The sequence below is a fragment of the Brachybacterium sp. J153 genome, assembly GCF_036311905.1.
Lineage (GTDB): Bacteria > Actinomycetota > Actinomycetes > Actinomycetales > Dermabacteraceae > Brachybacterium.
The window spans coordinates 57,672-115,342 of sequence record NZ_JAZDCH010000009.1 but is presented as its reverse complement, the minus strand read 5'-3'; the positions used below and the strand labels follow the sequence as shown (position 1 = coordinate 115,342).

41 protein-coding genes and 2 pseudogenes (2 of these 43 cut by a window edge) are annotated in these 57,671 nt (G+C 68.5%); 23 read left to right on the top strand and 20 right to left on the bottom strand.

What is annotated here, in order from left to right; translation table 11 throughout:
* Together V1258_RS05495 and V1258_RS05490 are read left to right on the top strand one after the other, a co-directional pair.
* On the top strand, positions 1–642 hold the 3' portion of the coding sequence (locus tag V1258_RS05495) for a hypothetical protein (protein WP_329748722.1). 447 nt of this gene lie to the left of the window's left edge; 642 of the gene's 1,089 nt are visible here — the last part of the coding sequence; its start codon lies off the left edge, out of view; its stop codon occupies positions 640–642.
* A 90-nt stretch (positions 643–732) separates the two neighbouring features.
* Positions 733–1,017 carry a GlsB/YeaQ/YmgE family stress response membrane protein gene (locus V1258_RS05490; RefSeq protein WP_329746300.1) on the top strand — a complete coding sequence of 95 codons (285 nt, stop codon included), beginning with the start codon at positions 733–735 and terminating at the stop codon, positions 1,015–1,017.
* Between the two features lie 202 nt (positions 1,018–1,219).
* Here V1258_RS05490 and V1258_RS05485 read toward each other — a convergent pair whose 3' ends face one another.
* Positions 1,220–2,785 (bottom strand): chitinase, encoded by a 1,566-nt coding sequence (locus V1258_RS05485; RefSeq protein WP_329748721.1) that lies wholly within the window; start codon positions 2,783–2,785, stop codon positions 1,220–1,222.
* Between the two features lie 166 nt (positions 2,786–2,951).
* On the opposite strand from V1258_RS05485, the gene V1258_RS05480 reads away from it, so the two are divergent.
* Positions 2,952–5,735 (top strand): glycosyltransferase family 2 protein, encoded by a 2,784-nt coding sequence (locus V1258_RS05480; RefSeq protein WP_329748720.1) that lies wholly within the window; start codon positions 2,952–2,954, stop codon positions 5,733–5,735.
* Positions 5,736–5,779: 44 nt separating this feature from the next.
* On the opposite strand, the gene V1258_RS05475 is transcribed toward V1258_RS05480, so the two are convergent.
* Positions 5,780–6,196, bottom strand: coding sequence for a response regulator transcription factor (locus tag V1258_RS05475; RefSeq protein ID WP_329748719.1), 417 nt, complete (start codon positions 6,194–6,196; stop codon positions 5,780–5,782).
* 229 nt (positions 6,197–6,425) lie between these two features.
* Here V1258_RS05475 and V1258_RS05470 point away from each other — a divergent pair, with 229 nt between their 5' ends.
* The 3 genes from V1258_RS05470 to V1258_RS05460 all read left to right on the top strand — a co-directional run bounded on the left by V1258_RS05470 (position 6,426) and on the right by V1258_RS05460 (position 9,814).
* Positions 6,426–7,718 carry an ATP/GTP-binding protein gene (locus V1258_RS05470; protein WP_329748718.1) on the top strand — a complete coding sequence of 431 codons (1,293 nt, stop codon included), beginning with the start codon at positions 6,426–6,428 and terminating at the stop codon, positions 7,716–7,718.
* A complete protein-coding gene (locus V1258_RS05465; protein ID WP_329748717.1) occupies positions 7,715–8,047 on the top strand; it encodes a hypothetical protein in 333 nt (110 codons plus the stop codon). The genes V1258_RS05470 and V1258_RS05465 overlap by 4 nt, the downstream gene beginning before the upstream one ends.
* A 117-nt stretch (positions 8,048–8,164) precedes the next feature.
* Positions 8,165–9,814, top strand: coding sequence for a sensor histidine kinase (locus V1258_RS05460; protein WP_329748716.1), 1,650 nt, complete (start codon positions 8,165–8,167; stop codon positions 9,812–9,814).
* A 48-nt stretch (positions 9,815–9,862) separates the two neighbouring features.
* On the opposite strand, the gene V1258_RS05455 is transcribed toward V1258_RS05460, so the two are convergent.
* A complete protein-coding gene (locus tag V1258_RS05455) occupies positions 9,863–10,918 on the bottom strand; it encodes a hypothetical protein (protein ID WP_329748715.1) in 1,056 nt (351 codons plus the stop codon).
* Positions 10,919–11,014: 96 nt separating this feature from the next.
* Between V1258_RS05455 and V1258_RS05450 the strand changes: the two genes are divergently transcribed.
* Positions 11,015–12,475 (top strand): glycosyltransferase, encoded by a 1,461-nt coding sequence (locus V1258_RS05450; RefSeq protein WP_329748714.1) that lies wholly within the window; start codon positions 11,015–11,017, stop codon positions 12,473–12,475.
* 1 nt (position 12,476) lies between these two features.
* Complete coding sequence (locus tag V1258_RS05445; RefSeq protein ID WP_329748713.1) at positions 12,477–15,344, top strand: heparinase II/III domain-containing protein; 2,868 nt, start codon at positions 12,477–12,479, stop codon at positions 15,342–15,344.
* Between the two features lie 22 nt (positions 15,345–15,366).
* Here the strand turns inward: V1258_RS05445 and V1258_RS05440 are convergent, their stop codons facing one another.
* Both V1258_RS05440 and V1258_RS05435 read right to left on the bottom strand, forming a co-directional pair.
* A complete protein-coding gene (locus V1258_RS05440; protein ID WP_329748712.1) occupies positions 15,367–16,458 on the bottom strand; it encodes an ABC transporter ATP-binding protein in 1,092 nt (363 codons plus the stop codon).
* Positions 16,439–17,248, bottom strand: coding sequence for an ABC transporter permease (locus V1258_RS05435; RefSeq protein ID WP_329748711.1), 810 nt, complete (start codon positions 17,246–17,248; stop codon positions 16,439–16,441). The genes V1258_RS05440 and V1258_RS05435 overlap by 20 nt, the downstream gene beginning before the upstream one ends.
* Before the next feature lie 272 nt (positions 17,249–17,520).
* On the opposite strand from V1258_RS05435, the gene wecC reads away from it, so the two are divergent.
* The 6 genes from wecC (at position 17,521) to V1258_RS05405 (ending at position 27,292) form a co-directional block, all read left to right on the top strand.
* Positions 17,521–18,774, top strand: a complete 1,254-nt coding sequence (gene wecC / locus V1258_RS05430) for a UDP-N-acetyl-D-mannosamine dehydrogenase (protein ID WP_329748710.1) — start codon at positions 17,521–17,523, stop codon at positions 18,772–18,774.
* A gap of 83 nt (positions 18,775–18,857) precedes the next feature.
* Complete coding sequence (locus V1258_RS05425; protein WP_329748709.1) at positions 18,858–19,745, top strand: hypothetical protein; 888 nt, start codon at positions 18,858–18,860, stop codon at positions 19,743–19,745.
* Entirely contained in the window at positions 19,742–23,935 is a 4,194-nt protein-coding gene (locus V1258_RS05420) for a glycosyltransferase family protein (protein WP_329748708.1), read from the top strand. Before V1258_RS05425 ends, V1258_RS05420 begins: the two co-directional genes overlap by 4 nt.
* Complete coding sequence (locus V1258_RS05415) at positions 23,932–25,617, top strand: heparinase II/III domain-containing protein (RefSeq protein WP_329748707.1); 1,686 nt, start codon at positions 23,932–23,934, stop codon at positions 25,615–25,617. The genes V1258_RS05420 and V1258_RS05415 overlap by 4 nt, the downstream gene beginning before the upstream one ends.
* The gene (locus tag V1258_RS05410; protein ID WP_329748706.1) at positions 25,610–26,407 is read left to right on the top strand and encodes a hypothetical protein; all 798 of its coding nucleotides are present in this window, start codon (positions 25,610–25,612) and stop codon (positions 26,405–26,407) included. The genes V1258_RS05415 and V1258_RS05410 overlap by 8 nt, the downstream gene beginning before the upstream one ends.
* A gap of 219 nt (positions 26,408–26,626) precedes the next feature.
* Positions 26,627–27,292 carry an SGNH/GDSL hydrolase family protein gene (locus V1258_RS05405; protein ID WP_329748705.1) on the top strand — a complete coding sequence of 222 codons (666 nt, stop codon included), beginning with the start codon at positions 26,627–26,629 and terminating at the stop codon, positions 27,290–27,292.
* Positions 27,293–27,298: 6 nt separating this feature from the next.
* Here the strand turns inward: V1258_RS05405 and V1258_RS05400 are convergent, their stop codons facing one another.
* Entirely contained in the window at positions 27,299–27,841 is a 543-nt protein-coding gene (locus V1258_RS05400) for a hypothetical protein (protein WP_329748704.1), read from the bottom strand.
* 153 nt (positions 27,842–27,994) lie between these two features.
* On the opposite strand from V1258_RS05400, the gene V1258_RS05395 reads away from it, so the two are divergent.
* The gene (locus tag V1258_RS05395) at positions 27,995–31,744 is read left to right on the top strand and encodes a hypothetical protein (RefSeq protein ID WP_329748703.1); all 3,750 of its coding nucleotides are present in this window, start codon (positions 27,995–27,997) and stop codon (positions 31,742–31,744) included.
* Between the two features lie 27 nt (positions 31,745–31,771).
* On the opposite strand, the gene V1258_RS05390 is transcribed toward V1258_RS05395, so the two are convergent.
* The 3 genes from V1258_RS05390 to V1258_RS05380 form a co-directional block, all read right to left on the bottom strand.
* Positions 31,772–32,524 (bottom strand): DUF6270 domain-containing protein, encoded by a 753-nt coding sequence (locus tag V1258_RS05390; RefSeq protein WP_329748702.1) that lies wholly within the window; start codon positions 32,522–32,524, stop codon positions 31,772–31,774.
* 72 nt (positions 32,525–32,596) lie between these two features.
* Complete coding sequence (wecB, locus tag V1258_RS05385; protein WP_329748701.1) at positions 32,597–33,760, bottom strand: non-hydrolyzing UDP-N-acetylglucosamine 2-epimerase; 1,164 nt, start codon at positions 33,758–33,760, stop codon at positions 32,597–32,599.
* Between the two features lie 88 nt (positions 33,761–33,848).
* Positions 33,849–35,633 (bottom strand): glycosyltransferase, encoded by a 1,785-nt coding sequence (locus tag V1258_RS05380; RefSeq protein WP_329748700.1) that lies wholly within the window; start codon positions 35,631–35,633, stop codon positions 33,849–33,851.
* A gap of 173 nt (positions 35,634–35,806) precedes the next feature.
* Between V1258_RS05380 and V1258_RS05375 the strand changes: the two genes are divergently transcribed.
* The 3 genes from V1258_RS05375 to V1258_RS05365 are packed head-to-tail and all read left to right on the top strand — an operon-like array spanning position 35,807 to position 38,642.
* Positions 35,807–36,178, top strand: a complete 372-nt coding sequence (locus V1258_RS05375) for a hypothetical protein (RefSeq protein ID WP_329748699.1) — start codon at positions 35,807–35,809, stop codon at positions 36,176–36,178.
* 2 nt (positions 36,179–36,180) lie between these two features.
* Positions 36,181–38,019, top strand: coding sequence for a glycosyltransferase family 2 protein (locus V1258_RS05370; protein ID WP_329748698.1), 1,839 nt, complete (start codon positions 36,181–36,183; stop codon positions 38,017–38,019).
* Positions 38,016–38,642 (top strand): hypothetical protein, encoded by a 627-nt coding sequence (locus V1258_RS05365; protein WP_329748697.1) that lies wholly within the window; start codon positions 38,016–38,018, stop codon positions 38,640–38,642. Before V1258_RS05370 ends, V1258_RS05365 begins: the two co-directional genes overlap by 4 nt.
* Positions 38,643–38,670: 28 nt before the next feature.
* Here V1258_RS05365 and V1258_RS05360 read toward each other — a convergent pair whose 3' ends face one another.
* The 4 genes from V1258_RS05360 to V1258_RS05345 are packed head-to-tail and all read right to left on the bottom strand — an operon-like array spanning position 38,671 to position 42,836.
* Positions 38,671–40,380: a hypothetical protein gene (locus V1258_RS05360; RefSeq protein ID WP_329748696.1), complete on the bottom strand. Its 1,710-nt coding sequence runs from the start codon at positions 40,378–40,380 to the stop codon at positions 38,671–38,673.
* A 23-nt stretch (positions 40,381–40,403) separates the two neighbouring features.
* A complete protein-coding gene (locus V1258_RS05355; protein WP_329748695.1) occupies positions 40,404–41,030 on the bottom strand; it encodes a hypothetical protein in 627 nt (208 codons plus the stop codon).
* 25 nt (positions 41,031–41,055) lie between these two features.
* Positions 41,056–42,411, bottom strand: coding sequence for a glycosyltransferase family 2 protein (locus tag V1258_RS05350; RefSeq protein WP_329748694.1), 1,356 nt, complete (start codon positions 42,409–42,411; stop codon positions 41,056–41,058).
* A complete protein-coding gene (locus tag V1258_RS05345) occupies positions 42,408–42,836 on the bottom strand; it encodes a hypothetical protein (RefSeq protein ID WP_329748693.1) in 429 nt (142 codons plus the stop codon). Before V1258_RS05345 ends, V1258_RS05350 begins: the two co-directional genes overlap by 4 nt.
* Positions 42,837–43,037: 201 nt before the next feature.
* Between V1258_RS05345 and V1258_RS05340 the strand changes: the two genes are divergently transcribed.
* From V1258_RS05340 to V1258_RS05330, 3 genes are all read left to right on the top strand, one after another.
* The gene (locus V1258_RS05340) at positions 43,038–44,354 is read left to right on the top strand and encodes a UDP-glucose dehydrogenase family protein (RefSeq protein ID WP_329748692.1); all 1,317 of its coding nucleotides are present in this window, start codon (positions 43,038–43,040) and stop codon (positions 44,352–44,354) included.
* Between the two features lie 320 nt (positions 44,355–44,674).
* Positions 44,675–45,115, top strand: coding sequence for an acyltransferase (locus tag V1258_RS05335; protein ID WP_329748737.1), 441 nt, complete (start codon positions 44,675–44,677; stop codon positions 45,113–45,115).
* A 49-nt stretch (positions 45,116–45,164) separates the two neighbouring features.
* Positions 45,165–45,920, top strand: coding sequence for a hypothetical protein (locus V1258_RS05330; RefSeq protein ID WP_329748691.1), 756 nt, complete (start codon positions 45,165–45,167; stop codon positions 45,918–45,920).
* A gap of 60 nt (positions 45,921–45,980) precedes the next feature.
* Here the strand turns inward: V1258_RS05330 and V1258_RS05325 are convergent, their stop codons facing one another.
* The 5 genes from V1258_RS05325 to V1258_RS05305 all read right to left on the bottom strand — a co-directional run bounded on the left by V1258_RS05325 (position 45,981) and on the right by V1258_RS05305 (position 54,031).
* A complete protein-coding gene (locus V1258_RS05325; protein ID WP_329748736.1) occupies positions 45,981–48,776 on the bottom strand; it encodes a glycosyltransferase in 2,796 nt (931 codons plus the stop codon).
* A gap of 337 nt (positions 48,777–49,113) precedes the next feature.
* The gene (locus tag V1258_RS05320) at positions 49,114–50,391 is read right to left on the bottom strand and encodes a glycosyltransferase (protein ID WP_329748690.1); all 1,278 of its coding nucleotides are present in this window, start codon (positions 50,389–50,391) and stop codon (positions 49,114–49,116) included.
* Complete coding sequence (locus V1258_RS05315; protein ID WP_329748689.1) at positions 50,384–51,403, bottom strand: glycosyltransferase family 2 protein; 1,020 nt, start codon at positions 51,401–51,403, stop codon at positions 50,384–50,386. The genes V1258_RS05320 and V1258_RS05315 overlap by 8 nt, the downstream gene beginning before the upstream one ends.
* Positions 51,404–52,257: 854 nt before the next feature.
* Complete coding sequence (locus V1258_RS05310) at positions 52,258–53,298, bottom strand: glycosyltransferase family 2 protein (RefSeq protein ID WP_329748688.1); 1,041 nt, start codon at positions 53,296–53,298, stop codon at positions 52,258–52,260.
* 31 nt (positions 53,299–53,329) lie between these two features.
* Entirely contained in the window at positions 53,330–54,031 is a 702-nt protein-coding gene (locus V1258_RS05305) for a polysaccharide pyruvyl transferase family protein (RefSeq protein WP_329748687.1), read from the bottom strand.
* Between the two features lie 606 nt (positions 54,032–54,637).
* On the opposite strand from V1258_RS05305, the pseudogene V1258_RS05300 reads away from it, so the two are divergent.
* Positions 54,638–55,577 (top strand): annotated as a pseudogene (locus V1258_RS05300) (IS256 family transposase); the annotation flags it as partial.
* Positions 55,578–55,582: 5 nt separating this feature from the next.
* Here V1258_RS05300 and V1258_RS05295 read toward each other — a convergent pair.
* Positions 55,583–56,870, bottom strand: a pseudogene (locus V1258_RS05295) (IS3 family transposase).
* Between V1258_RS05295 and V1258_RS15235 the strand changes: the two are divergent.
* Positions 56,811–57,479: a transposase gene (locus tag V1258_RS15235; protein WP_442878579.1), complete on the top strand. Its 669-nt coding sequence runs from the start codon at positions 56,811–56,813 to the stop codon at positions 57,477–57,479. The pseudogene V1258_RS05295 and the gene V1258_RS15235 overlap by 60 nt on opposite strands.
* On the opposite strand, the gene V1258_RS05290 is transcribed toward V1258_RS15235, so the two are convergent.
* Positions 57,450–57,671, bottom strand: partial view of a glycosyltransferase family 61 protein gene (locus V1258_RS05290; RefSeq protein WP_329748686.1) — the 3' end only. It continues 906 nt past the right edge of the window; the window shows 222 of its 1,128 coding nt (coding positions 907–1,128); its start codon lies off the right edge, out of view; its stop codon occupies positions 57,450–57,452. The genes V1258_RS15235 and V1258_RS05290 overlap by 30 nt on opposite strands.

Genomic DNA, 57,671 nt, shown 5'->3' with positions numbered 1-57,671 from the left:
TGGAACGACGCCGACGACGCGGGAGCCCACTCGACTCTCCACACCGGCATGGCGCTCGGCGGCGTCAGGATGGTTCTCGGGATGGTCGCCAGCAATGAGCCCCTCAAGACCGCTCCACGGCTCTCGAGCGCCCTGGCAGCGGCCTCCGCCACGGGGGCCTTCGGCATCTTCTACAGCTCGATCTGGGCGATGTCCACGTTCCTCTCGACACCGCGGCTTCTCAGCATCGGGGCCCTCGCGATCGGCGCCATGATCCTCTGGCTGATCCTCAGCAACGTGTTATGGGATTCGCCGAAGCGGAGCTCTCTGGCCCGCGTCGTGCTGCTGTACAACCTCTCCACGGTCATGACGCTGCTGGTCTGCGTGGCCGCCCTCTACTCGGCTCTCGTCCTCCTCATCCTGGTTGGTGGACTGATCGTGATCTCGCCGGACTACATGAGGGAGGTCATCGGTCAGGAACCGACCTTCACGACCTACCTGGACATCGCGTGGCTCAGCGCGGCGATGGGTGTGGTCGCTGGCGCCCTCGGTTCGAGTTTCGACCGCGAGACGAATCTCCGCTCCCTCACGCACGGTCAGCGTGAGCGCCAGCGCCGATACACCGAGGAGAGCGAGCCCGGGTCAACCCATCAACCGTCGTGATCCTGCTCCGGATGCCGTAGGGTCGAAAGGTCCCGGAGCGGGCCGTCGAGACGTCCCCTCCTTTCCCCACCCCTACAAGGAGTGATCAACATGGGCTTCATCGGAGCTCTCATCTCGTGGCTCATCATCGGCGCGGTCGTCGGTCTGATCGCCCGCGCGATCATGCCCGGCAAGCAGCACATGGGCATCGGCCCGACCATCGTTCTCGGCGTCGTGGGCGCTCTGGTCGGCGGCTTCATCGGCGGGCTCTTCGGACCCAAGGGCGTCAGCGGTGTCTTCTCGGACCCGTGGAGCGTGTGGACGATCGTGCTCTCCGTCATCGGCGCGCTGATCGTGATGGTCGTCTACGGCCTCGCCACGGGTCGTCGCCGCTGAGCGGTCGAGTACACCGCGACGCGCCCCCTTCTCCCTCAGGGAGAGGGGGCGCGTCGTTGCCCGGGCCTGCGTCCGCCGTCGATCCGTCGAGATGCCGTCGGTTCCGAGCGCGCAGAGGTGGAGCCAGCGCACGAGCCGATGTGCATGGGCGGGCCCGCCGGCATGTCCGATGCCCAGCGGCTGGCAGCTCCTCCGCCGCCTCTCAGGCTCCGCCGTCGGACGGCGAGCCGCCGTCGAGCACCGTGCGCACCTCGTCCTGGTCCAGGGCCCGCCACGGCGAGGAGTCGGCGTTGGCGTAGGCGCCCTCGGGGCTGTCGCCCTGGGTCCACCAGCGGGCGATGTAGAGGGTCCCGTCGAAGAGGACCATCGACCCCGCCTCGTAGACGGTCTGGCCGTCCCACGCGGGGGCGGTGCCCGCGGGGATCTCGACCTTCGGGGCGGGGGTCTCGCCCGGCATCACCGGGCCCACGAGGGTCCACGGGGCCTCGAAGTCCTGCAGCACGGGGTTGTCCGGGGCCTCGCCCTGGTTCCACCACTTCGCGATGTAGACGTTGCCGTGCCACACCACCTTGGAGCCCGCGGTGTAGGGCGAGTCCTCGTTCCATACCGGATAGGGGCTGGTCTCCGGGTCGTCTTCGACCACCTCCTCCGCGGCCTCCTCGCGGGTGCGGGCGGCGGCGGAGTCGTCGGGGGTGCCCGTGAACCCGGCGGAGAGGAGCTCGGCGTAGCTCGCGTCGCCCTGGTCCACACCGCTGCACGAATCGGAGACGACGCTCGTGTCCGGGTAGTTCGCACCGCAGGTGCGGTCGCGGTTCATCGACCACATCGACATCCGGCCCACCCCGTTCTCGCGCGCGAAGGCGTTGAGGCGGCGGGCGTCGTCGAGGGTGAGGACGTCCTGCGGGAGGTCGTTCTGGCCGATCATCGGGGTCGCCCCGATCTTGGTCCACAGCGAGGCGGGGCCCTGATGCATGCCGGCCGCGTCGTAGAGGATGCCGAGCTGCCGGTGCAGGGAGGTGAGGGACTCCTCGGCCGCCGCGGCGAGATCGTCCTCAGCATCGAGGTTCATGGTCATGGCGTTGATGCCGGCGAGGTCCACGCCCGCGTCGAGGAAGGCGGCGACCGTGTTCGTGCCGTCCTCGGTGAGGCCGGTGGTGGCGATCGGGAGGGTCAGCCAGACGGCGAGCTCCTCGCCGTCGGCCCGCTTCTCGGTCTGCAGCTGGGCGACGGCCTCGGCGCGGCGGGCCATCGCCACGGGGTCTTTGAGCGCCTCGCCCTCGAGGTCGAGGTCGATGGTGGTGAGCGTGTAGCGGTCGATGACCTGCTCGTAGGCGGCGGCGAGCTGCTGCACATCGGTGCAGGCATCGCCCAGCTCGGTGTTGAGCAGGCCGCCGAAGCTGACCACCACGTCCCGGTCCTGATCGCGCAGCCGCTCGATGCGGCGGTCGAGATCGAGATCGGTGCCGGCCTGGTCGAGGGTGTAGGCGGTGCCCCAGGTGGGGGTGCAGCTCTGCGGGTCCGCGGCGACGATGAAGGAGAGGACGGCCGACTCGCTGCCCTCGCCGGTCTCCGCCTCGAAGGCGTAGGTGGGGGTCGCGGTGACGTCGACGTAGCCGGCGAACCAGGGCGAGCCGTGGGATCGGGCCTGCGCCGCGTCGCGCTCGTTCCGCACGAAGATCCACCCCGCAGTGATCACCACGGCGAACACCACCAGCACCGCGACCAGTCGCGGAACCGACAGCCGACGCCCCTCGAAACGACTGCTCATCTCGCCTCCATCCGACACGAATTCGTCCAAGTCGGACAGATGCCTATAGTAGCGACAGCGCAGCAGCGCACCGGGCGCGTCCAGCGCTCTCATCTTCCTGCGGTTCTCGGTTCTACGCGCGCGTGCGCGAGCGCCCCGGACGGCGGCGATCGACCCGAGGAGTGCCATGACCGCGCTTCAGGACCAGTCCGTGCAGGCGGAAGAGGCCCCGGCCCGCGTCCGCGCCCACCAGTGGGGCGCCGAGAGGTCCACCCGGCCGCTGCCGATCCTGCACCGCCGCCCGCGCTCGTCCACGATCACGCTGGGCCGGCTCGCGATCCTGGCCACGGTGATGTGCTGGGCGATCTACGTGATCACCACGGTGCTGCGCCAGCTGGTGGAGAACGACGACTTCGACCTGCGACTCACCCTCGAGCTGGTCTCCTACCTGGTCACCGTCACCTTCCTGACCTTCTCGGCGCTCATGTACATGCTCGCGCGGCAGGGAGCGCTGTACCGCTTCCGGGATCATCTGCGCACGCCGCGGGAGGAGCTCGACCGCCACTTCAGCGACGGCTACGACAAGCTGGTCACGGTACTCATCCCCTCCTACGTGGAGGAGGTGGGCGTGGTCCGCAAGACGCTGTGGTCCGCGGCGCTGCAGGAGTTCCCGCGGCTGCGGGTGGTGCTGCTGGTGGACGACCCGCCCCACCCCACGGCGCCCGAGCGGATCGCCTCCCTCGAGGCGACCCGCCTGCTGGGCCCCGAGATCGAGGCGGCGCTGCAGGAGCCGCGCCAGCGCCTCGCCCAGGCCGCTGCGGCCTTCGCCGAGCGGGAGGACCCCGAGCGGACCGACGGCCCCGCGGAGGCAGCCCGCCTGGCGGAGCAGTACCAGTACGCCGCGCAGTGGCTCGAGGAGATGGCCGCCGCGGAGCGGATCGAGGACCACACCGACAACTTCTTCGTGGACGAGGTGCTGCGGGGCCTCGCCGCGGACCTCGGGATCACCGAGCTCGCGCTGCGCACCGCCGCCGCCCAGGGGGAGTCGCCGAGCCGCGAGCGGCTGGGCCAGCTGTACGACCGGCTGGTGCGGATCTTCACCGCGGAGGTCACCTCCTTCGAGCGGAAGGCCTACGCCTCCCTCTCCCACGAGGCGAACAAGGCGATGAACGTCAACTCGTACATCTCGCTGATCGGCCGGGACTGGCGGCAGGAGGACACGGCCGACGGGCCGGCGCTGCGCCCCGCGGAGCCCGGCGACGAGGTGGCCCTCTCGGTCCCACCGAGCCAGTACCTGCTCACCCTCGACGCGGACTCGATGCTGCTGCGCGACTACTGCCTGCGCCTGGTGGAGTTTCTCGAGCAGCCCGGCAACGAGCGGGTCGCGGTCACCCAGACCCCGTACTCCTCGTACCGCGGGGCGCCGACCCGGATCGAGCGGCTGGCCGGGGCGACCACGGACATCCAGCACATCCAGCACCAGGGCATGACGTACTACGGGGCGACGTTCTGGGTGGGGGCGAACGCGGTGATCCGCACCGAGGCGCTCGAGGACATCGCGCACACCGAGACCGTGGGCGGCTTCCCGATCACCACCTACATCCAGGACCGCACGGTCATCGAGGACACCGAGTCCTCGATCGACATCGGCGCGCACGGCTGGACGCTCGAGAACTACCCGGAGCGGCTCAGTTACTCGGCGACCCCGCCGGACTTCGGCTCGCTCGTGGTGCAGCGGCGGCGCTGGGCGAACGGCGGCCTGATCATCTGGCCCAAGCTCGCCTCGCTCGTCGCGGAGCGGCGCCGACGCCGGGAGCCGGTGCTGCTGCGCGAGGTGCTGCTGCGCACGAACTACATGGCCTCGATCACCTGGGCCAGCTTCGGCCTGCTGTTCCTGCTGGCCTACCCGTACGACTCACGGCTGCTGAGCGTGTGGGTGTTCCTCGCCGCGGTGCCGTACTTCTGCTGCATGGGAGCGGATCTGCGCTACTCCGGCTACCGCTTCAGCGACATCTTCCGGATCTACGGCTTCAACCTGGTGCTGCTCGCGGTGAACCTCGCGGGCGTGCTGAAGTCGCTGCAACAGATGCTCTCCGGGGAGAAGATCCCCTTCGCCCGCACCCCGAAGGTCGCCGACCGGACCGCTGCCCCGGCCCTCTACATTCTGGTGCCGTGGGCGATCGTGGTGTTCTCGGCGGTGACGATCTACCGCGACGTGAACGCCCAGAACTGGGGCAATGCCGCCTTCGCGACCCTGAACGCGACGCTGTGCCTGCTCGCGATCATCTCCTACATCGGCATCCGGAACTCGGTCGTCGACGTGGTGCTGGGCCTGGTCGACTGGATGTTCGTCCCCGTGCGCAAGCGTCCAGCGCGCGGGCAGCGGGCGGAGGCGGGTGCCGCACCGGAGCCGGAGCTGGACTGGCGGGCGCTGCTCTACCACGGCGACGGCACCCCGGACATGCCGCGGCCCACCGCGCACCTGGAGCGTCAGCGCCGGGCCTCGAGCCGCTCCCGCACCTGGGACCGGCCGATCCACCGCTACGCCTCGACGCCGGGCGCGGCGCCGCTGGTGCGCAGCGCCGAGATCACGGAGCTGGGATCGGAGCTGGAGGGCGTGGAGGACATCGCCGTCGAGTTCGCGGCGGCCTTCGTGTCCATGTGGCCGAAGCGGCTGCACAACCTCCGCGAGGCGGTCGTCGCCGAGGATCTCCCGGCGATCCGGGATGCGGTCGGCTCGGTGCGCGTCTCCGCGATGATGATCGGTGCCGATCGGCTGGAGAGCGCGGCCGATCACCTGCTCGTGGAGGCGGAGACGGAGGGCCCGGCGGCGGCGCGGCAGCCGCTGGCCGAGCTGGTCGAGGTGGGCGAGGCGACGGTGCGCGCGATGCGCGCGGAGTTCTTCCGCGAGGAGTCCGCCGGGCACGGCCGGCATGCGGCCGAGGAGGCGCGGGCGGCCGACGGGAGCTGAGCTCCCGGCCGGGCTCAGCCGGGCTCAGCTGGCCTCTGCTGAGCTCAGCTGGCCTCGGACTCCGCGTCGACGGCCGGGACATCCGACTCCGCGGCGGCGCGGGCGGGGCGGGCGACGATCGCCTGCAGCTGCTCGCGGAGCATGCGGGGGCGGAAGGGCTTGGTGAGGTAGTCGTCGGCGCCGGCCTCGAGCCCCTTGCGGGCGTCGTCCTCGGTGGAGCGGGCGGAGAGCATCACGATGTGGCCGGCGACGATGCCGGTCAGCTCGGTGACGACCTGGTAGCCCTCCATGTCGGGCAGGCCCACGTCCACGACGCAGAGGTCGGGGCGGAGCGAGAGGGCGGCATCGATGCCCGCCTGACCGTTCTCCACGACCGTCACGCTGTAGTCGTCCTGCGTGAGGATGACCCGCAGGAGCATGCGGATGTCGTCATCGTCCTCGACCACCAGTGCGGTTCTCACGAGGCCTCCTCACGCCGTGCGCGCGGTCTCTCCGCACGCTCGCCGGGCCAGACTACTGTCCATATTCGTCCCCGCCCAGGGGCCGATGGGCCCCTCTTCACACCCACACAGAGATGTCCGACACATCCGATTCGGGGTACTTACGGGTAACACGAAAGTGTCACTTCCCAGGAGGCCGGGACAGTCGATAGGCGGGGAGTCGTCGGCACCCGCCCCTACACTCGCGAGCATGGCGAAACCCCTCAGGGAACAGCACATCGCGGTCTTCGGCGAGTCGGGCAGCGGCAAGACGGTCCTGCTCTCCTCGTTCTACGGCGCGTACCAGGAGGCGGCGTTCCAGTCCGCCAGCCCCTTCCACGTGGTCGCGGACGACATCGGGCAGGGGCAGCGGCTGCTGAAGAACTACTACGGGATGAAGCGGGCCACGCAGCTGCCCGCCGCCACCCGCTTCGACGCGAGCAGCTACGCCTTCTCCCTGCGGCTGCGGCCGGGGCTCGACGCCGACGGCACGGCGCAGCCCGCAGCCGGGAGCCCCGGCCCCGCCTCCCCGATGACGCCCGAGTCGTCCCCGTCCGCCAAGGCGCCCAAGCCGGCCAAGCCGCCGAAGCCCGGCAAGAGCGCCCCGGCCGGGACGCCGCTGGCCCGGATCGTGTGGCACGACTACCCGGGCGAATGGTTCGAGCAGGACGTGAGCGGCCCCGAGGAGGCCGCCCGCCGCATCGCGACCTTCCGCTCCCTGCTGGTCTCCGATGTGGCGGTGCTGCTCATCGACGGGCAGCGGCTGCTCGAGCACCGCGGCGAGGAGGAGCGCTACCTCCGCCCCCTGTTCACCGGGATCCAGAACGGTCTGCTCAGCCTGCGCACCGAGATCCTCCCGAAGGGGGAGCCGCTCGTGGACGCGCCGCGGATCTGGATGCTCGCGCTGTCGAAGGCGGATCTGCTGCCGGAGATGAGCACCCGCGACTTCCAGGAGCTGGTGATCGAGAAGGCGGCCGACGAGCTGGGGCTGCTGCGCGAGACCCTGCGCAGCTTCGTGAAGGCCGGGGACGCCCTCGCCGTGGGCGAGGACTTCCTGCGGCTGTCCTCCGCCCGCTTCGAGCCGGGCACGATCGACGTGAGCACCCGGGTGGGCCTGGACCTGCTGCTCCCGGTCGCGGCCATGTTGCCGATGCAGCGGCACCTGCGCTGGGCGCGCACGCTGGAGATGCCGCGCAGGGTGGTCGATGACCTGCTCAGCGGCGCCGACGGGGTGAAGGCCGTGCTGCCGGTCCTCGCGACCGGCCTCGGCGTGGCGGCCCGTGCCCCGCTGCCGGCGCCGCTCAAGGCGGCGCTGAAGGGCGCCTCGGTCGCGGTCTCCGCGGGGGCTGTCGTGCAGCTGCTGGACCTCGTCGGGGACGATCTGGTCGCGGCGAACCGTCGGGCGATGGCGCGGAAGGACCGCCTCTCCGAGGTGCTCACCGGCTTCCTGCTCGACCTCGAGCGGGGCGAGCGGGACGGCACGCTGGTGCGGAGCCCGCGATGAGTCTGCTCTGGGCCACCCGCGGTCGCACCTGGGGGTTCCGGATCCTGCGCTGCACCTTCCCCGGCGATCCGCTGCGCACCTACAGCCCGGCGCTCGCCGCGCTCGGCGACGCCGCGGAGGGTTTCCGCCGCGAAGGCGGCATGATCACCCTCCGCCTCCTCGACCCCGAGGGCCGCAGCGACCGGTCCGGTCGGCCGATCCCCCACGAGTTCGTGGCCGACGGGCCGGACGCCGACGGGCTCGACAGCCTCGAGGACGCCCGGGAGCGGCTGTGGCCCCTGGTCGGGGAGGAGTACAGGGCGATCTGGTATCACCCCTCCCCCACATGATGTGATGTGAGCGGCATTCATCGCCCCGGAGGACTCACCCCGCTCCCCGGACAGGCCGATAATGTGCCGGTCCGGACGCTTCCCCCGAGTCCCCGCCCGCTGAGAAGGAAGCACGTCGTGGCCGATCGACCTCACCCCACCGCGCCGCTGGCGGCCGTCGTCGCGCCCACCTCCGGAACCGGGCCGAAGCAGCTGTACTTCGCGGGGCTGGTGCTCGGGTACACGCTGCTGGTGGCCATGTCGGCCCTGGAGATGGTGGTGCAGCCGCAGTTCCTCGCGGCGCTGGGACTGATCGCGGTGACCACGGTGCTGGCCCTCACGGTGCGCTGGGACAGTCGTCCGCTGGCCTGGGCGGCGCTGATCCCGCTGCTGGACATCGCCGGGGTCGCTCTGATCCGGGACCTGATGCGCGACGTGTCGATGTCCGCCTCGCTGCTCGCGCTGATCCCGGTGATGTGGCTGTCCGGCCGGCTGCGCCGCACGGGTGTGCTCATCTCGCTCGTCGCGGTCACCCTGGCGATTACGGTGCCCTCCCTGGTGCGCGGCGGGGAGCTGGACTCGATGATCCTCGCGCACGCGCTGCTGTTGCCCCTCACCGTGCTGCAGATCGGTCTGCTCACCGAGGGGGCGCTGGGCCTGCTGGATCGGCGCAACGAGCGACTGCAGGAGACCGTTGCGGAGCGGGAGACGGTGATCGACGAGATCGACGCGTCCGCGCAGCTGCTGCAGAGCATCCTGGACACCGTGGACGTGGGCATCGTGGTCGTTGACGCCGACGGCCACGACGTCCTCATGAACGCCCGGCAGCGACGGATCCACGCCCTCGCCATCCCGCCGGACAACCCCGACCCGAACGAAGCGGAGCTGCTGCTGCGCTACCCGGGCACCGCCCTGCCGATCCCGGCGGAAGAGCGGCCGGTGCGCCGGGCGGTGCTGCAGGAGTCCTTCAGCAACTACCTGGTGGCGATGGGGCCGCTCGGAGAGGACGGCACCGCCTTCTCCGCCTCGGCGCGGCAGATCCTGGACCGGAACGGCGAACGCGCCGGGGCGGTGGTGGTGTTCTCCGACGTCACCTCGTACCTCGAGATGGTCCGCTCGCAGGAGCAGTTCGTCGCCTCGGTGTCCCATGAGCTGCGCACCCCGCTGACCTCGGTGATCGGCTATCTGGAGCTGAGCCGGGACGACCTGGACCTGTCCAAGGAGACGGCGAGCTACCTGCAGGTCGCGCAGCGCAACGCGGAGCAGCTGCTGGTGATCGTGGAGGACCTGCTGCAGGACCAGGTGAGCCGCTCCGGCGCGGAGAAGCTGGTGCTACGGCCCGCCCGCCTCTCCGACATCGCCGCCGAGTCCGCCGACGCCTTCGCGCTGCGCGCGCAGGAGGCGGGGATCACCCTGGTGCGCGAGCTGCGCGAGACCGCGGAGCGGCCCCTCGACGCCGCTCGCATGCGGCAGGCGGTCGACAACCTGCTCTCCAACGCCGTGAAGTACACGCGCCGCGGCGGCACCGTCACGGTCGCCACCGAGATGCTCGAGGGGCACGCGGAGCTGCGGGTCACCGACACCGGGATCGGCATGACCGCGCAGGAGCAGACCAACCTGTTCACCGACTTCTACCGCACCGAGACCGCCCGCAACAGCGACATCCCCGGTCACGGCATCGGCCTTTCGCTCACGCGGCGGATCGTCGTCTCCCATAACGGGCAGATCAGCGTGCGCTCCCAGCCCGGGGAGGGCTCGACCTTCTGGATCCGCCTCGCGGCGGAGTAGGGCGGGTCGCGAGCCGACGGGTCAGGAGCGGGCAGGCTGCGCCGCGGTTCAGGAGCCGACGAGCAGCGCGGAGCTGTTCGCGCGGTGGACGACGAGCGGGGCGGGTCCGTCGTTGCGGAGGTCGACGCGCAGCCGCGCGGTGGTGCCGCAGTGCTCGGCGGGGACGATCGCCTCGAGGTCGGCGGAGAGCAGACGGTGGTGGCGCAGCAGGTCGATGTGGTCGGGGTCCGTCGCCGTCGCGGCGAGCTCCTCGCACACGGTGCCGTCGGCCGCGAGCAGCTCAAGGCGGGCGGTGAGGGTCGCGGTCGAACCGGCCTCGTCGAGAGCGCCCTCGCGGCACCAAGACTGCCCCTCCTCGCGCGACCCGTTCACCACGGTGCAGGCGGTGAGGTGGAGGGTGGTGAGGCCGCGGAGGGCGTCGTCGTCCTCGGCGGTGAGGTCCACGGAGGTGCTCAGGATGGTGTCCTCGGTGCCGGGGGCGAGGGTGCGGGGGAGGTCGTCCGTCGGGGCCTCGGCGGCGGAGCCGTCCACGGGGTCGGCGCGCCAGCTCGCCTCGACCTCGAAGGCGGTGCCGGCGGAGGCGACGTCGTCGTAGGGCGCGGAGAGCTTCACGTCGCAGGTGATCGCCCCGTCGGCCGACGGGGAGAGGAGCAGCTGGTTGCGGTACGTGGTCTGCTCGCCGGTGCGGAGGTTCTGGGTGCCGCCGCGGTAGTCGCCGGCCGCGCCGGCGTCGGGGCTGCAGCTGACCAGCACGCCGAGGTACATCGCCCAGCCCTCGGAGTCGGCGGGCTTCTCGCTCACCACATCGAGTGTGACCAGGTACGACTCCCCCGCGCGACCCCAGAAGGTGTGCTCGGCGATCCGCGCCTCCTCGGGAACCGTCAGCGTGGTGCGGTCGATCGTGGAGACCGGCGGCTCGGGGACGGGCGGCGGGGTCTCCGTCGCCGTGGTGCGGGTGGTGGGCGCCGACGCCGGGGCGTCGCCGTCCGGCCGCTCGAGGGCCACCACTGCGAGCACCCCCACGAGGGCGAGGGCCAGCAGCGCGCCGAGGAGGGTCGCGGGGAGGCGACGGCGCGGCGGGGCGTCCGGAGAGGGGGCGGGCATCGCGGTCCTTCGCAGGTGGGGCGGCGGCCACGAGCAGGGTATCTCTCGGCTCTGCGCCTACTATGTGGGAGTTCGCGTCCCCGGCCCGGAGGTCCCATGCCGTCCCCGCTCTCGACCCTGCGCAAGGCCCTGTGGCACTTCCGGCACGGAGGCATGGAGCAGCTGCGTCTGTGGTGGAGCCGGACCGAGACACGGCGGGCCCGCCCCTCGCGATCGACCGCCACCACCTCCGCCGTCGGCGCGGCCCCCGCCCCCGCGGTGCGGAACTCGGACCTCGCCCGGGACGGCTTCCCCTTCCCCGAGGTGCGCGAGAACACCGAGTACGCGCCGGTCCCGCGGCACGTCCTCTACTTCCTGCACAACGCGCTGCCGTACCACTCGGGCGGCTACGCGACCCGCACCCATGGCCTGCTCACCGAGCTGAACCGGGCCGGCTGGGACGTGGACGGCGTGACCCGGCTCGGCTACCCGTACGACATGCCGAAGATGGCGGACGTCCCTGACCTGCCCGCGCGCGAGGTGGTGGGCGAGGTGGACTACCACCACCTGCTCACCGGGCGGCAGATCGAGAAGAAGAACCCGATGTTCGACTACACCGAGCGGTACGTCGACGCCCTGCTCCCGCTCGCCCGCGCGGAGCGGCCGGCGATCCTGCACGGCGCCTCGAACCACTGGAACGGGCTCGCCGCGGTGAAGGCCGGGAACATCCTGGGCATCCCGTCGGTCTACGAGGTGCGCGGCCTGTGGGAGGTCACCCGCGCCTCCCGCGACCCCGAGTGGGGCCGCAGCGACCAGTACCGGTACCTCGCCCGGATGGAGGCGGACACTGCCCGCGCCGCGACCCGGGTCATCGCGATCACCGAGGCGCTCAAGGCCGAACTGGTCGAGCGCGGCGTCGACGCCGAGAAGATCACCGTGGTCCCCAACGGCGTGGACACCGAGCGCTTCACCCCGCTCCCCCGCGACGAGGAGCTCGCCGCCCGCCTCGGCGTCACCGGGAAGACGGTGATCGGCTACGTCGGCACCGTCGTGGACTATGAGGGCCTGGACCTGCTGCTCGAGACCGCCGCGTCGCTCCGCGCGAGCCGCGACGACTTCCACGTGTTGATCATCGGCGACGGCGCGAAGCTCGAGGAGCTGCAGGCGAGCGCCGCCGCGCAGGACCTGGGCGAAGTCGTCACCTTCACCGGCCGGGTCCCCCATGAGGAGGTCGAGCGCTACTACTCGATCATCGACGTAACCCCGTTCCCGCGGCTCCCGCTGCCGGTGACCGAGATGGTCTCCCCGCTCAAGCCCTTCGAGGCGATGGCGATGGGCAAGGCCGTGGTCGCCTCCGACGTCGCCGCCCTCGCGGAGATCGTCACCCCCGGGATGAACGGGCTGCTGCACGAGAAGGGCAGCGCCGCGTCGCTGACGGCGCAGATCGAGCGGTTGCTGGGGGAGCCGGAGCTGCGCGCGCTGCTGGGTGCCCAGTCGCGCGAGTGGGTGGTCGCGGAACGGGACTGGCGGCAGCTCGCGGAGCGGGTTGAGACGGTCTACGAGGAAGCGCTCGCCTGACATGGCCCTGGACTTCGCGGTCGCGGACCGGCAGACCTTCGGCTCCTCCGTCAACCGGGAGGCGGTGGCGCGGCTGCTCGGCGGCGAACTGGTGATGTCGCCGCACCCGGCATGGCGCCTGCCCGAGACGATCGACTGGGCGGCCGATCCGTTCGGCGACGTGAACTGGCGCAGCCAGTTCCACATGCTGCGGTGGCTGGATCCGCTGCGTCGGGCCGCCCGGGCCGGGGACGACGCCGCCTTCGCCCTGTGGCTCCGCTGGGCCCGGGACTGGGTGCACAGCAACCCGCGCAGCGCCCCCGCGCATGAGTGGGTGTGGAGCGACATGGTCGACGGCATCCGCGCGATCCAGCTGTGCCTCGCCGCGCCGCTGCTGCGCGACCGCAGCCCGGAGGATCTCGACTGGCTCGAGGAGACCATCCGCGACCACGCGGAGCATCTCGCAGATCCCGCGAACCTGGGCCACTCCAACCACGCTCTCCACCAGCACGAGGCGCTATTCGTCTGCGGCCGGATCCTCAGTGACGAGCAGATCGCGGAGCTCGCCCGCTCCCGCTTCGACGAGCTGCTTGCCGCGCAGTACGACGAGCAGGGGATGAACGCCGAGGGCGCGGTCGCCTACCACTACAACAACTACCTCTGGTACGAGCGGGCCCTCAAGCGGTTCGACGCGGAGGGCTTCGCACGCCCGCCAGCCGCGGCACGCCACGCCCTCGCCCCTGAGGGGATCGCCCACGCCACGCGTCCCGACGGCACGTTCGTGGGGATCGGCGACACCGACGGCGGCAGCCCCCGGCGCGTCGGCGCCCCGGTCACAGACTACGTCTCCTCCGGCGGGGCCGAGGGTGAGCCCCCGGCGGACCTCCTGAAGATCTACGACCAGGGCTATGTCTTCGCGCGCAGCGGCTGGGGCGAGACGGAGCGGAACTACGACGAGGAGACGTTCTTCTCGGTGTCGTTCGGCCGCGCTGATCGCGTGCACGGCCACCCCGACGGCGGATCCCTCACCTACTCGGCGGACACCGTCAACTGGATCGTCGACCCCGGCAAGTTCCAGTACGGGCGGAGCATCGCGCGCCGTCACATGCTCTCCCGCGCCGCGCACAGCCTGGTCTCGATCGTCGATGCGACGCCCCGGAAAGGCGCGACGGTCGAGCTGCTCCGCTCCACTCGCACCGAGAACGCGTACGACCTGCTGTTCCGGGACGACAGCTTCGAGGACATCGCCCTCACGCGCCGCGTCATCTACTCCCAGTCCGGGGACTACCTCGTGGTCGTCGACCACGTCGTCGCCCCGCTCCCGGTGACCGCGCACCAACGGTGGCAGCTCGGCCCCGGGGTCACCTCCGTGCTGGGCCGGCACCGGGTGGACCTGTCCCACGGGGGCCGGCGGGCGGTGCTCGCGTTCTCCGGCACGTACACGGAGCTCTCGCAGGTCACCGGCAGCGAGGACCCGTTCGACGGCTGGGTCTCGACCGGCTGGAAGAAGAAGGTCCCCGCCACCGCGGTCACGGCCTCGAAGCGCGGGGAGAACATCCGCTTCATCACCGTGCTGGCGACCGGTGAGGGGACCGCGCCGAGCATCCGGGCGGTGCCGACGGAGGAGCGCGGCTTCCGCCTCGAGGTCACCACGGGGCGGGTCACCGAGATGATCCACGTGGGCAACGAGACGGTGCACTTCCCGCAGGACTCCGAGGACGAGCACGGCACCGAGGGGGCGGCGCGCCCGGTCGTCGCGGCCACCGCGAGCGGCCGACCGCACGCGCTGGATCCCGGCAGCCGGCGCGAGGTCTTCGACCTGATCGCGGGGGCACGGGCGGCGGCCTGGGCCGCAGCGGCCGACGGCAACGCCACCGCGGAGGCACGGACCGAGGAGCGGCTGCGGCTCGCTCGGGATCTGCTCGATGCGGGCCGATCCCGCGGCCTCGTCGGCGATGTCGACCTCGGGATCACGGCCGCTGTCGCGGATCTGCGGGGCACGATCCGCGGCCGCGTGAATCCGCGGAAGGTCCAGTCGCATCGCACGGCGCTCGTGAACTGGGAGAGGAACGACTCCTGGCGGCCCACGTTCTACCCCCTGCCCGTCCGGCATCACGGCGACCGGTTCAGCCTCGGGACCCGGCCGGAGACCGCCGCGATCCACACGCTCGCGGTGGGACCGCTGGTGCTGCCGATGGCGCTGCATCCGGCGCCCGGGCGTGTGCTCACGGTCCTGCTGCACGGAGCGATCGACCGGGCGCGCCACCGGCTGCCGATCTTCCAGCGCTGGCGCTTTCAGCTCGAGCTGGACGCCGGACCGACGATCGCGTTCGCGGATCCGACGCTCGACCTCGCGGACTCCGTGCGCCTCGCCTGGTATCTCGGCACCGAGAACGCCCCGCTGATCCCCGCGATGGCGGAGATGGTGCGGACCACGGCCGCGGCGCTCGGAGCCGAGCGGGTTGTGCTAACGGGCAGCTCGGGCGGCGGCTTCGCCGCGCTGCAGCTGGGTGCTCTGATCCCAGGCGCGGTGGTCGCCGCGATGAGCCCGCAGACGGATCTGCGGCACTACTCACGGCGCCTGGTCGATGCCGCGGTCGCCCCCGCGCTCGGTCTGCCCGACGCCGCGGCCGACGGGGCGGATCCCGCCCGGCTGAGCGTCCTCCATGCCTTCCGCACCCAGGGGGCGTATCCGCGCGTGGAGCTACTCTCCAACAGCGGTGACGCCGTGCACGTCACCCGCCACGAGGGCCCGCTGCGGGAGCTGTACCGGGAGGCGGGACAGGGCGACGCGCTCCGCACCACCACGGTGGATCTGGGGCCCGGGCACCGGGCGGCGGACAACGAGACCTACCGCCGGTTCCTCGGCGCGGTGTACGCCTCGCTCTGACCGGGCAGGTCCGGGCGACGGCTCAGCGGGCGGCGCGGGAGCCGCGCGCGGCACGTCGCCCGGCGGGGCGCGGTGCGGCGCCGCCGGGGAAGGTCTGCTTCTTCATCTCCCGTTCGAAGATCTGCGCGAAGGGGTCCGGTTCGAGCTCCGGCGGGTCGGACGGGGCCGGGCGGTGCAGCGGCTCCGGCCCGGTGAGCTGGGCGTCGACCCGCTGGGCGCTGCCCTCGAGGATGCACTCCTGGAGGTGGGCGGAGGCCTCCTCGGGCCGCTCCTGGGCGAGGAAGTACGCGAAGGTGCGGTACTTCTTGGACACCTCCTTGGTGTCCCCGTCCATGACGATCCGGCCCTTCTCCATCCAGATCACCCGCGAGCAGACGTTCTCGATGGTGCGCGGAGCATGGTTCACCATGAATACTGTGCCGGCCCGCTCGAGGAGGTCGTCCATCTTCTTCTTGGAGCGCTCGGCGAAGGCGGCGTCGCCCGTGGAGAGCGCCTCGTCGATCATCAGGATCTTGGGCTCCGCCATGACGGAGATCGCGAACTTGAGGCGCGAGGACATGCCCGAGGAGTAGGTGCGCATGGGCAGGTCGATCGCGTCGCCGAGGGCGGAGAGCTCCGCGGCGCGACCGAAGTGCTCGTCCGCCTGCTCGGGGGACATGCCGAGGGCGAGGAAGCCGAGCTTGATGTTCTCCGCCCCGGTCAGGTCACCGATCAAGGCGGCGCTCACGCCCAGCAGCTGGGGGCGGGCGCTCGCGAGCACCACGCCGGAGGTGGGCGGCTCGACGCCCGCGAGCATGCGCAGCAGCGTCGACTTGCCGGAGCCGTTGCGGCCGATGATGCCGATGAACTCGCCCTCGCGGGCCGTGAGGTCCACGCCCCGCACCGCGGAGACGGAGACCATGTGGCGGCGCCGGGTGATCTTCTGCGCGAGGCCCTTGCGGGGGGTGCGGTCGGCGCGCGGCACCTTGTAGCGCATCCGCACCCGGTGGGCGACCACGGTGAGCGGGGAGTGCTCGGGGGCGATCCACAGGGAGCCACCGTCGCCGGCGCCGAGGTCGTCGGTCTCGTCGTGCGGGGCGCTCTCGACGCTCTGGTCAGCGGAGCTCTCGACCATAGATCTCCTCCCCTCGCGAGAAGTAGACGAAGCCGCCCACCAGGAGCACCAGCACCCATGCGCCGAGGATGAGCCAGGAGTCGAGGGCGGGGACCGCGCCGTCGATGAGCACGGTGCGGGACATGTCGAGGATCCGGTAAACCGGGTTGAGCATGACGATCTCGCGGATGGTCGGATGCTTGATGAACGCCTCGATCGGGAAGATAACGCCTGACCCGTACATGAGGAAGCGGCTGACCACCGAAAGCACGTTGGCCATGTCCGGGAGGTGGAAGCCGATCCGAGCGGTGATGAAGGTGATCCCCAGGTTGAGCAGCGCCTGCAGCAGGAAGATCGGGATGATCAGCGGCCACATGAGGTTCGGCGGCGCGAAGGGCGGGATGATCGTGATGGCGAAGCAGATCACGATCATGGTGGCCACAGACGACATCGAGGCCTGCAGCACGCTCGAGATGGGCACGGCCGCGCGGGGGAAGTTGAACGCACGGATCATCGATTTGCTGCCGCGCATGAGCATCGCGCCTGAGCTGATCGCCGACCCGGTCGCGCGGAACATCAGCAGACCGATGATCAGGAACGCGGGGAAGTTGTCGACGCCACGGTCGACGCCCATCAATACCCCGAAGATCACCCAGTAGAAGGCCGCGTCGATCAGCGGCCGCAGGAAGAGCCAGACATTGCCGAGCCGAGTCGACGTGTTCTGCGTCGAGCTCCGCTGCCGCGCGTCGTACCAGATGAAGTGGCGGCGCTCCCACAGCTCGCGGAGATACGTACCGAGGGGCGGTCGCACTCCGATCGGGGACAGCCCACTCGGGTCCTGTCCCCGGTCGCGAAGCGCCCGGATGACGTCCGAGGACGTCCGCACCTCACCTGCCACTGCTCGACTCCTCGGCCCGACGGATCACGCCTGAACGATACGCGACTTCCTGTGCATGCCCTTCCGCGACAGCGAGACACCCGTGACACCAGCAGTCGCGGGTTCCCGCCCACGCGCTACGGTGGGCGAGATCATCCTCCTCCGTCTCGCCCCTCCGCGCCGTCCTCACTCCTCAGGAGCTTCTCGTGAGTCCCAGCGTCCCCCTCGACACCGTGGCTGTGATCGGCCTCGGCTACATCGGTCTGCCCACGGCCGCCGTGCTCGCTCAGGCGGGAAAGACGGTGATCGGCGTGGACATCAAGCAGAGCAACGTCGACGCGATCAACGCCGGCAAGGTGCCGTTCGTCGAGGAGGGGCTCGAGACCGTCGTCGCGGGCACCGTCGCCCAGGGCAAGCTCTCCGCGCAGACCGAGACCCCCGAGGCCGACGCCTACATCGTCTCCGTCCCCACCCCGTTCAAGGGCGACCACGACGCGGACCTCTCCTACATCGAGGCGGCCGCTCGCGGGATCGCCCCGAAGCTGTCCGGTGGCGAGCTGGTGGTGCTCGAGTCGACCTCGCCCCCCGGCGCGACCGAGCACATGGCCGGGGTGATCCTCGAGCTGCGCCCCGAGTTCACCACGGAGCCGAACCTCCCGAACTCGCTGTACTTCTCGCACGCCCCGGAGCGGGTGCTGCCCGGCCGCATCATGATCGAGATGGTCGACAACGACCGGATCATCGGCGGCCTCACCCCCGAGGCCGGTGAGCTGAACCGCGATCTCTACGCGAGCTTCTGCAACGGCGAGCTGCTGCTCACCGATGCCCGCACCGCCGAGATGGCGAAGCTGACCGAGAACGCCTTCCGTGATGTGAACATCGCCTTCGCGAACGAGCTGTCGATCATCTCCGAGCGCCAGGGCATCGACGTGTGGGAGCTGATCGAGCTCGCCAACCACCACCCGCGCGTCAACATCCTCCAGCCCGGCCCGGGCGTGGGCGGTCACTGCATCGCCGTGGACCCCTGGTTCATCGTCTCCGCCGACCGCGAGTTCTCGAACCTGATCCGCACCGCCCGCGAGGTCAACGACTCCAAGCCCGAGCTGGTCCTCGAGAAGGTCCTCGAGAAGGCGGACAAGTTCAAGAACCCCGTGGTCGCAGCGCTCGGCATCGCCTTCAAGGCCAACATCGACGACCTGCGCGAGTCGCCCTCGAAGGACATCGCCGTCGCGCTCACCGACCGCCTGCCGGAGGGCCAGGTGCTCGTGGTGGAGCCGAACATCGACGAGCTCCCGAAGGAGTTCGCCGGCAAGTCCAATGTCGAGCTCGCCACCCTCGAGGACGCCGTGGAGCGCGCGGACATCGTGTTGGTGATGGTGGACCACGACCCCTTCAAGGAGTTCGACCGCTCGACGCTCCAGGAGAAGGTCGTCATCGACACCAAGGGGCTGTGGCGCTGAGCCACCTCCCGCGGCCCCTCTCCTGACGGTGCGGCCGCACAGATCCATCCCGTGAACGACCGATCTCGCAGGAGCATCGCGCCATGAGCACCCGTCTCGCCGCCGCCGCGGCCCTCGTCCTGTTCGTCCTCGGAGCGGTGGTGCAGATCTGGAGCCCCCGCGTCGGTCTGACCCTGATGCTGCTCGGCGTGATGGTGGGGCTCGCCTCGATCACGTTCATGCAGCGCACTCTCCAGAGACGCCTGATCAAGCACGAACGCCTGCTGGGGACGCTGCAGCGATCCGTGACCCAGGGGACGAACAAGGTGCACCGCGCCGTCGAGGCCGGGAACAAGCAGTCCGGCAAGTACGGGGCGAGCCTCATGCGCCGCACCCAGGACGTGAACGACCGCCTCAAGCACGGCCTCCCGGCGGGCGCCGCGCCCGCGGCGTCGCCGGCGCCGGCGGGAGCTGGCGCGCCCCGCCCGGCCGCCTCCGCCGGTCGGGCCTCGACCCCCGAGGTGACGAATCCGTTCACGAACGAGACGCTCGCGACGATGCTCACCCCGCAGCGCGTGCTCGCAGTGGGCGGGATCTTCGACCCCCGCCCCCTCCCCGAGCTCACGGCCCGCCCGTGGCTCCCCGGCGAGGTGGTCCCCGCCCTCGAGCGGGACCGGCCCGATCTGATCCTGCTGGACGAGCAGGCCCTGCGTGCCTCGGCCGTCTGGTCGAGCGCGACCACCGGTGTCGGCACCGCCCTGATGCGCGAGCTGCTCGAGGGCGTCTCCTGGGCAGAGTCGCACAAGGTCCCCGTCTACCTGCTGCGCTCGGCGCTGCCGCCGGACGTCCACACCGCGGCGTTGCGCCGCTCGAGCGCGGTCTCGCTCCCGCTCGGCCCCGAGGAGCTCGAGGCCGCCGCCGGCGCCCCGCAGACGTCGCTCCTATCCCACCTGCAGGAGATCGCCACCGACCGGACGGAGGGGCACGCATGAGCCGCCGGATCTTGCTCTACGGGGACGTCAACCTCAACTATCGCGACGGCTCGGGCATCTGGCTCGAGGCGCTCGCCCGCTGCCTGCACCGCACCGGCTCCGAGGTGCACGTGCTGCTGAAGGCGGACGTCCAGGACCCGGAGAAGATCACCGGTCTCACCGAGCTGGAGGGCCTCGCCCTCCACACCCCGTTCGACGACCAGGTCTCCGGGCTCGCCGGGATGAAGCCCCGCCACGCGGCGAGCCGCGTCGCCGTGCTCGATCGCCGCCACCACTTCGACGTGATCATCTCCCGGGGCTTCGACATCGCCGCGGCGCTCGCGGTCTCCGGGCGCTTCACCGGCCGCCTGTGGCCCTATCTCACCGAGGGCGCTGCCTTCAGCTTCTCCCCCACCGAGCACGAGCGGAATCTCCTGGACACGATCGCCGAGCAGTCCCGGCGCATCTTCCTCCAGACCGAGGAGGCCCGCTCGATCGTTGAGTCCCTCAACGGCGCCATGACGGGCAAGACCCTTGTCATGAACCCGATCGTCCCCGACGAGGCCTTCCGCGACGGCGCCGTGGACCGGCAGGCCGGTGATCCGCTCCGCCTCGTCTACGCTGGCAAGTTCGCGCGGCTCTGGAACACGCTCGAGATGACCGAGCTGCCCGATCAGCTCGCCGCCGCCGGCCACGAGTCCACCCTCGACCTGGTGGGCGACAAGTTCCAGAACACCGGGGCGGACCACGACTGGCTCGCGGCGATGAAGGCGGCGGCGGAGATGCCCGGGCCGCGCGTGACCTGGCACGGCGGACTCCCACGGCGCGAGGTGCTCGACATCGTCGCACGGGCCGATGTGGGCCTGTGCTGGCGCGACCCGGAGCTGGATGCCAGCCCCGAGATCTCCACGAAGATGCTCGAATGCGCGGCGCTCGGGACCCCGCCCGTCCTCAACCGCACGCGGATGCACGAGGACCTGCTGGGCGAGGACTACCCGCTCTTCGTCGACGGCGGCGACGTCGTCGCCGTCCTGCGGCGGGCGGCGGCGGAACCGGGGGTCCTCGCCGAGGCCGCCCACCGCGCGCGGGCCGCCGTGGGCTCGTACTCGATGCAGGCCACCGCCGAGCGCTTCAGCGCGTACTTCGCCCGTGCGGAAGCCGATCCCGCGACCGCCGGGGCGCTCCAGGTCCACGAGCGCCGCCATCGCGTGGTCGTCGCCGGGCACGATCTCAAGTTCGCCTCGGACCTCCTCGAGACGCTCCGCCAGCGCGACGACGTCGAGCTGCGGATCGACAAGTGGCACCGCCTCGCCGCCCACGACCGGGAGGAGAGCCTCGCTCACGCCGCCTGGGCGGACACGGTGATCTGCGAGTGGTCCGGACCGAACGCCGTGTTCTACGCGCAGCACCTCCCGCCGGCCACGCGCCTGCTGGTGCGCTTCCACGGCTTCGAGGTGCGCGGGAAGTGGATCACGGACCTCGACCCGCGCCGCGTCGACGCCTTCGTGTTCGTCTCGGACTTCTACCGCCGCCACGTTCTGCGCACCCTCGGCTGGCCCGAGAACCGCACCACGGTCATCCCCAACACCATCGACCTCGGGGATCTCGACCGGCCGAAGCTGCCCGGTGCCCAGTTCCACTTGGGTCTCGCGGGCTACGTCCCCTTCCTCAAGCGCCCGGACCGCGCCGTCGACCTGCTGCGCCTTCTGCTGCAGGAGGACGACCGATTCCAGCTGCACCTCCGGGGTCGCGTGCCGTGGCAGTACCCGTGGGAGTGGCGCAAGCCCGCCGGCCAGGACGCCTACCGTGCCTTCTTCCGCTCGATCGCTGACGATCCGCAGCTGCGTGAGCACGTCGTGTTCGAGCCGTTCAGCCCGGACATGGGCAACTGGTTCCGCCGCATCGGCTGGATGACCAGCCCCAGCTCTCGGGAGACCTTCCACCTCGCCCCGATCGAGGGGATGGCCTCCGGCGCGCCCGCGCTCGTGTGGGACCGGGACGGCGCCGAGGAGATCTTCGGCGGGGAGTTCGTGCGCGGCAGCACGGAGGAGCTCGCGGAGCTCGTCCTCGCCCACCGCAATGCGGACAGCTGGGCGGAGCTCGGCGCGACCGCGAAGGACCGCGCCGCGCAGTACGACCTGATGATCGCCCGCGAGCACTGGACCGAGCTGCTGGGCCTTCCCCGGGGTGCCGAGCCGCCGCTGCGCGGCCGCAGCCTGCTCGAGGAGGACGCCGCGCCCCAGAACCGCGCCGAGGCGCTCGCGCTCCTGGACCGCCGTTTCGAGGCGGAGGGCGCCGAGGCCGCCGAGGGCGTCCTCGCCGAGCACCACGATCTGCTGACGGAGGAGGAGGCGCGCGTCGCGGGCTGGCGCCGCCTCGCCGGATGGGCCGACGATTCCCTCGTCGCTCCCGTCGGCCTCGCCCCGCTCTACCGCCCCGAGCCCGGGTGCGCGGTGGTCACCGGGACGCAGCGGAAGGAGCCGATCGAAGGGCTCCGCACCGTCCCCGTGGGGGCGCCGAAGTCCGTCGGCGCCCTCGACCAGGACGTCCTGCTCGCGGTCGACGCCCTCACGCGCGCTGCGATCCGCGAGCGTGCCGCCGTCATCATCGCCCGGGGCCCGCTCGGCACCGTGCTCGCGGCACGGATCGCCGCGCGCCGCCTCGGCATCGCCTGGTGCGCGGAGGAGATCGAGCGGCTCGAGCTCCCCGGACAGACCGGGCAGTACCTCGGGCAGATTCACAACCGGCTCGTCGAGGAGGCGCAGCCGATCGGCGCCGCGACCGACGGCACCGCCCGCCCGGCGGGATCCGACGCCGACGCCGCGCCCGTCCACCTCGAGGACCTGCGGATCGGTCTGATCGCCGACGAGTTCACCCGTCGGACGATCAGCACCACGGTGCCCACGGTCGCCCTCGCCCGCCGCGCGGGCGCCGACCAGCTCGACGGTCTGGACGCGGTGATCGTCGAGTCCGCGTGGGAGGGGCCGGACCACGAGTGGTTCCACGGCATCGCCTACCACGGCGAGGAGGAGGCCGCCGATCTGTGGCGGCTGCTCGACGGCGCCAGGGACCGCGGCATCCCGGTCCTCTTCTGGAACAAGGAGGACCCGGTCCACTTCCGGTCCTTCGCGCTCCCCGCGAGCCGGATGGATCACGTGTTCACCACCGACGCGGACCGACTCCCGGCCTATCTCGCCCAGGAAAATCGCAACCTCTCCGCCTCCTCGCTGCCCTTCTACGCCGAGCCGAAGCTGCACAACCCGCTGCCCAGCGCGCGGCCGTGGACCCGCACCGCGGCCTTCGCCGGCACCTACTACGGCAGCCGGTACCCAAAGCGCTCCGCGGAGCTGCGCTCCATCCTCGAGGTCGCCGCGCGGCATGGGCTGACGATCTACGACCGACAGCGGGACCGCCCGGACTCGCCGTACCGCCTGCCCGAGGAGCTGCAGGAGTTCTCCGTCGGCTCGGTGCCCTATGACCAGGTCCTGGACGTCTACAAGTCCCATCCCGTGAATCTCAACGTGAACTCCGTCTCGGACTCGCCGTCGATGTTCTCGCGCCGCGTGGTCGAGATCGCGGCGAGCGGCTCCGTGGTCGCCTCGGGCGCGGGGCGGGGGATCTGCGAGGTGCTCGGCGCCGCCTTCCCGGTGCTCGACTCGGCGGAGGCCTGGGACGAGCACCTGGCGCTGTGGTTATCCGACGAGGACGCCCGGCTGCGCACCGCCTGGGACCAGCTGCGCACGGTCCTGCGCACCCACCGCGCGGACCAGGCCCTCGTGCTCATGCTCCGCACCGCCGGGCTCGCCGTCGACCCGGGGGGCCTCCCCGCCTACGGCTGGATCGTGGACGAGGCGTCCCAGGTCGAGGCGGCAGCCCGGCAGTCGCTCCGGCCGGTCGTCGTGACCGCGGATCCCGCGCTGCGCCGGCTGGCGGAGGAGCTCGGTCTGGCGATCGCCGACTCGGCGGACGCACTAGAGTGGGTGACCACCTCGCGATCAGCAGTTCCTCCCACCCACTTCGAGGACCTCCTGCTCGCGACGCTCTTCGTCGATGCCGACGTGCTGAGCGCCCGCACGGACACCGCAGAAGGAGACCCGATGATCACGCCCGGTCTCGGCGCACCCGACACCTCGCTCCGGCGCCGTCATCTCGCCGGCCCCGGGGACGGCACCCGTCCCTACGCGTGGAGGATGCCGAAGGCCGCCTCGTGACAGACCTCCCCACCGCGCTCCCCCACGACCTGTCCACCGGCCACGGCGAGAGGACGGAGATCCCCGGCAACTATCGGCGTATCGCAGATCAGTGGTCCGCCGGGGTCATGCACACCTCCCGCTACCCGGACACGGTGGTCGGCGACCCCGTGGACTGGACGCTTGACGCCCACGACGGCTCCTGGTTGTTCCGGCTCCACAACATGGAGTACCTGTTCAGCATCTACCGCTCGCTCGACGAGTCCGGGGAGGAGCGATACCGCGAGCTCGCGCAGCGGCTCATCGAGAGCTGGATCGCGGCGCACCCCGAGGTCGTCCACGACACCCCGCCCTGGATGCGGCACACCACGGCGATGCGCGCGCAGGCCCTCGCCTTCGCCGCGGGAATCATCCCCGCCTCGGAGGCCTACGTGGCGGCCTTACACCAGCACGGCGCGTATCTCGCGGACCCGGCGAACTACTCGGGAGCCTGGAACCACGGGTTCGATGAGTCACTCGCCCTGCTCGCCGTCGGCGCGACGGTCTCCCACCAGCCCTGGATCGACCTCGCTGTGCAGCGCGCCACCGAGGCGATCACCGCGATGTGCGACCTGCAGGGGGCGACGAACGAGCAGGCTTCCGTATACCACTACTACGTGTGGAAGCAGTTCGGGCAGTTCGAGGACGAGCTCGACCGCTGCGGGATCCCGCATCCGCCGGTGCTGCGCCGCCGCCGCGCGATCGTGGACTTCCTCGTGCATGCGAGCCGGCCGGACGGCATGCTCCTCGCGATCGGCGACTCGCTGGACACCCGCACCCCCCCGATCCCGGGCACGCCGCTCGAGTACGTGACCAGCCGGGGCGCGACGGGCGAGCCTCCCGCACGGCGGATCCAGGTCTTCGACCGCGGCTGGGCGTTCGCCCGCAGCGGCTGGGGCACGGAGCGCCCGTTCGCGGAGGAATCGGTCCTCGCGCTCCGCTTCGGTCCCGGCCGGGCCGTGCACGGGCACAGCGACCACACGAGCTTCCACTACTACACCGGGGGCCGCGAGGTAATCGGCGACGCCGGCTTCTCCGGCTACGCGAACCCCGAGCGGCGGGCGTACGAGCTGGGCGAGTACGGGCACGGCCAGGTCCTGGTCGCCGGGGCCGGCCCGTACCGGCCGCTCACCGAGACCCGGATGGTGCGCCGGATCGAGACCCCGCAGTGGGAGCAGTTCGTGCTCGCCGACGCCCCGTACCGCGGGGTCGCGCGGGAGCGGACCGTGACCTTCCTCCACGACCCCGAGTGCGTGCTCGTCCACGACACCATCCGCGTCGGTGCCGCGGGTGCCGTGGTGCGCCAGCTCCTCCATGCGGGCCCCTCGCTCGAGGTCGCGGACCGGACGGGCAACGAGAGCATCCGCCTCCGCGACGGCCGCGGCGAGCTCGAGATCCGCCAGCTGCTCCCCGTGGGGAACATCGACGTCTCGCGCGGCCAGCGCGGGCTCACCACCACCGGCTGGGCCGGGGCGGGCCTCGGCCGCACCGTCCCGAGCGCCGTCCTGACCAGCCGTTCGGCGCCGCAGGACGGCCGCTGCGACTATCTCACCCTGATCTCTCCCACCGCGGAGGTCGCCGTCGAGGTCGCCCCACACGAGGTGTGCCTCGGCGCTCACGCGATCCCCCTGTTCACCGCGCTCCCCGAGGGGACCCATGCCTGATCCCGTGACCCCGCAGTCCTTCGCCGAGGTGCCGCGCCGTCAGTCCCCGCTGTCCCTCGGGCTCGTGGGCTGCTGGAGCGGGTCCGAGGTGCTGGCCCGGCTGCTCTCGCGCACCTACCGGACCGCGGCGATCCTCGACATGTCGGGGACCCATGTGGGCGAGACGCTGTTCCGCTCCCCGGTGGTGAGCGCCGAGCAGGCGCTCGCCGATCCGGAGCTGCACGCGCTGACCTGGCTCGCGCACCGCGACCACGCCGTCCCGGACGGGCTCGCCGTGGAGACGTACGTGCTCACCGACGGGGGGAACGCGCGCATCCGCGAGCGGCTCTCCGAGCTGGACATCATGACCGTCCACCGCCTCGCCCGGCAGCAGCTCTTCGCCGGTAACACGGAGATGGCCGACTTCTTCACCACATGGATCCATGAGCGCTTCAACTGCTATCTCCCCGCCACGGCGGAGATCGGCGAGGGCACGACCTTCGCCTACGGCGGGGTGGGCTGCGTGATCCACGCCCGCGCGAAGATCGGCCGGGACGTCAAGATCGGCCAGAACGTCACCATCGGCGGGCGGGTGCGCGTAAAGGCCCCCGTGATCGGCGACCGGGTGCACATCGCGGCCGGAGCACGCTGCGTGGGCGGGACGATCGGCTCGAACGTGGTCGTGGGGGCGAACGCCGTGGTCACCCGGGACATCCCCGACAACTGCGTGGTCGCCGGGGTGCCGGCACGGATCATCAGCACCGACATGGCGCGCTACGAGGGCTACTTCCGGCACGCGTCGCAGGATTGAGCAGGGGAGCATGCGCAGCCTGCGACTGAAGGAGATCGCCCCCGGGGTGGACGACACCGTCGCCGCGACGGACTTCCACCGGTCGATCGCCGACGAGACCCTGCCGGAGGGCCCGTTCCGGCGCCGCGGCACGGCGGAGGGCTTACTCGCCACCGGCAACGACCGCCCCGCGGCGACGCGGCGGCTGGTCCTGCTGGGCGGCTCGTTCGTCGAGTCGATATGTTCGCGCCGGAGACCGAGCGGTTCCCGTCGAGGATCGAGCGCGGGCTGCCCGCGGACTGGCGGGTGCTCAACGGCGGGTACAGCGGGATGACCACGCTGCATGCCCTCACGCAGCTGCCCGCGAAGATCGTCCCCTTCGCGTCCGGGCGGAACCGCCTGGTGTACTTCGTGCCGATGTCGGACAGCAACGCGTTGATCGCCGCGGGCCACTACTGGTCGGCATCGAAGAACGTGAGCCCCTTCGTCCCCGCCGCGGAGGTGCCCTCCGTGGAGCGCTCCTCGCGGGAGGCGAGCGCGGGGCTGCTGCGCGCCCTGGTCTCCGCTGCGCGCGCCCTCGGCGTGGACCTCGCGGTGGTCGCCTCCCCATTCCGTCGCGGCGACTTCTCGACCGACGCCGCCCTACAGGCCCTGTACCGGGGCGAGCGCGGGCGCTATGCGCGGGCCCTGCAGCGGTTCGCGCTGCTGCGCGAAGTGGCGGCAGAGGTCTGCGCCGAGCAGTCAGTGCCCTTCCTCGACTCCCAGGAGTTCATGGAGGATCCGGCGCTCTTCTACGACCAGATGCACCTGAACCTGCGCGGGCAGCAGGTGTACGCCGAGGAGCTAGGTCACCGCCTGCCGGACCTGCTGCTGGCCCTCGCCGAGGGGGAGCCGGCAGCGAGCTGACCCGGCTCAGGTCCAGGTGGTGCCCGAGGCGACCTGGTCGAGCAGGGCGTCTCGGCCCTCGGCCGTGGTGACCAGGTCGATGGTGATCAGCGAGTCGCCCCGGCGGGTGACGTACTGGAGCTGGACGATCTCGCCGCCGCTCGTGGCGAGCCGCGTCTCGACACCCTGCAGGGTCTCCCCGTCGGCGACGAGCTCCGGGGCGTCGGCGGCCTGGTCGGAGTCCGCGGCGCGCAGCTCGGCGAGGTGCTCCTCCGCGGTAATCTCCGAGCGGACCGAGCGCACGGACAGCAGCTGTCCGTCCTCGGAGGTCGCGCTGACCACCTCGGAGGTGTCGTCGGCGGAGACCCCGGTGACCTGCCAGCCCTCGGGCGGGGCGATCTCCACCCCGGTGACGACCAGCGCGGAGCCGGGAGCCTGTGCCTCGACGGTGGGAGCCGGGCTGCCGCTCGCCTCCTCGGCGGGGACCGTCGCATCGGGGCCCGCCCCCGCGCCGCCGTCGCTTGCGGCGGGGGCGGTCGAGTCCTCCCCTCCCGCATCGGAGGACTGCACCGTGGGGGCCTCGGGTGGGCTAGTCTCAGAACATCCTGTGAAGAGCACGGCCATGCATGCTCCGACGACGATCAGGCCTCGAGTTCTCATGGGTCCACGCTAGTCGGTTCCTGATTCATCTGCGCCTCTCCACCACTCACCCTCGGGGGCCTCATGACCACCACACCGTACTCCTCCGCCGCACGTCGCCCCGCCCAGGGAGCGCCCGCTCTGCCGCGGCTGCTGCTGGCCCTCGTCGTGCTGATCGGCACGGTCGGCATCGTGCAGGTCACCGTGCCGGACTCGCCGGCGAGCGCGGCGCCGATCGCGACGGGGACCGAGACCGAGATCGGCTCCGCCTTCGAGGACAAGGTGCTGAGCCCGCAGGCGGCGCACGGGGTGGGGACCGACGGACGCTCCCTCACCTACTTCGTCACCTCCGGCAACGAGGCGCTGCCGGCGCTGTTCCAGGCGATCGACACCCTCTCCGGGGACGTGGTCTTCGAGCAGCGGGTCCCCGCCGGCATCGACGCGTGGGGCCTCACGGTCAGCGGCCGGACCGTGGTGTTCACGGTGAACGACGGCGCGGCGCGGCTCTACAGCTGGGCTCCCGGGCAGAAGGCCGTGCGAGATCTCGGTACGCCCTTCGGGGACGACTCCGTCTGGTCGCTGACCACGGCTCCGGATGGCACGGTTTTCGCCGGCACGTATCCGACGGGGCGCGTGTTCAGCGTCGACGCCGGGACCGGTGCGGTGAAGGCGCTCGGCACCCCGAACCCGGGTGAGGCGTACGTGCGCGCCCTCGCGGCGGACGACCGCTACGTCTACGCCGGCTCGCTCGGCACCGGCAAACTCGCCCGCGTGGATCGGTCCACCGGCGCGATCAGCGCAATCACCCTCCCCACCGCGCTCTCGGGCACCAACAACACGATCTCCGACCTCGCCCTGCGTGGGAAGTACCTCGTGGTGACCTCCTCGAGCGCCGCCGCGATGTACCTCTACGACACCACCACCGGCTCCTTCGCGAAGACCGTCCAGGTCGACGGCTCCGGCAACGCCCTCCCGGCCTCCACCACGATCGCGGGAGTCAACAGCGCCGTCTCCCCCGTCCACCCGACGGAGGACACGGTGTACTTCCAGAAGTCCTCCTTCGGCCTCGCCGAGCTGGACCTCACCACGCTCCGCTACGCCCGCACCGGCTACTCGACTCAGGCCTCCCCGCGGGACATGGTGTGGGTGGATCCGAAGCTCTCCGGCTGGGCGAACCCGAGCCTCGCCGTCGCCGGCGCTCTCGGCACGCAGTGGCTGTACGACACCTCGGTGCTAAACCTGTCCTCCCGGCCGGGCCGGCAGAAGGACACCCAGCCCCAGGTCTCGGGGGCGCCCGGCGAGGTGCGCAGCCTCGCCGCCGGCCCCGACGGCAAGGTGTACGTGGGCGGCTTCCAGAACCCGACGGGCGTGCGCGTCTACGACCCGGCGAAGGCCTCGTTCTCCGAGCTCGAGGGGCTCCCGCAGGTCGAGGGCTTCGGCCGCGCCGGGAGCCGGCTGGTGATGGGCGGCTACCCTCGCGCGCAGCTCATGACCTATGACCCGGCGAAGCCGTTCGAGTACACGGGCGCCACGGGCGTGTTCACGCAGAACCCCAGCACCCATGAGCTGAAGAACTCCCAGGAGCGCCCGTTCGACTTCGTGGACCTCGGGGACGGCACCGTCGGCGTCGCCTCGGTCTCTGTGAAGAGCACCGTCGGCGGAGCCTTCACGGTCTGGACCCCGAACAGCGCGACCACCCGGGTGTACCGCAACCCGATCGCGAACCAGAGCGTCGTCGCGCTCGCCTCCGCGAACGGCACCGTGGTGGCCGGCTCCTCGATCAACGGCGGCACCGGCTACGAGGCGACCGAGACGAAGGCCCGGCTGTTCACGATCGACCCCTCGACCGGAAAGGTGCTCTCCTCCCTGGTCCCCTCGAACGAAGGGATCGTGCCGTGGGTGAACGCGCTCTCGGTCGATCCCTCCGACGGAACGCTCTGGGGCATCGCGGGCCGCACCCTCTTTCACGCGAGGGTCGATGCCTCCGGCCGACTGTCGATGATCAAGCAGGAGATGATCTTCTCCAACAACCCCGGCTTCTACGGGAACGACTTCTCGACCTTCGTGCGGGACGGGATCGTCTACGCGACGGCGGACGGCAACCTGTACGCCATCAACCCGCTCACCTTCGAGAAGACGACCCTCGCCACTGGCGGCATCACCGACATGGTGGTGATCGGCAACCGCGACCTGTACTACGCGAAGGGCTCGCTCGACCTGTTCCGCTACCGTTTGCCCGTCGCGGCGCCCGTCGCGACGCCGATCCTGGGCAGCCACACCACCGACGGCGTGTACTACCCGGGTGCCACGGTGTTCAGCGGGAAGGGCACCCCGGGATCGACCGTTACCGTGACCGTCGGCGGCACGAGCCGGACCACGACGGTGCGCACGGACGGCACCTGGACCTCCCCGTCGATGACCATCGCCGCGGGGACCCGCACGGTGTCCCTCGTCGCCGAGCTGGGCGGGGAGACGAGCGGCACCTCGACCACCACGCTCCAGTTCTCCGCCCCGATCGTGACCCCCAGCATCACCTCCCATGCGGTCTCCGGCGAGTACTCGGCGGGGCAGGTGAGCTTCAGCGGCACCGGCACGCGCGGCTCGACGGTGCGCCTCACCGTCGCCGGGACCACGGTCACCGCCCCCGTCTACTCCTCGGGGCAGTGGTTCGCGCCGGCGGTGAACGTGCCGGCGGGCTCCCAGCGGGTCTCGCTGACGGCGTCGATCCCCGGGTACACGAGCCCTACGGCGACCGGGACGTACCAGTTCGTCAACGATGTCACGCCGCCGGAGCTGACCAGCCCGGGCGCGGGATCCACCACCTCGGCGGGCACCGTGACCCTGTACGGGACCGCGGATCCGCACTCGCAGGTCACGGTGACCGCGGGCGGTCGCACGGTGACCGTGCCGACCTACAGCTCGGGTATGTGGTTCGCCCACGGGATGGAGATCCCGAGCGGCACGCAGTCGATCTCGATGACCGCGACGCTGGACGGCCTGTCCAGCCCGACCGTGACGACCACCCGGTACTTCGAGAGTCCCGTCGAGAATCCGGCGCTGCTCTCCCCCGCCGTCGGGTCGACCACCGCCTCCGGCATGGTGAGCTTCTACGGGACCGCCACGCGCGGCTCCGTCGTGACGCTCACGGTGGGCGGCCGCACGGTCACCGCCACGACGTACAGCTCGGGTATGTGGTTCGCGCCCCCGGTCCAGGTGGGCACGGGCAACCAGGCGATCGTGATGACCGCGAGCAAGGACGGCATCACCAGCGCCTCGGTCCGGGAGGTGCGCTACTTCCGCAGCGCCTTCGACCCGCTGACGATCACCTCGCCCGCCGCCGGATCGACGACCGCCTCCGGGATGGTGAGCTTCTACGGCACGGCCACGCGCGGCGCCGAGGTGACGCTGACCTTCGACGGTCGCAGCGTCACGGCGACCACGTACAGCTCGGGCATGTGGTTCGCGCCCCCGATCGCGGTCTCCTCGGGGACGAAGAGCATCACGCTCACGCAGACCGTCGGCGGCCAGACCTCCGCGCCGGTGACGGTCGAGCGGTCCTTCTCGAGCCCCGTGCAGACCCCCACCCTGGCCTCCCCGGCGGCAGGCTCGACCACCCCGAGCGGCATGGTCTCCTTCTACGGCTACTCGACGCCCGGCGCGACCGTCACGCTCACCGTGGGTGGCCGAACGGTCACCGCCCCGACATACAGCTCCGGCATGTGGTTCGCCCCGCCCGTCTACGTGGGATCCGGGAACCAATCGATCTACTTGACTGCCACAATGGACGGCGAGACCACGCCGACGGTGCGGACGGTGCGCTACTTCTCGGCGTGAACCGGGGCCCGGGCGGGTGCGGGGCGCTCAGCGAGTCCGTTCGAGGAAGACGTCCAGCTGGCGGAGGATCTCCGCGTAGTACTCGGCCGTGTAATGGAACGGCGCCAGACCGTGCGGGTGCTGGGGGTCGGCGAGCACCCGCCTGGTGGGCACCTCGATCGCCTGATGGGGCTCGAGGGTGTTCGCCATGTGCTCGTACGCGTCGTTGAGCCAGCGGTTCGCAGCGTAGACGGTCTCCGGATCGTCGACGCTGGCCCGACCGTCGGTCGCACGGACCACCCAGTGAGCGCGGTGGACGACGACCTTGTGTCGCGCCCCGATCTGATCGAGCAGGTCGAGGAGAGACGTCCATCCGGCCCGCCAGCGGTCGAAGGCCTGCTCCGTGTACGGCAGCACCTTCGTGTACTGCGAGATCGGGGTGCTCAGCTGTCGGAACTCGCTCGACACCGTCGCGGTCCCGCCATCGGCAAAGCGCGCCACCGGCAGCCTCTCGTCGATGAGATCGACGACGAGGGCATCGAAGCGGAGCTTCCGCAGCCGCAGCCGCCCCTGCTTCGCGATGTCGTCCTGGACCGTCCTCCGCTGGGCGTCCGAGGTGATCTTGTCGTAGTCCGGCTGCAGCACCTGGGTTCGTCGCCCCATGAAACTTCCGAGCGCTGTCCGCTCCACGGAGGAGACGAGCTTGAATCGTCGCGCGTCCTCATGGTCGAAGGCGTCCCGGGTCACGCAGCTGCCGAGGATCGCGATGCGGGGGGCCGCGTCAGGGGCGGGCGACGTCATGGATGCACCTCGGGTCGTGGGGTCGAGAAGCGGAGGAACCGCCCGATTCTATGGCAGGCGCCCGGCGCCCGCTTAGGCGGAGAAATCCGCGGGACGGTCGCCGCCGAGGAACTTCCAGCGGATCGCCTCGAGGGTGCGCGCCGCGGCCTGTCCGTCCCCGTAGGGGTTCACGGCATTGGCCATCCCGGCGTAGGCCTCGGGGGAGTCGAGCAGCAGGGAGACCTCGTCGACGAGGCGCTGGCGGTGGGTGCCGATGAGCTTCACGGTGCCGGCGACGACCGCCTCGGGGCGTTCGGTGTTCTCACGCATGACGAGCACGGGCTTGCCGAGGCTGGGAGCCTCCTCCTGCACGCCGCCGGAGTCGGTGAGCACGAGGTCCGCGAGGCTCAGGAGCTGGGTGAACTCGGCGTAGGCGAGGGGCTCGATGAGGAGCACGTTCTCGACCCCCTTGACGGCGGGACGGATCGCCTTGCGGACCTTCGGGTTCTTGTGGATCGGGAAGACCACGGTGAGGTCCGGGTGCTTGCGGGCGAGCTCGGCGACTGCCTCGCCGATGCCCTCCATGGCGTCGCCGAGGTTCTCGCGGCGATGCGCGGTCACGAGCAGGACCCGCCCGCCGGTGCCGGCCTCCTTCGCGTCGCGGAGCTGCTCGAGGCGCTCGTCCGAGAAGGGCACGCGGAGGTTCTCCGTCGCGAACATCAGGGTGTCGATGACGCTGTTGCCGGTGACGACGATGTCGTTCTCCCGCACGTCCTCGCGCGTGAGATTGGCCTTGCTGGTGGAGGTGGGGGCGAGGTGCAGGGCGGCGATCTGGCTCGTGAGCTTCCGGTTCGCCTCCTCCGGGAACGGGGAGTTGATATCGCCCGAGCGCAGGCCGGCCTCGAGGTGGATCACGGGGATCTGCCGGTTGAAGGACGCAACGGCCGCGCCCATGACCGTGGAGGTGTCTCCCTGGACGATCACGGCATCGGGCGCCTCGCGCTCGAGGATGTCGTCCACCCCGGTGATCACCTTGGCCACGATGCCGTTGAGGGACTGTCCGCTGCTCATAATGTCGAGGTCATGATCCGGGACGATCTCGAACATCGTGTTGACCTGGTCGAGCATCTCGCGGTGCTGCCCGGTCACCACGGTGATCGACTCCAGATCCTCCGCGGCGTCGATCGCCTTGATAATCGGGGCGACCTTGATCGCCTCGGGGCGCGTGCCGTAGATGGTCATGATGCGCAGGGCCATGGGTGCCTCTCAGGGGGTCGGCGGCACAGGGCTGCCGCTGCGTTCCGGGGACGACTGCGTGCGGGTGCGCTCAGCTCGTCCCCTCGGATCACGTCGCAGACCGATCGTCGGACAACGTGCGATACACCCGCTCGTATCGTCTCATCAATGCGGGCCAGGTGCGGTCCGCGACGGTGGCGCGGCCCGTCCGGGAGTGACCGGTTCCTCGCGCAGGGTCTGCCGCGAGCTCGCAGAGCACGTCCGCGAGCCGTTCGTGGTCGCCGGCGGGGAAGATCTCCCCGTGCAGGGTCCCGTCGTCCCCGGTGATGGTCTCGCGAAGGGCGGGGAGGTCGCTGATCACGACGGGCCTCGCGAGGGCGAGTGCCTCTACCGGCTTCTGCGGGGTGACGGTGCGGGCGACGTCCACGTCGCGGCGCGGCACGACCACCGCGTCGAGGGCCTGGACCCAGGTGCGTGCCTGCTCGCGCGGGACCCTGCCCGGCAGGTGGACGCGGACTGAGATGCCGAGCTCGTCGGCGAGCTGCATGAGCCCGGGGGCGGAGACCCCGTCGCCTACGAGCACCACGTGCAGCGTCCCGGCGACAGGTGCGTCGTCTCGGTCGATGATCGCGGCCGCGGCGCGGAGCAGCACATCGAAGCCCTCGTAGTCGACGAGGGCGCTGACGGCACCGACCACGAACGCGTCCGGCGGCAGATCCAGGCCGACCGTGTGCCGCGCCTCGGCCGGGCTGAGGTCGAGGGCGAGCAGCGCCTCGTCGACCCCGTTGGGGACCAAGGTGATGCGCGCGGGGTCGACGCCTCGCTGCTCGAGCACCTCGGCCATGGTGCGGCTGAGCGTCACCACGGCACCGGCCTGCCGCGCGAGCTCCCCCTCGCGGGCCGCGAGGAGGCGCACCTTCTCGGAGGCGGCGGCGCTCTCGCGCGCCTCGGGGGTGGCCCGAGACGCGATCCAGGTCTGCTCCATCAACCCGCGGACCTCGAAGACCCAGGGGATGCCGGTCGCCCGGCTCACCGCACGGGCCACGAGGGCGTTGCGATAGTCGGTCGTCGCGTGCAGGACATCGGGCCGGAGCTCCTCCACGAGACGCAGGGCCGCCTCGACCTCCTGCTCGAGCCGCTCGGCGGGGGTGGCCGCGAGCGAGGGCGGGAGGGCGCGGACGTAGCGGGTGCCGTCGACAACGTCCTCGTCGGCGGCGAGCACCTTGCCGACCATCACCGGGTAGCCGGTTCGGGTCAGGGCCACCGAGTGGATGCCGTGGCGGGCGAGGTGGGTGAGGATGTTGTGGGTGCGCAGCGCGTACCCCGACTGCGTATGGGGCAGCGAGTTGGTGATCAGGTGGAGCACGGTCAGCGGCTGGCCCGCGGAGTCCGGCGACGCGGCCGTCTCTCGCGGGGCCCGGGCGGCGACGGCGTCGGCGCCGGCGGTCATGAGCGCGATCTCGCTGCGGAGCCGGCGCGCCTGCACTGTGTCGCCGTGCCCGGCCTCCTCGAGGATCGCCACCGCCTCGCCGAGCCGTCCGGCGGACCAGGCGGCCCGGGCGCGCGTCGAAGCCCGCGCGGTGTCCGCGACCAGATCCTCCCGGTCGAGGAGCACCGCGACCTCCGCCTCGAACGGCCCGGCCGGCCGTCGATCAGGACACTCCAGCAGCTCGAGGGCGCCCGACGGGCGCCCCGCCATCACCGCTCCGAGGGCGGCGACTCCTCTCCCCCGCGGTACGGCGCGCCCGACCCCCTGCAGCATCCGGCCCCCGCGGGTGCGGACTCCGAGCGGCAGCCGGCGGCTCACCTGGATCACCAGCAGCGCGGGGTCGTCGACGAGGTGGCCGAGCGCGGACTGCCCGAGGAGCCGCGCGTTGCGGAGTATGGCGTGCACCGGTGGAATCGGTCTGCCCGCCTCTCTCAGCCCCCTCATGTCGATGCGGGGCGGATGACGGGGGAATTGTCGGATCGCTCCCAGGGTCTACTGTATCGGCCACGACCGGCCGGTACGATCTCGGGGACGCAGTGCTCGTCGGGAGGTCGACGGGCACGGGACAGGGGGTGGATGTGGCGGTCACGGCATTCGGCTTTCGGCTCCCGGGCCACGATGCCCCGGTCACCCCGGTGCTGCGAGCCGACGGCGAGATCGTGCGGCGCGCCCTGATCCTCCTCTTCGATCTGCCGGAGGATCCGGACCTGACGCTCGACGACGATTCGCTGACGTGGTCCGAGGCGCATCGCTGCTTCTACCGCTACGCCCCTCCGACCCCGGGAGCCGGCATCGTCCGGACTGCGCCCCTCACCGTCCCGTCGGCGGCGCGGATCCTCCGCCTGCGACTCCGCCCCCGTCCCGCTGACGCCCCGACCCATGTCCTGGACTGCTGCCTCGAGACCGACCTCGGCGGCGTCCCGTCCCTGATCCTCGCGACGGAGGCCTGAGCATGTCCGCACCGGAGATGTCCGTGGTGATCGGTTTTCGTGACTGGGGCGTCGAACGCCTGCGGCGCTCGGTCTCGAGCCTGCACCGGGCGCTCGGCGCCACGGGCGGAGAGATCATCATCTCCGACTACGGGAGCGCGGATCCCAGCGCCTCGAGGGCCGTGGCCGAGGACTCCGGCGCCCGCTGGGTGCACACGCCGGGTGACCCGGTCTGGTCGCGTTCGCGTGCGCTGAACGCGGGCTTCGCGGTCGCCGACGGCGATCTGCTGATCTCGACCGATGCCGACATGCTCTTCTCCCCCGGCACTCTCGAGGTCGTGCACGCGCAGCATGCCGCCGCGGGCCGGTGCGCGCTGTTCCTCCAGTGCCGAGACCTGCCGGAGTCCGTTCCGGAGGAGACCTTCGACGAGCCCGATCGCATCGACTGGGCGGCCCTCGAGCGGAGCAGCCGGCTGCGTCCCCGCTGGGGCATGGGCGGGATGATGGCGATCGACCGCGACGGCTTCACGCGCCTGCACGGCTTCGACGAGCGTCTGCACACCTATGGGCGCGAGGACATCGACTTCGCCCGCCGTGCGCGGCGCGCCGGCTGGCGGACGCACTGGGTCGACGAGCCGCGGGCCCGGATGTTCCATATGTGGCACGCGCCGACGATCTCCGCGGCGAGCGCGACCGACGCCGGTCGCGAGGCCATACGCCGGAACCGTCGACTGGTCGATTCCGACCTCACCGTCGCTCGGAACCTGCGCGCCACGAGTGCGCCGCTCCCTTCCGCGCGCCCGCTCGTGAGCATCGTGATCCTCGGCGCGGACGACGCGCCTGCCGAGCGGACGATCGCGACCGCCCTCGCGCAGACGGTGCGGGACCTGGAGGTCCTCGTGGCACGCCGGGGCTCCTCACCGCTCTCTGCTCCGATCGCGGACTCTCGCGTGCGCGACGTTCCGGTGGCTGAGAGCGACGACATCCTGCAGACGGCGCTCGCTGCGAGCCACGGTGTCCATGTCGCGGTCGTGCGTGCCGGCGAGATCCTCCCCCTGGAGAGGACCGAGCGACTGCTGCTGGCCCTCGCGGAGGGAGCGGCAGGCGTGCACGGCCGTGAGGTCCGGCTCCTGTCGGAGGGTCTGCCTGAGGTCTATGCTCCGCGCGATCTGCGGCTCTCCCACCTGCTGATGCGTCGCGATGAGATGCGCGCTCTCCCGGCTAGCGATCCCGCAGACCTCCGCCACGCCCTCGCGAGGACCGGCCTGACGATGCGGGAGACTACCGCGCCCGTGGTGCTGACCGGCGCGGGAGCCGCCCCGGGCCTCGAGGACGCCGAGGAGCTGCCCGATCCGGAAGCGCAGGGTCTCCGTGCGCTCGCCCTCACCCCTGGAGAGGCCCCGGGCCGCGAGGTGCTCGTCGACCCTGCGCCGCCGGCGGAGCTGCTCGGTGCACTGGAGGGCCACCCGGTCTCGCCGATTGTGCTGATCGACGGCAGCCCTCTGGAGGGCCCGCTCAGAGTCCTCCACCCCACCGACGCCGATCTCGTGGTGCTGGCCCGGACCGGCGCTCGCCTCTCCCTGCAGGAGGCGAGTGATGAGGATGCTGGGCCCTCTGCGCCGGCAGTCCTGCAGGTCCTCGAGCATGCCCGTGGTGAGCGTGGTGACGGGCCTCTGCAGATCCGCATCCTGGAACGCGAGGAGATGACGGCGGACACCATCGGCCCGCTCTATACCGTCGAGCAGTCGGAGCAGAGTCTCGTCCTGAGTGTCACGCCGCTCCCGTCGAACCCGCAACCGGATCTGGGGGCCGGTCGTCCGTGGCTCCTGGTCGGAGTCGAGGCCGAGGAGGTCTGGGGATGAAGATCAGTTGGATCCACGACGAGAACGGGGCTCCGAGGCTGCGCGCCGAGCCCGAGGAGTACGACGCGTTCCCCCCGGTGGACGCGCTGCTGCTGGACGCTCTGCCCGCCCACCGGGATCCGGACCGCGAGGCGCTCGCGGCATATCTGGTCTTCGGCCGGTGGGCGAGCGGTGAGATGACGCTTCCCGCCGCTCCCAGCCCGCAACTGGCCGGGGCGATCGAGCGCGACGCCCACCCCGTGCGCGTGCGGCCTCGTGATGTGGAGAGCACGCCCCGGGCCCTCTCCCGCGGTGAGAGCCTCGTCAACGTAGTGTTCGACCTGCCCGACCTCACTCCCAGCACCTCCACGCTCGCGGTGGTCCCCGGCACCGCGGCCCGGGGGATGCTCCAGGCGGCCGATCTGCTGCTGGTCCCGTCTAATGCCAGCGTGCTCGACGGGATCGGCGCCGAGTCCCTGCGCGCTCGCCTCGGCGTCGCGGTCCTGTTCGCGGCGGACATCGACGCGGACGTTCTCCGCATCGCTCGGGGGGCGCTGACCTCGGAGGAGCACGTCCGGCTCGCCGCTCTGCTGCTGAGCGTGAACCTGGAGCTGCGCGTCGACGACGCCTCGGCGCCCGCCTGAACGAGACACCTCCGCAGCGCTCAGCGCGTCATAGCTCGACGGGCTCGTAGAGATCGGCGGTCCAGTCGATGGGTCCGAAGGCGGCCTGGGCGTCCTCGCGCCGCCCGCGTACGAGGTCCCACCAAGCCCGGAGCACACGGTCCTGGTCGAGGGACGGATGCACGCCGATGCGTTGGAGGGCCTCGCGCCGCCAGGTCTCATCGCGCGAGGCGAGGATCCGCTCGACCGCCTCACCCAGGGTCTCGTGCACCACGTCCGCGGGCCACAGCGTCCGTGCCCCGGGCCATGGGCGCACGATCGGGAGCGCTCCGGAGGCCGCACCCTCGGCGAGCGCGACGTGCGAGCCCTCGAGATCAGACGTGGAGAGCATGACTCCGATCCCCTCGAGCCACGCGGCCATGTCCCGCCCGGGCTCGTCGAAGAAGACGGCGTTCCGCAGCAGCGGATCGGTGCGCAGGCGGAAGAGGACCGTGCCCCACTGCTCCGAGATCGCCGGATTCGTCGACCAGTGGAGGTGGCTGGGCGGAAGCTGGCCTCGAACACGCAGGGTATAGCGGAGATCCTCGCCGCGGAGCGCGGCAAGCAGATCCAGGGCGAGGTCGAGTCGTTTGAGGTCCGGGGTGATGCCCACGATGCCGAGGGTGAACTCGGATCCCGGCAGCTTCGGGCGGCGGAAGTGCCGCGTGTTCACGTAGTTGGGGATGTAGACGAGCTTCTCGGCCGGCCAGTCGAACCACTGTGCGAGCGCTCGACCCACCCAGGGCACGATGACCACTCCGGCGTCGAAGCGATCCATGTCGATCGCCCGCGGGAAGTCCGTCGTGACCTCGTAGCGGTGGACGCGGACGATGAGTCGCTTGTCCCGGGACGCCCGTTGCTGGATCCAGACGTTGTTGGGGCGCCCCCATTCCCCGATGATCACGTCGGAGCGTGCGATGACCCCGAGGGTCTTCGGGACGTCGGACGGGGCGCTGAGGGCCTTCCACTCGTCCATCTCGACGGTGGAGCCGGTGCGGCGGGCGAGGTCGCGCGCGAGCTCGTCGATGAAGGTGAGCTTGTGGCCGAGGATCCCGAGATGCACGGGTTCGCCGCCGAGCGGCCTTCCGGTGAGGATGGGCTCGAGCACCTCGGCGTTCGTCCGGCGTCGCTCCGCGTCTTCTTCAGGGGTCGCGAGGAGGGCCTCGCGGTGCGACGCGCGCGGGGCGAAGTCCCAGGTCGTCCCGGAGTACTCGGGCTGAGAGTCCCCGACCCTCCACCGCGCGAGGTCGGTGAAAGTCACGCCCGAGCTCTCGTCGAGCTCCCCCGGGCGCGGGAGGAGAATCCTGACATCGGTTCGCGCGCCGCTGAGATGGTTCTCGAGAACGGTGCGGGAAAGGGCGGAGTCGGTGAGATACACCGTATCCTCGCCGGGCACGATCGTGAGCCCGCTCGCCCATTCCTCGGTGGCCGCGCCCCACCCGGAGAAGGAAGTGGGCGCGACGAGCAGGGAGTACGCGAAGCGCCGGTCCGTCGAGGTCATCGACCGGGCGGCAGCGAGCGTGGAGGGACTCTCGGCGAAGAGCACGATGCGCCCCTCGGAGTCGACGCGTCCGAGATAGTGCGAGAGCTGGTCGATGCCCGTGCGGATCACGCGAACGCCCAGCGCGTGGAGGGTCTCGACGAGCGCGTGCCGAAGACGTTCGAGGCCAGGGCTGCGCCGCCTGGCGTCATCGGCCAGCACGACGGCGAGGGACTGCACGGAAGGGTGGGGATCCGCCGGGGTCACGAGACGCCGATCCCGAGCGCCGCGCAGAGCGTCGCGACCTCCTCGGGGACGGCCCAGGCCTCGGCCTCCTCGGAGGTGGTGCGGACGTGCTGCGCCAGAAGGTCACGGGCGAACAGGAGGCCCGCCGCGAGCTGCACCCGGTGAGGATCGATCACGCGGGCGAGGTACCAGGCGTTCGAGGCGATGACCGCCTCCTTAACCCCGAAGAGGGCTCCCTGAAAGCGCTCGCCCGGCACGAGTCGCAGCCGGGTCCGGTCGACACCGGGCGTCGAGGCCTCGAGAGCTCCGTCGAGGCTGACGGCGAGGGTGGTCACCTGGAGGGGCGCGCTCACCGCGTCGTCGCTGCGTGGCCTCTCGGCGGTCTTCGAGGTGACGGTGAGGCCCGTCGCGTCCTGGATGGCCCCGGCCAGGCCCGCGGAGATCTTCTTCCCGAAGCTGATCTCCGACTGCGCGTACGGGGCGAACAGCAGCGTGCCGGCCACCGCGGTGCACTCGTCGTCGAGCATCCTCGGCGCCGCGTCGAGGAGGAGCTGGTCTACCGGCATCGGGCGGTCGCCGGGATCCGGGGTCGCGAGCAGCGCGGTGCGACCGGTGCCGTCGTCCGGAAGGAGCTGGATCTGCATGTCAGGAGCCTCTCTGGTCCGGCGGTCAGGACGGGGTGTCGAGTTCCGCGATGATCGCCGCGGCGGGCTTGTGGCTGAACACTCGGAAGCTGTCGGCGTCCCGGAAGGCCGCCTCGCGGAGCGAACGGGCGGCGCTCCACGAGCGCAGGGGCACGATGCCGAGCATCGTCTCCTCCCCCTTCTCGCTCACAGAGCAGCGAGCGGTGGTCAGCGCCTGCTGCTCCGCGGTCCATCGCGGTGCAGGCTGGGCGGCGATCGCGAAGTAGGCGGCGGATTCGTCGGCCCCGGTGAGGTCCAGGAGCATCGCCAGGGCCTCCTGGGGCACATCTGGCCTGTCGAGCTCCGCGGTCACCTCGACATCGACGAGGAGCGCCTCGATCTCCGCGGACTCCTTCGGGCGCGCGACGACGGACCCGAGATCGGTGGCGTGTGCGCAAGCGGCGATGAAATCCCACCAGGTCATGCCCGCGACGTCGACGACGTCCAGGTGGAAGACGGGTGACGACGGGGTCGAGGGATCCGTGTCACCGCTCTCGACAGCGGTGCGCGAGGTGAGGTATCCGCTCCGGGCGACGAGGTGATCGGGGAGGAAGGGCAGGTAGCGGGTCTGCCAGCGGTCCTTGTCCACCGGTCCCCAGTCTCGTCGCGCAGCTTTGGTGAGTCGTTGGTGATCGTGGGGGGCGACGCCGCGCCCGATGAACTGGAGATTCAGGCCCGCAACGTACTTCTGGCCGGCGCCGCCGGTGTTGGTGATCCGGCCGGAATGGACTCGGCGCAGCAGGCAGATCACGCCGCTGTGTCGGAATCGCACGCCCGAGCGCAGCATCCGGAAGACGAGGTTGTTGTCGACCGCACTCTCGATCCCCTCGTCGTACGGGAAGGCGCGCATCACCGAGGTGCGGACGAGCCACGTGGAGTGTCCGGGGGCGAACCCGCTCATGAGGGCGGGACCGTAGCCGTAATTCCTGCCGTGATGGAGCTGCAGCTCGCCGGTCTCGTCGTCGAAGTTGAGGAAGGCGCCGTAGACGAAGTCCACGGACTCGTCGACATGGTCGAGCTGATCGGCGAGGCGGGTGGGCAGCATGATGTCGTCGTCGTCATGGACGGCGAGCCACTCTCCCTGGGCACGCTCCGTCCCCCGGTTGCGCGCGGCGGAGATCCCGGAATGCTCCTGGTGCACGTAGACGAGCCGGGCGTCCCCGAGCTCCTCGACCACCGAGCGCGTCTCGTCTTCGGAGCCGTCGTCGACCACGATCACCTCGAGGTTCGAGTAGGTCTGGCACAGCACGGAATGGAGGCTGTCGCGGAGCATCGCGGCGCGGTTGCGGGTGGCGATGACCACGCTGATAAGCGGTGAGCTCGAGGCGGGGGTCTTGGTCATCGGGCGTCCTCTCCGACGTGGGCGGTGACGATCTCGTGCATGGCCCGTCCTTCGCGACCGAACGGCACGCGCAGCAGGCAGTGCACCGCGTCGGGGAACTCCAGATTTTTGGTGACGTCCCACTTCACGAGGGCAAATCGCAGCCGACGCGGGCTCGTGGCCCCGCGCGCACCGGGGTACTCGAGCGGGATCTCGGTGCGCCCGCCACCGACATAGCGGAAGAGCGATCCGAGGGCGTCGGAGCGCGCGAACCCCTGGAACGCGGGGGCGAGCTCCTGGGCGGTGTCGCCGTCGGGCACGAAGACGAAGTCACGGGCTCCACCACCGCCGAGCTGCACGTGCAGCGACAGCGGGATCGCATGGGCTTCGACGGGGACTGTGTAGATCCGACTCTCGCGCCGTCCGTACCTGCCGAACTCGACCATGCTCCAGCCCTCTCGGGTCGACGATCTCTGGATCCAGGGCGCCAGCCCGCCGTGCAGGGCCGTGCCACTGGGACGCGGACGAGCACTGGACGTGATCGGCTCAACTCCGCCGCTGGCATCGTAGCGAATAACGGGTGAAGGAAGCACCTTCCGTCCGGGACGGAACGTCCTTGCTGTGAACAGCGCGCTACGATCCCAGGCATGAAGATCACGACGGTGGGATGCGGATATCTCGGGGCTGTGTACGCGGCGTCGATGGCCTCGATCGGTCACGAGGTGCTCGGCCTCGATGTGGACCAGAAGAAGGTCGACGACCTGAACGCGGGCATCCCGCCGTTCCACGAGCCGGGTTTCGAGAAGGTGCTCACCGAGGCCCTCGCCTCGGGCCGGCTGCGGTTCTCGACGGACTACTCCGATGCCGAGGACTACCGCGCACACGTGATCTGCGTCGGCACCCCGCAGCAGGTGGATGCCGCCGGGGCCGATCTGACCTACGTGCACGCCGCGGTGGACTCACTCATCCCACACCTCGACGACACCGATGTGGTCCTGGGACGCTCGACCGTGCCGGTCGGAACGGCCGCGTCGCTGCGTGACCGCCTCCGCGCCGCGGGAGTGAATGCCGCGCTGGCGTGGAATCCCGAGTTCCTGCGCGAGGGCTTCGCGGTCAAGGACACGCTGCATCCGGACCGCATCGTCTACGGGCTCCCCGATGACGCGGAGGAGGCGGCGCGCGCGCGCGCCGCGCTCGACGAGATGTACGCCCCTATGCTCGAGGTCGAGACCCCCGTGGTGGTCGGCAACTACGCTACGGCCGAGCTCGTGAAGGTCTCCGCGAACTCGTTCCTCGCGACGAAGATCTCCTTCATCAACGCTGTCGCGGAGGTCTGCGAGGCCACCGGGGCGGATGTCTCGGTGATCGCCGAGGCGATCGGGCTCGACGACCGCATCGGTCCGAAGTTCCTCCGCGCCGGGATCGGCTTCGGCGGCGGGTGCCTGCCCAAGGACATCCGCGCCTTCATGGCGCGGGCAGGCGAGCTCGGTGTCACCGAGGCCCTCGGCTTCCTCCGCGAGGTGGACCACGTCAATAACCGTCGGCGCGACCACGTGGTCAACATCGCGCGGCGCGCTCTCGGAGGCACGTTCACGGACAAGCGCGTGGCGGTACTCGGGGCGACCTTCAAGCCCGACTCCGATGACACCCGCCAGTCCCCAGCGCTCTATATAGCCTCGAAGATCTCGGGTCGGGGTGCGAACGTCGTCATCACCGATCCGGTCGCGAATGAGCGGGTGCACGCAGAGCGACCCAATCTGGAGACCGCCGAAGACGCCTATGCGGCTGCCGCCGGCGCCGATCTGGTGCTGCTCCTGACCGAGTGGAAGGAGTTCCGCGAGCTCGATCCAGTGCGGCTGCGCGAGGTGGTGGGCACCGCCCACCTGATCGACGGGCGAAACGCCCTGGACCCGGAGACGTGGCGCGCCGCAGGATGGACGTATGAGTCGATGGGACGCCCCTGACCCTGCCAGCGACTTCTGCTCCCGTTGCGCGTTAGGCTCTCCGAACGGCCATTAGCCTGCATCGCCCCAGGCTACGAGGAGAGATGGGAGCACGTGCAGTGGGAGCGGAGCAGCTCAGCCAGAGTCCGGACGGGCACGACGTACCGGTCGGCTTGGGAGACAGAGCCGAGGACTTGGAGAGGCGGGTCCTCTCGCTCGAGCGAGAGGTGCGCTACCTCCGCCACCACCTGGAGCAATCCGATGACGCCGGTCGCCCTCCCTTCCGCCGACCGGACCACGTCACGGTCGGCGAGGGGTCTCGGATCGGCCGCGGGGTGACGATGTCCGCGACGGAGCGCACCCCGATCTCCGTCGGCTCGAACACCCGCATCCTCCGTGGCGCCGAGATCCTGGGGCCCACCACGATCGGCAACAAGGTCTTCCTCAACCGCGACGTCTACATACGCGCGCAGGTGACGATCCACGACGGAGTTTCGGTCGGGCCGTATGTCCGCCTCATCACCGATTCCCATGAGATCGGGCCGGAGGAGCACCGCGCTGGCCCCGGCGTTACCCGACCGATCGTGATCGGCGCTGGCGCGTGGATCGGCGCTGGCGTGACCATCCTCGGAGGAGTGACGGTCGGAGAAGGCGCGGTCATCGCCGCGGGCGCCGTGGTGACCCGCGACGTGCCGGCGAACACACTGGTGGGTGGTGTTCCGGCGCGGGTGCTTCGAGAGTTGGCTCGCGGCTCCGCTTCTCCTGATCACGGGGCACTCTGAACGCTATTCTACAGTCGAGGCTCGATTCCCGACCTGAGAGAGCGTCCCCATGAAAGTACTCGCCGCCGGCGACTCCCACACGAAGTTTTTCGGCATCACCCCCGCCGTCCGCGTGATCTATCCGAGGGTCCGGGATGTTCGTGTCGAGGTCCACCCGGTGAATGGTGCGACCGTCGCGGGCGTGGGACGCATGAACTCGACGCTGCAGTTCGTGGAATCCCTCAAGGGATGGCTGTCCTCGAGCGACGCCGACGTCTGTGTCCTGAACCTCGGTCAGGTCGATGTCGAGCTCGGTACGCCATATCGACGGTACGTCAAGGGCGACAAGGTGAACCCCCTCGCCTACCTTGAGCGCGTCGTGGAGGCGTACGTCGCCGTCGCTTCAGATCTTGCTGCGGCACATCCCGACGTCACATTCGCCGTCAAAGGCGCGAACGCGCCTGTACTGATCTACGACACCCGCAAGACCGTTGCGGACATCGGCAATGTCGTCACCGAGCGAGTTTCCGACATCGATCAGGCAGATCGCCAGAGGATTCTCGAGCTGATCCGCAACGGACATGAGTCCGACGCGGAGCGTCATGCGCTGACTCTCCAGTTCAACCGGCTCCTAGAGGCGTCAGCCACCTCAGCGGGACTCATTTACTTCGATGTGAACGATGACGTCACCGATTCCAGTGGCTTCGTCGATCCCCGATTTATCCCGAACGCGATGGACCATCATTTCGTGGACTCTGTGGAGGTGCGCGCAATCCACTGGCGGAACCTCATGCGCGCTCTGGGCCTCGCGAGGCTCCCGGAGTAGTCAACCCATCCTGGTGGGCACTGCGGCTGGCACCGCAGCCCCACCAGGATCAGCCGTACATCACTGACCGAAGAGTTCCCTACGCCGCTCCGCGACATCTGCGATCAGGGTCTCCGCGCGTGCGTCGAAGGAGTGCAGTCGGAGCACCTCTTCTGCCTGAGCCCGTCGCTCCTCGACGGAGCCGAACGTTGCAGCTCCCCCGTCGGAGGCAAGGAATCGCAGATGGTCGACGTCCTCATACACCTGGACGAGCGATCCGAAGACCTCGTCGATCCCCTCCACACGGTCGGTGATCACGGGCGTGCCGCAGGCGACGGCATCGAAGATGCGGTTCTGGATGAAGCCCATCTCTGCCATGTCCGGCCAGTGATCGGCGAGGACATGCGAAGCGCCCCGATAGACGTCGCCGAGATCGCGGTTGGCGACCCTCTCAGCCTCATGGATGGACGGCGGTAGATTGCGCCACCCATGCCCGATTACGCGCATGTCGACACCGGAGGTCAAGGCGTCGGCGACCACCTGACGCACTCGCTGCGGGAAATGAGCGCCCACGAAGGTGACCGGACGGTGATCCAGCACCTCACCTTCGGTCGCCGGGTGGAAGATCGCGGAGTCAGTGGCCTGGTGCAGCACTCGCACCTCGACCCCGGCCTTCTCACTCATCTGCCGGGCCCACGGATCCGATGACGCGTAGACGAGGTCGAAGGCTCGGATCTCCTCGACCGTGACGTCCTCGGGATGGCTGATGACCCACAGGACGTTCACTTGGTCAGGGATCGGATAGACCTTGTCGAGCCCGCGGATCACGAGATTCACATCGTCGTAGGAGCGCTCGGTCTCGGTGTTGGCGCCATGGCGGTACGAGAGGGCCTTCTTGCCCTTGCGCTCAAGAGCGCTGGCGAGGGACGTCGCGTAGAAAGTGTCTCCCCAGCGATCGCCGCGGGAACCGCCGATCGACGAGATCCGCAGCCCCCAGCGATCCTGGCCCGCCGAGCGATCACGCACGACGATCGGCCGGGGCTGCGCGAGCCATAGCTTGTCACCGCCAACACCCTCGACCTTGAAGCCCACCTCGGAGTACTTCGCCGAGTCGACGGCGGGGAGCTTCCCCGCCCAACGTTCCATGAGAAATTTGCGGTTCTCCGGAATCTTCTTCCCCCGCCCCGGTGTCTTGGACTCGTGGTGAGTCACCCGGGACCGCGGCTCAACGGCGAAGTACCCTCCGAAGCGCTCAATCGCACGCAGGCAGAGGTCAATGTCCTCCATGCCGTTGACGAAGATCGGATCGAATCCTTCAAGATCTGCAACCTCCGCGCGTCGCATCAACAGGCAGGCCGCGGTAACTGAATTGAACCTGAATCCTCCTACATCGGCAGCGTCCTCAGGAGGAAGCCCCGAGAGAAAGTGACTAGGTGGCGTGCGCGGAGCGAGGAAGACGGTGCCGGCGGTCTGGATCGAGTCATCGTCATACTGCAGCAGTGGCTGAACGCCCCGCACCTCAGGATCGTGCAGACGCTCGAGCAGTGGCGTGAGCCAGCCATCCCGCACCTCGGTATCGTTGTTGAGGAAGCAGACGTACTCCCCAGTACCCGCCGCGGCACCGACGTTCGAGCCGATCGCGAAGTTCATGTTTCGAGGGAGTCGCTGATACTTCACGCGCGGCTCGCCGGCGAAGAACTGAACGAGAACTGCGCCATGCTGAATCGCCGACCCGTTGTCAATCAGAAGAACTTCGACGTCAACATCTCCGGAGTGCTCGAGCACGGCTTGCGTCGCACGGAGGGTCAGCTTCCAGTCCTGATAGATCGGAATCACTACGCTCACGCGACCAGGAACCAGTGACGAGCAACCCGAATCCTGCCATTCAACGATGTTCTTACCCAGGACAGCCCACTGCCAGGCATCTGACTCTGTCGTGGTGATCCTGCTGGCCGATTCTCGATCATCATCGTAGATGCACCCGATGAACGGGAACAGCACCAGTTCAGTTCTCTTGGCGACTCGAATAGCGAAGTCATGGTCGACCCAGCGCCGAAGGCCCTCATCGAAGCGCACTTCGACAGCAAGCTCGCGGCGAACCATCAGGATATTCAGATCAACATGGTTGATGACCATCAGATGATCGAGCCCGCCTGCGAATGCTCGATAGGTCGTCTTCCCGCCATCATGAAGCTGCAGACCAGCGTAGCCAGCAGAGGCACCCGAGGATTCCAACCCTTGCACCATGAGCTCGAGAAAGTCTGGCTGCCATGCGTTGTCAGAGTCCAGGAAAGCGACATACTCACCGCGCGCCGCATCGAGGCCCGCATTACGCGCGGCACTAACACCCGCATGAGGTAGTTCCAGTAGGCGAATACGTGAATCACCCATGGCCAACGCACGGATCACCGACCTGGTGGAGTCCGACGACCCGTCATCTGCAACGAGCAATTCCCAATTCGGGTGGCCCTGAGCCTGGATAGAACGCACCGCACCAGCGACTGTTCCTGACCGGTTCCAGGTGGGCATTACGACACTCACCAGTGGAGCCTCGCCTCCAGGCACCACATTCTGCAGTGCACCGCGCCATCTTTCCTCTTCAAGGGCATCCCAGGCGCCCTTGCTCCGGGGACCAATCAGCTTGTTGTGGGCCTTCACGCGGCGGTACAGCTCGCGCCATGACCCGCGCAGGACTCCAAGATTGACCGGGCCGTACCTCGTAGGAATCTCATATTCATCGGAAGCCGTTTCCAGCACGTACCCGAGAAGGCCACCCGCGTGATCCCGGAAAAGAACATCAGGTACATCGAAGAATCTAGCCTCTACAAGAGGTCCCATTGGCGGCTGCTCTAGCTTAGGACGCGCGAACCAGCGCATCACGCCGGCAAAGTCGCCCTCCCGCCAAGCCTTACGCAGATGCTCTGGCCAGACCGATAAGTCAACAAGTGGATGAGGCGAGTGCCCTCGACCCATACCTTCCGCCAGGAAGTGTTCAATAGCGATCGCAGTGTTATGGAAATAAATGCCGCACTGCGCCATGTACCAATGTCGCTCAAACAGACTTGATGCCGCTACCCACTCCGAAAGCAAGGCTGTGTCTCGATTTTCAGCCAAGTCAACACTCCATCAGCTCGTAGCAACCAGCGATCCTCGAACCAATTACTCGCCCGAGGATTGCCATGAATACACCGGGTGCACGCGTTAGCCAGAATATCTAATGATTATTTTCGATATACGCCGGCCGCCAGGACGCGAATTGCAGAAGGTGCTCCTCAGCGCACGCCTCATAGGATACCGGCCTGACAATATTACTCCTCATCTCGTCCCACTCGGACAAATCACGCGAGTGCTCGAGGAGGGACTCCGACCATGCCAGATAGTTTCCGTTGGGAACATGATGGCCGACAACACCATCGCTGACCTTCTCTGCCATCCCTCCGATGTCAGAGACGAGGAGAGGTCTTCCCGAGGTCAACGCTTCTTGAATAACCATCGGGGAGTTCTCCCACCAAGTCGAGGGTACAATCACCCAGTCGACTCCTGACATCCTCGTACGCAATTCACTAGGCTGATAAGGACCAGCCCAACGCAAGACACCCTCGTCCATCAGGGGCTTTCGAAGTCGCTCGATCTTCTCCTGGTACTCACCGGACTGAAGCTCGAGATTCGCACCGTGAACCTCAAGAACCAGTTGAGATCGCTCCTCCGCCGACATGCTCGCGAGTGCCGATAGGACCACATCCAGTCCCTTGTAAGGATTGATCTGGCCGAAGTACCCGAAGCGGTTTCGCGTCTCTCCGTCCTTGAGGCGCCGAGGTGGCAGAGCTGGAAGGTCAGTCTGCCCATTCTCGATCACGGCGATCCGGCTGCTATCGATCCCCCAGTCGACGTAGCGACCGCGAAGAAACTCGGACGGAGAAATAAATCCGTCCACAAGCTCAAAGTGCCTGCGGAAGAACTGTTTGCGGAGCCAGAAATCTTCGGCTGTGCGTTCGGGGAAGCAAAGCCTGCACTCGTCCAGCGACTCCCTTGAGCAGAGCCGACCGTTCGTCTTAATCATCTGGCCATTGTTGGCGCAGATAGCAACGTACTCATGGAGGGTGAGGAAGATCTTGATGTCCGGATCCACCTCCTTTATCACACGTAGGAAGTCGAGGCCCAAATGTACATAGTGATGCGCGTGGACGATGGTGGGGCGGAGTGCTCGAAGTAGGTCCGCGAACCAGGTCCTCACGGAGTCCCGATGGGCCGCCTTCATCGTCCAGTCGGCAATTCCCTGCTCCCAGATGTACTCGCGATCGCGACGTTTACCGATAATCCCAGTGGCCCCACGCCCTCGGTCGACGCGGCCCAGGAACCACGCGTCCTCGACGCCTTCAGAGGACCTATATGCCTTGAACAAGTTATATGCCGCAATTTCCCCGCCACCGAGGCTGAAGTCCGGGTGCGCATGGGACATGACTAGTATTCGCTCTGATCGGATGTCAGACACTTGGTTCTCCTTCCAGAAGCGACTGCCAGCGGGACTGGTGGCGCGATGCGTTAAAAATGACTACCCGGAAGCGGAAATCTGACTCCCCCAGAAGCGCAAACGATTGCCTCTCCAGATGGGTGAGCTGCACTCGAGGCTGATACATCACGAGCTTTCCCATCGAGCGCAGCTTGAGGCAGAGATCGGAGTCCTCGAAGTCGCCTACCAGATAGCCGGTATCCCATCCACCAACGGCGTGAAAATCGCGTCCACGCATCGCCAAACATGCTCCCGTGAGGGCCGGCATTGCTGTGAGCGCCTGTCCGGATGGATCGAGCTCCGGGTCAAGTCCCATATTCGGATGGTGATTCACCCAAATTTCCAGGTCTCCACGTCGACGGAAGGACATTCCAGCGTGTTGTATCGATCCATCGGCGAACACTAAACGGGGAGCAACGGCCCCCACGCGTTCGTCTTCAAGTACCGCAAGAAGCGACTCTAGCCATCCAGAATGCTGCGGGAATACGTCGCTGTTCAGGAACAGCAACTTTTCAGCCTTCGCTATAGACGCACCAAGATTATTTGCACCCGAGAAGCCTCTGTTTGCATTACCCCAAACAGCCCTGAAGGGTACTGAATATATTTCATACAGCAGAGGAGCCTGCTCGAAGAATCGATCAACCAGGCGCGGATCATCCAGAACGTATATGAGGTCGACGTTCGCGCGGAAGAACGGGTCGCGAGAGAACTCAAGCAGTTGGTGTTCAACGAAATCAATCCTCCCATAGAGAGGGACGATGACCGATACGCAAGCTCCCTCGACGGGCTCCCCGTATTCCCGAACAGCTACGTCAAAGTCAGCCCAACGCTCCGCCCGATTCGCAAGGATTCCACCCAGTGCCTTCGCGGCGACCTCCGTGGCAAAGCGCGCAAATTTCTGTGGTACCGGAGGCGCCAAACCGAACAATATCTGGGCGGATTCAATGTGGTCATCTGGAAGATTGCCGACGACGATCTCTCCGAGATCGATCACTCTACCGCCAGCGATGGAGCGTAATCGTACGGTGGCGCCAGGGTGCACATCAGGGAGGAAGACTGTAAACCCGGGCTCCCCGCGTGAGGACGCGGACTCCAAAGGGAACGCGTCACGGACATCCTGCCGAGGCCGTTCAATCGCTTCGTCAAGCCGGACGATCCTAGATTCTCCTGCCTCCAGCCAGGTGCAGGAGCCATGAAGATTCGAGAGGATCCATCCAGAAACTACGGATCCACACGAATGTTCGCTTCCCATGGCAATGTCAAGATGTCCCCTGGGGTCGCCATCAGTACGTGCTGACGGCGCCGTTCCGCGGACAAGTATCTGCCATTCAGGGGAATGCTGCTCGAATAAACTCGCGATAACCAGTCGCTCTGAGTCGGAAATCTTCGAGAGACACGTACCGGCCTCGTCGTGTGCCGCCAGAACCAAATTAACCGTGTGAGAGGTATCGCCACTAATCGTGACTGCACATTGGCCCGCATGCTGGTTTTCAAAGACGAGTAGGAAGCCAAGCTCTTGATCAGAATCGACTTCCAGTAGCTCAGCTACATCTGGACGCGGCCGTGAAGAACGATATATCGATCTCGGACTAGTCTCAGTATCACCCCCGAGCAGGGCAACGGGATCAGAACACCACCCAGCGATCAGCGCTGCGCCCCCGAGCGATAGTGCAACCTCCACACGGAGCCAGACCGGCTCTTCATGATCTCCCCGCGAGAATTGCACACGCGTATTCTGAACATCTGTGGAACTCAAAGGGTACAACTCCTGTACTCGACCGGATCCTCGGCCCTGCTGGTTACACGCACACCCCGGCGGCCTGGTGTTCAGTCCGCCCGAACCCGATACTACTCGCTCGACGCCTGCATCAACGCCCCCGCTTGACGACTGAGCAGGTCGCGATCAACGCCCAGAAGGACCTGGTCGGCAAGAGTGCTGTCGACCTTGCCCTTCGCTGCCAGCTCAATCACCTCACGAGCGCGGCCTGCAGCAAACGCTCGAGCTTCACTCACAAGATCCTTCACCCCGACCACATCGTGGAACCTCGCACGCGACGCCGCGTATGACTCAAGGGCAGCCGCAGGGGGTCTGAATTCCAGGCCACTCCCTGTCGGGTTCACAAATCCGTGCCTGTTCTTCTTCAGCGGAAGCTTGGAACCAGCCTGCGCCATTCCCTTTGCGAGCGTCGCAACGTATTCAAGCTGCGCGCGATGCATCCTATGGTAGATGAAAGCCTTGGGGAACTTCTTCTTTAGGTCGGTGAGCTGTGCATCACCGACCTTACTACCGTGGGCTTGGGCGGTCTCATCCACGATCTCGAGTGGTGTATCAACCAGTAGTTTAATCCCGTCTCTCACCAGCGCGGTGTGGGTAAGATACTTCTGAACTCGATTCGTGCGCCGTACGATAGATTTTACGTGCTGGTTGGCGAAGATTTTCTGCGTGTCCGTGAACGTCATGTCGAATGGCTGCCGCTCGGCGTCCGCCTCGTCAATATACCAGGGAAAAGAAATGACGTCAGCGTTCGGAGTCTCCGACAGGAACTCCGACACTGGAGTTCTGAAATTCACGGGAGTCCAGTATTCATCGATGTCCAGGAATGCAACGTGACTGATTAATTCCCGCTCGGCCCACCTGGCGAGACCGTCATATGCTAGATGTTGAAACATCCCAGCGCCAGCCCTGGAATCTGCCATCAAGTCGTCGACAATACGGTGGTTCACCGAGGGGTGGTGCTCGTTAACTTGCTGCAAAATTCGCTGCGAAGAATCGGAAGTGCCGTTTATCCAGACATTGATGTGGCTGAATCCGAAATAGAGATGGTGGTGAACCCAATCCGCGAGGTATGGACCCTCGTCCTTGGCTATCGCAACGGCGGCGATCCTCATTTTGCCAGCGTCTACGACTGAGCTTGGCTCGCTACCCTGCACTTGACTTCTCACGCGGTTCTCCTCCCATCACCTTCAGCGCCTTCTCGTGGTAACGCCGGATATCGCGAATAGTTGCTGCGAGCGTCTTCTCGTCGAGAATGAACGACTCATCCTTTAACGCTTGCGTATCTAGCGGGCTAGCCGCGTTCAACTGCAACCGAGGCGTGCGGTCGACGCTCGAAAAGTAGTCATAGAACTTGAAGCGACCACCTCTCGAGTTGAGAAGTCTGTCGTTCCACCAGATGTTCGGAATCCCTAGTGCGTCGGCGAAGATGAGTCCGTGAAGACTTTGGCTCAAAATATACCTGCAATCCCTCATCGCGTCGAGAAAGCCGGCGAAATCATCCGTGCCAATGTCCAATACGCGAACATCAATCCCGTTCGCGCGAGCTTCCTTTATACGATCCAAGATGCCGCGATCGCTTTGGAAGCCTACGTGTGGGATAACCCCAAGTTGAGTCGTGCCGCCCCCGGAATATCGTGCAAACAAATCAGCCACGAGCAGGCCGGGGTCGCCGATTCCTATCGAAAAATCATCCGTTCGGCTGATGCAGCTACGCGTATAGAGGCCACGTACTCCGTAGAATTTCAGGTATGGCACCTCCTGAAGGTCTACCTGGGGATACATCAGACCAGAACCGAGCACCGCCAGCGGAGCTTCAGTCCTTCGAGAATCACGGTTCTCGTACACCCAGTTCAGGATGCTCCCGGTTCCAATCGCTTCACAGTGATATCTACTTGATCGTTCGATCTCTACATCAAATCGATGCTTGAGAATATATGGACCTATTTCGTCGCCGAGGTTTCTGGAATCCTCGCTTTGACGCCACCAAAACAGTTTCAATGGATTCCCTTTTCGGCGGAGTTTCGTAACCGACCTACACTTTCGGGTTCAGTCAACTCCAATCGTTGCATAGTAGTCGCTTGGGCGTGTATACCACATGGTGCGTAAACCATGTCGTGGGCGCGATCGCACAAGGACCATTCTCCGGCGAGATTAAATCTACCCTTCATGACTCGATAACCTTGCTCGAGACGAAACGACACTGTGCATATTCCCTGCTCCTCGACTTGACGCGTTATCACTATCTCCCTGGTTTGGGATGCTTCCATAGCTGTCATCACGCGCTTTGCAGTTTGCTCTAGCCGAACTTCCTACGTCGACACTGTACAAGAGGGGTTGAGTCCCCAATAGTGGTGGAGCGCGGTAGCCCCGTGGTCGTCCCGGACATGGGCGCGGTCACCGCGTGATCCTTCGAGTGAACCTCTCACAGCACTCTCGAACGGAGTCATCACCCTGACCGCTCCCCATATTGTCGACCCCTCCGGCCTGCTCGGTGAAGCCCTGGCCGAAGCCTCTCCGGATCTGATGCGCACGATGCTGCAAAGGATCATCAACGAGCTCCCGTCCGCGGACGCTGAGTCGGTCGTCGGTGCCGAGTAAGGCCGGCCCAGTTCTGACCGGACTGCTCAGCGCAACGGCTATCGCCATCGCGACCTCGACACCCGCGTCGGCACGATCGACGTCGCGGCCTCCAAGCTCCGCACCGGCGCCTACTTTCCCGAGTGGCTGCTCGAGCGGCGCAAACGCGCCGAGTCCGCGCTGATCACGGTCGTCGCGGACTGCTACCTCGCCGGTGTCTCCACCCACCGCATGGATAAGCTCGTGAAGACCCTCCGCATCAACTCGCTTTCGAAGTCGCAGGTCAGCAGGGTGGCGGAGTCGTTGGACGATCACGTCGAGCAGTTCCGCCACCGCCCCCCGGGGCGAGGCCGGTCCCTTCACGTTCGTCTCCGCCCACGCGCTGACGATGAAAGTCCGCGAGGGCGGACGCGTGATCAACGCGGTTGTTCTGCTCGCGACGGGCGTGAACGGCGACGGGCACCGCGAGGTCCTCGGTATGCGCGTCGCGACGAGCGAGAGCGGAGCTGCATGGAACGGGTTCTTCGCCGACCTCGTCGCCCGCGGCCTTGCCGGGGTCCGCCTGGTCACCAGCAACGCCCATGCCGGGCTGGTCGAAGCGATGGCCGCGCATCTGCCCGGCGCGGCCTGGCAGCGATGCCTCACCCACTACGCCGCGAACCTCATCGCCGTGCCGCCCAAGAGCATGTGGCCGGCAGTGAAGGCGATGCTTCACAGCGTATATGACCAGCCCGACGCCGCAGCCGTGAATGCCCAGTTCGAGCGGTTGCTGGACTACGTCAGCGAGAAGCTCCCTGAATCGGCCCAGGTTCTCTGCCGCTACTTTGCGGGTTCGGGCTCTCGGGTGAGGGCCTCGTAGTGGAGCGTCTCGAACTCTATCGGGGTGAGCATCCCCAGCGTCCCGTGGAGGCGCCTGTTGTTGTACCAGTCGACCCAACCGGCCGTCGCGAACTCGACGTCCGAGAGGGTCCGGAACGCTCCAGGAATGAAGACGGTCGTGCGGATGCATTCGGTCTTGAACAGGCCGTTCACCGTCTCCATGAGCGCTTTATCGTAGGCGTCGCCGACGGTCCCGATCGAGGGCGCGATGCCCTCGAGCGCGAGATGCTCGATCAACCGAATCGCTGTGTATTGAGATCCGGCGTCGCTGGGGTGGATCACTTCCTTTGGTGAAACGGGGTTTCCGTCGCGTTCTCGTTGCCAGAGCGCGATCCGCAGCGGCGTAATGACCAGGTTGACCCTCTTCGACGTTGAGGCGTGCCGCCCACGATCCGCTGAGCGAAGACGTCCACGACGAACGCGACGTAGACGAACCCAGCCCAGGTGCGGTCGTAGGTGAAGTCCGTGACCCAGACCCGGTTCGGAGCCGGGGCGGTGAAGTCCCTGTTCAGCAGGTCACCCGCTCGTTTCCCGTTCAGGTCGGAGATCGTCGTGCAGAGCTTCTTGACGCGCCGGACGCCCTCGAGTCCGAGAGTGCGCATCGCCCGGTCCACCGCCCCACGGGACGTGCTGGCGAGTCCTTCCTGGCGGCGGAGCAGGGCAGCCCACTTCCGCCGCCCGTAGAGGCCCTCCGGCGTCATCTGAACCAGTCCGGTGACGGGGTTGGTCGTCCAGGCGAGGTCGCGAATCTTGTCCTCGACCAGAGCGTCACTGATGGTGCGGGCAGCGAACCCCACCGGCTTCTTCCAGGCCCGGTAGGTGCGTGCAGCGATCTGAAGGCCCTGCTGGCGCAAGACGCGGAGGATCGACCCGACTGCATAGCCCTCGACGCGCATCTCGTCGATGAACGCGCCGATCAGCGGTTTCGGGGGTCGAGCTCCCCCGCGAAGAAAATCGAGGCCCTGCGCAGGATCTCATTGTCCTCCTGCAACCGCTTGACCTCGGCTTTCAGGCGCTTGACTCCGGCGGATTCCTCGGTCGTGGTGTCGGGTCGGGCCCCGTCATCGACCTCGGCCTGCGCGAGCCAGCGCCGCACGGACTCACGCGAGACACCCTCTTGCCGCGCCACCGCAGCAGTCGCCGCAGTCAGCGTGGGGCACTCCTGCTGGTGCTCCCTGACGAGCCGCACGCACCTCGCGCGCAGCTGGGGATCGATCTTCTTCGGCATGCTGCCCATCCTCTCGGACTCAAACAGCAGCGGCATCAAACCCGGGCCAGTTCACGTTCTCCGCGCCGGACGGGAACGTCTCACGCCACGCCAGCAGACACGGCTGGGCAGCACGTTCGCGGGCCATCCCGATCACGTCGCGGTCGAGATCGCCTACACGTGCGCCCAAGACGCCCGCGACGTGTTCCACCAGCCCACCCCCGCCCAGGGCGGACGCCTCGCCGAGCAGCTGATCGAGAAGCTGCCGTCCTGCCCGATCCCAGAGATCGCCAGACTCGGGAAGACCTCGGGAAGACTCTGCGCCTCTGGAAGACCGCGATCTTGGCCTACTTCGACACCGACGGCGCGAGCATCGGCGGAGCCGAGGCCATCAACGGGATCATCGAACTCGGCCGCCGCATCGCCCGCGGGTTCCGCACCTTCGAGCACTACCGCCTCCGCAGGCTCCTCATCACCGGCGTCCTGGACGTCGCCCCACACTCAACTCTGAAGAGCCACATTAATGCCCAAGCGAGTGAAAACGGGACACGAAATGGACCAATCGCCATGCTATCAGGCGCTTTCACTAACGCGAGTCGGCTACATGCTTTCCTGGATGCGATTTACTAGGGTCGGGACATTCACCTCAAAAGGCCTATGCGCCGCATCGGCATCGCGACAAGCTCGAGCGATCTGGAATCCATACTCCAATCCGGCGCTCGAAAAGAGATTATTGTGACCATGGATCCAGTCCGACTGAGATTCAATATCGAGGACCTTGGTCGACGGGCCCGAAAATACCGAATTAAACATTCCGGCCCC

What these genes read in the sequence shown, in the direction of transcription:
- V1258_RS05490 (WP_329746300.1), top strand. Translation starts at nt 733, where the DNA reads ATGGGCTTCATCGGAGCTCTCATCTCGTGGCTCATCATCGGCGCGGTC.
- V1258_RS05485 (WP_329748721.1), bottom strand. Translation starts at nt 2,785, where the DNA reads ATGAGCAGTCGTTTCGAGGGGCGTCGGCTGTCGGTTCCGCGACTGGTC.
- V1258_RS05480 (WP_329748720.1), top strand. Translation starts at nt 2,952, where the DNA reads ATGACCGCGCTTCAGGACCAGTCCGTGCAGGCGGAAGAGGCCCCGGCC.
- V1258_RS05470 (WP_329748718.1), top strand. Translation starts at nt 6,426, where the DNA reads ATGGCGAAACCCCTCAGGGAACAGCACATCGCGGTCTTCGGCGAGTCG.
- V1258_RS05465 (WP_329748717.1), top strand. Translation starts at nt 7,715, where the DNA reads ATGAGTCTGCTCTGGGCCACCCGCGGTCGCACCTGGGGGTTCCGGATC.
- V1258_RS05455 (WP_329748715.1), bottom strand. Translation starts at nt 10,918, where the DNA reads ATGCCCGCCCCCTCTCCGGACGCCCCGCCGCGCCGTCGCCTCCCCGCG.
- V1258_RS05450 (WP_329748714.1), top strand. Translation starts at nt 11,015, where the DNA reads ATGCCGTCCCCGCTCTCGACCCTGCGCAAGGCCCTGTGGCACTTCCGG.
- V1258_RS05445 (WP_329748713.1), top strand. Translation starts at nt 12,477, where the DNA reads ATGGCCCTGGACTTCGCGGTCGCGGACCGGCAGACCTTCGGCTCCTCC.
- V1258_RS05440 (WP_329748712.1), bottom strand. Translation starts at nt 16,458, where the DNA reads ATGGTCGAGAGCTCCGCTGACCAGAGCGTCGAGAGCGCCCCGCACGAC.
- V1258_RS05425 (WP_329748709.1), top strand. Translation starts at nt 18,858, where the DNA reads ATGAGCACCCGTCTCGCCGCCGCCGCGGCCCTCGTCCTGTTCGTCCTC.
- V1258_RS05420 (WP_329748708.1), top strand. Translation starts at nt 19,742, where the DNA reads ATGAGCCGCCGGATCTTGCTCTACGGGGACGTCAACCTCAACTATCGC.
- V1258_RS05410 (WP_329748706.1), top strand. Translation starts at nt 25,610, where the DNA reads ATGCCTGATCCCGTGACCCCGCAGTCCTTCGCCGAGGTGCCGCGCCGT.
- V1258_RS05405 (WP_329748705.1), top strand. Translation starts at nt 26,627, where the DNA reads ATGTTCGCGCCGGAGACCGAGCGGTTCCCGTCGAGGATCGAGCGCGGG.
- V1258_RS05395 (WP_329748703.1), top strand. Translation starts at nt 27,995, where the DNA reads ATGACCACCACACCGTACTCCTCCGCCGCACGTCGCCCCGCCCAGGGA.
- V1258_RS05390 (WP_329748702.1), bottom strand. Translation starts at nt 32,524, where the DNA reads ATGACGTCGCCCGCCCCTGACGCGGCCCCCCGCATCGCGATCCTCGGC.
- wecB (WP_329748701.1), bottom strand. Translation starts at nt 33,760, where the DNA reads ATGGCCCTGCGCATCATGACCATCTACGGCACGCGCCCCGAGGCGATC.
- V1258_RS05370 (WP_329748698.1), top strand. Translation starts at nt 36,181, where the DNA reads ATGTCCGCACCGGAGATGTCCGTGGTGATCGGTTTTCGTGACTGGGGC.
- V1258_RS05365 (WP_329748697.1), top strand. Translation starts at nt 38,016, where the DNA reads ATGAAGATCAGTTGGATCCACGACGAGAACGGGGCTCCGAGGCTGCGC.
- V1258_RS05355 (WP_329748695.1), bottom strand. Translation starts at nt 41,030, where the DNA reads ATGCAGATCCAGCTCCTTCCGGACGACGGCACCGGTCGCACCGCGCTG.
- V1258_RS05350 (WP_329748694.1), bottom strand. Translation starts at nt 42,411, where the DNA reads ATGACCAAGACCCCCGCCTCGAGCTCACCGCTTATCAGCGTGGTCATC.
- V1258_RS05345 (WP_329748693.1), bottom strand. Translation starts at nt 42,836, where the DNA reads ATGGTCGAGTTCGGCAGGTACGGACGGCGCGAGAGTCGGATCTACACA.
- V1258_RS05340 (WP_329748692.1), top strand. Translation starts at nt 43,038, where the DNA reads ATGAAGATCACGACGGTGGGATGCGGATATCTCGGGGCTGTGTACGCG.
- V1258_RS05335 (WP_329748737.1), top strand. Translation starts at nt 44,675, where the DNA reads ATGTCCGCGACGGAGCGCACCCCGATCTCCGTCGGCTCGAACACCCGC.
- V1258_RS05330 (WP_329748691.1), top strand. Translation starts at nt 45,165, where the DNA reads ATGAAAGTACTCGCCGCCGGCGACTCCCACACGAAGTTTTTCGGCATC.
- V1258_RS05325 (WP_329748736.1), bottom strand. Translation starts at nt 48,776, where the DNA reads ATGCGCTGGTTCGCGCGTCCTAAGCTAGAGCAGCCGCCAATGGGACCT.
- V1258_RS05310 (WP_329748688.1), bottom strand. Translation starts at nt 53,298, where the DNA reads ATGAGGATCGCCGCCGTTGCGATAGCCAAGGACGAGGGTCCATACCTC.